Source organism: Nonomuraea sp. NPDC003560, assembly GCF_042878785.1.
Classification (GTDB): domain Bacteria; phylum Actinomycetota; class Actinomycetes; order Streptosporangiales; family Streptosporangiaceae; genus Nonomuraea.
On sequence record NZ_JBIAOF010000011.1, the window covers coordinates 167865 to 224586 of the forward strand.

51 protein-coding genes and 1 pseudogene (1 of these 52 running past the window's edge) are annotated in these 56722 nt (G+C 71.7%); 25 read left to right on the forward strand and 27 right to left on the reverse strand.

The window, feature by feature from the left end; all coding sequences use genetic code 11:
* Window positions 1-1344, forward strand: partial view of a cystathionine beta-synthase gene (locus ACFYUV_RS36340; RefSeq protein WP_352323551.1) — the 3' portion only. 27 nt of this gene lie to the left of the window's left edge; 1344 of the gene's 1371 nt are visible here — the last part of the coding sequence; the start codon falls outside the window, past its left edge; its stop codon occupies window positions 1342-1344.
* Here ACFYUV_RS36340 and ACFYUV_RS36345 read toward each other — a convergent pair whose 3' ends face one another.
* A complete protein-coding gene (locus ACFYUV_RS36345) occupies window positions 1345-2193 on the reverse strand; it encodes an NAD(P)-dependent oxidoreductase (RefSeq protein WP_387677008.1) in 849 nt (282 codons plus the stop codon).
* Between the two features lie 72 nt (window positions 2194-2265).
* On the opposite strand from ACFYUV_RS36345, the gene ACFYUV_RS36350 reads away from it, so the two are divergent.
* Complete coding sequence (locus tag ACFYUV_RS36350) at window positions 2266-5457, forward strand: BTAD domain-containing putative transcriptional regulator (protein ID WP_387677011.1); 3192 nt, start codon at window positions 2266-2268, stop codon at window positions 5455-5457.
* Window positions 5458-5742: 285 nt separating this feature from the next.
* On the opposite strand, the pseudogene ACFYUV_RS36355 reads toward ACFYUV_RS36350, so the two are convergent.
* Window positions 5743-6405, reverse strand: a pseudogene (locus tag ACFYUV_RS36355) (histidine kinase dimerization/phosphoacceptor domain-containing protein); the annotation flags it as partial.
* A gap of 192 nt (window positions 6406-6597) precedes the next feature.
* Here ACFYUV_RS36355 and ACFYUV_RS36360 point away from each other — a divergent pair.
* Both ACFYUV_RS36360 and ACFYUV_RS36365 read left to right on the forward strand, forming a co-directional pair.
* A complete protein-coding gene (locus tag ACFYUV_RS36360) occupies window positions 6598-6798 on the forward strand; it encodes a hypothetical protein (protein WP_387677014.1) in 201 nt (66 codons plus the stop codon).
* 133 nt (window positions 6799-6931) lie between these two features.
* The gene (locus tag ACFYUV_RS36365) at window positions 6932-8071 is read left to right on the forward strand and encodes a cystathionine gamma-synthase (RefSeq protein ID WP_387677017.1); all 1140 of its coding nucleotides are present in this window, start codon (window positions 6932-6934) and stop codon (window positions 8069-8071) included.
* 16 nt (window positions 8072-8087) lie between these two features.
* Here ACFYUV_RS36365 and ACFYUV_RS36370 read toward each other — a convergent pair whose 3' ends face one another.
* Together ACFYUV_RS36370 and ACFYUV_RS36375 are read right to left on the reverse strand one after the other, a co-directional pair.
* A complete protein-coding gene (locus ACFYUV_RS36370; RefSeq protein WP_364392534.1) occupies window positions 8088-8519 on the reverse strand; it encodes a DUF2269 family protein in 432 nt (143 codons plus the stop codon).
* Window positions 8520-8529: 10 nt separating this feature from the next.
* A complete protein-coding gene (locus ACFYUV_RS36375) occupies window positions 8530-8655 on the reverse strand; it encodes a hypothetical protein (protein ID WP_352326121.1) in 126 nt (41 codons plus the stop codon).
* Between the two features lie 139 nt (window positions 8656-8794).
* Here ACFYUV_RS36375 and ACFYUV_RS36380 point away from each other — a divergent pair, with 139 nt between their 5' ends.
* Window positions 8795-9217, forward strand: a complete 423-nt coding sequence (locus ACFYUV_RS36380) for a DUF6292 family protein (RefSeq protein WP_364337729.1) — start codon at window positions 8795-8797, stop codon at window positions 9215-9217.
* 318 nt (window positions 9218-9535) lie between these two features.
* Here ACFYUV_RS36380 and ACFYUV_RS36385 read toward each other — a convergent pair whose 3' ends face one another.
* From ACFYUV_RS36385 to ACFYUV_RS36395, 3 genes are all read right to left on the reverse strand, one after another.
* Window positions 9536-11503, reverse strand: coding sequence for a hypothetical protein (locus ACFYUV_RS36385; RefSeq protein WP_357974915.1), 1968 nt, complete (start codon window positions 11501-11503; stop codon window positions 9536-9538).
* Window positions 11504-11540: 37 nt separating this feature from the next.
* On the reverse strand, window positions 11541-12299 hold the full coding sequence (locus tag ACFYUV_RS36390) for a hypothetical protein (RefSeq protein WP_387677021.1): 759 nt from the start codon (window positions 12297-12299) through the stop codon (window positions 11541-11543).
* Window positions 12300-12361: 62 nt separating this feature from the next.
* Window positions 12362-13753, reverse strand: a complete 1392-nt coding sequence (locus ACFYUV_RS36395) for a sigma 54-interacting transcriptional regulator (protein ID WP_387677024.1) — start codon at window positions 13751-13753, stop codon at window positions 12362-12364.
* A 172-nt stretch (window positions 13754-13925) separates the two neighbouring features.
* Between ACFYUV_RS36395 and ACFYUV_RS36400 the strand changes: the two genes are divergently transcribed.
* Both ACFYUV_RS36400 and ACFYUV_RS36405 read left to right on the forward strand, forming a co-directional pair.
* Window positions 13926-15107, forward strand: coding sequence for an FIST N-terminal domain-containing protein (locus ACFYUV_RS36400; protein WP_352353142.1), 1182 nt, complete (start codon window positions 13926-13928; stop codon window positions 15105-15107).
* On the forward strand, window positions 15104-16081 hold the full coding sequence (locus ACFYUV_RS36405) for an ROK family protein (protein ID WP_387677027.1): 978 nt from the start codon (window positions 15104-15106) through the stop codon (window positions 16079-16081). Before ACFYUV_RS36400 ends, ACFYUV_RS36405 begins: the two co-directional genes overlap by 4 nt.
* Before the next feature lie 98 nt (window positions 16082-16179).
* Here ACFYUV_RS36405 and ACFYUV_RS36410 read toward each other — a convergent pair whose 3' ends face one another.
* From ACFYUV_RS36410 to hppD, 4 genes are all read right to left on the reverse strand, one after another.
* A complete protein-coding gene (locus tag ACFYUV_RS36410; RefSeq protein ID WP_387677030.1) occupies window positions 16180-16827 on the reverse strand; it encodes a hypothetical protein in 648 nt (215 codons plus the stop codon).
* Complete coding sequence (locus ACFYUV_RS36415) at window positions 16824-17369, reverse strand: RNA polymerase sigma factor (RefSeq protein WP_387677033.1); 546 nt, start codon at window positions 17367-17369, stop codon at window positions 16824-16826. Before ACFYUV_RS36415 ends, ACFYUV_RS36410 begins: the two co-directional genes overlap by 4 nt.
* 73 nt (window positions 17370-17442) lie before the next feature.
* Window positions 17443-18849 carry a M1 family metallopeptidase gene (locus tag ACFYUV_RS36420; protein ID WP_387677036.1) on the reverse strand — a complete coding sequence of 469 codons (1407 nt, stop codon included), beginning with the start codon at window positions 18847-18849 and terminating at the stop codon, window positions 17443-17445.
* A 185-nt stretch (window positions 18850-19034) separates the two neighbouring features.
* The gene (gene hppD / locus ACFYUV_RS36425) at window positions 19035-20144 is read right to left on the reverse strand and encodes a 4-hydroxyphenylpyruvate dioxygenase (RefSeq protein WP_387677039.1); all 1110 of its coding nucleotides are present in this window, start codon (window positions 20142-20144) and stop codon (window positions 19035-19037) included.
* A gap of 103 nt (window positions 20145-20247) precedes the next feature.
* Here hppD and ACFYUV_RS36430 point away from each other — a divergent pair, with 103 nt between their 5' ends.
* Both ACFYUV_RS36430 and ACFYUV_RS36435 read left to right on the forward strand, forming a co-directional pair.
* Complete coding sequence (locus ACFYUV_RS36430) at window positions 20248-20727, forward strand: Lrp/AsnC family transcriptional regulator (protein WP_352323250.1); 480 nt, start codon at window positions 20248-20250, stop codon at window positions 20725-20727.
* 217 nt (window positions 20728-20944) lie between these two features.
* Window positions 20945-23011, forward strand: a complete 2067-nt coding sequence (locus ACFYUV_RS36435; protein WP_387677042.1) for a transglycosylase domain-containing protein — start codon at window positions 20945-20947, stop codon at window positions 23009-23011.
* On the opposite strand, the gene ACFYUV_RS36440 is transcribed toward ACFYUV_RS36435, so the two are convergent.
* A complete protein-coding gene (locus tag ACFYUV_RS36440) occupies window positions 22997-24961 on the reverse strand; it encodes a thioredoxin domain-containing protein (protein ID WP_387677045.1) in 1965 nt (654 codons plus the stop codon). The two genes, ACFYUV_RS36435 and ACFYUV_RS36440, sit on opposite strands and share 15 nt — an antisense overlap.
* Before the next feature lie 95 nt (window positions 24962-25056).
* Here ACFYUV_RS36440 and ACFYUV_RS36445 point away from each other — a divergent pair, with 95 nt between their 5' ends.
* A complete protein-coding gene (locus ACFYUV_RS36445) occupies window positions 25057-26208 on the forward strand; it encodes a hypothetical protein (protein WP_387677048.1) in 1152 nt (383 codons plus the stop codon).
* Here the strand turns inward: ACFYUV_RS36445 and ACFYUV_RS36450 are convergent.
* Genes ACFYUV_RS36450 through mca form a run of 3 tightly spaced genes read right to left on the reverse strand, consistent with a single transcriptional unit; the run spans window position 26194 to window position 27568 of the window.
* Complete coding sequence (locus ACFYUV_RS36450; RefSeq protein ID WP_352323254.1) at window positions 26194-26487, reverse strand: GNAT family N-acetyltransferase; 294 nt, start codon at window positions 26485-26487, stop codon at window positions 26194-26196. The two genes, ACFYUV_RS36445 and ACFYUV_RS36450, sit on opposite strands and share 15 nt — an antisense overlap.
* A complete protein-coding gene (locus tag ACFYUV_RS36455; protein WP_352323255.1) occupies window positions 26488-26649 on the reverse strand; it encodes a hypothetical protein in 162 nt (53 codons plus the stop codon).
* Window positions 26650-26683: 34 nt separating this feature from the next.
* Window positions 26684-27568, reverse strand: coding sequence for a mycothiol conjugate amidase Mca (gene mca / locus ACFYUV_RS36460; protein WP_352323256.1), 885 nt, complete (start codon window positions 27566-27568; stop codon window positions 26684-26686).
* 147 nt (window positions 27569-27715) lie between these two features.
* On the opposite strand from mca, the gene ACFYUV_RS36465 reads away from it, so the two are divergent.
* The 13 genes from ACFYUV_RS36465 to ACFYUV_RS36525 all read left to right on the forward strand — a co-directional run bounded on the left by ACFYUV_RS36465 (window position 27716) and on the right by ACFYUV_RS36525 (window position 39593).
* Complete coding sequence (locus ACFYUV_RS36465; RefSeq protein WP_357974645.1) at window positions 27716-28138, forward strand: DUF4307 domain-containing protein; 423 nt, start codon at window positions 27716-27718, stop codon at window positions 28136-28138.
* 108 nt (window positions 28139-28246) lie between these two features.
* Complete coding sequence (gene greA / locus ACFYUV_RS36470) at window positions 28247-28747, forward strand: transcription elongation factor GreA (protein ID WP_352323258.1); 501 nt, start codon at window positions 28247-28249, stop codon at window positions 28745-28747.
* A gap of 140 nt (window positions 28748-28887) precedes the next feature.
* On the forward strand, window positions 28888-29997 hold the full coding sequence (locus ACFYUV_RS36475; protein ID WP_387677474.1) for a C40 family peptidase: 1110 nt from the start codon (window positions 28888-28890) through the stop codon (window positions 29995-29997).
* Between the two features lie 66 nt (window positions 29998-30063).
* The gene (locus tag ACFYUV_RS36480; RefSeq protein WP_352352974.1) at window positions 30064-30585 is read left to right on the forward strand and encodes a hypothetical protein; all 522 of its coding nucleotides are present in this window, start codon (window positions 30064-30066) and stop codon (window positions 30583-30585) included.
* A 249-nt stretch (window positions 30586-30834) separates the two neighbouring features.
* Window positions 30835-32628 (forward strand): phosphoenolpyruvate carboxykinase (GTP), encoded by a 1794-nt coding sequence (locus ACFYUV_RS36485; protein WP_387677052.1) that lies wholly within the window; start codon window positions 30835-30837, stop codon window positions 32626-32628.
* A gap of 130 nt (window positions 32629-32758) precedes the next feature.
* Window positions 32759-33664 (forward strand): TIGR04222 domain-containing membrane protein, encoded by a 906-nt coding sequence (locus ACFYUV_RS36490; RefSeq protein WP_387677055.1) that lies wholly within the window; start codon window positions 32759-32761, stop codon window positions 33662-33664.
* Between the two features lies 1 nt (window position 33665).
* Window positions 33666-34514, forward strand: a complete 849-nt coding sequence (locus ACFYUV_RS36495; protein WP_387677057.1) for a DUF692 family multinuclear iron-containing protein — start codon at window positions 33666-33668, stop codon at window positions 34512-34514.
* Window positions 34515-34533: 19 nt separating this feature from the next.
* Complete coding sequence (locus tag ACFYUV_RS36500; RefSeq protein WP_387677060.1) at window positions 34534-34905, forward strand: hypothetical protein; 372 nt, start codon at window positions 34534-34536, stop codon at window positions 34903-34905.
* 36 nt (window positions 34906-34941) lie between these two features.
* Window positions 34942-35820 carry a hypothetical protein gene (locus ACFYUV_RS36505; RefSeq protein ID WP_387677062.1) on the forward strand — a complete coding sequence of 293 codons (879 nt, stop codon included), beginning with the start codon at window positions 34942-34944 and terminating at the stop codon, window positions 35818-35820.
* A gap of 27 nt (window positions 35821-35847) precedes the next feature.
* Window positions 35848-36675, forward strand: a complete 828-nt coding sequence (locus ACFYUV_RS36510; RefSeq protein ID WP_387677065.1) for an amidohydrolase family protein — start codon at window positions 35848-35850, stop codon at window positions 36673-36675.
* Window positions 36676-36748: 73 nt separating this feature from the next.
* A complete protein-coding gene (locus ACFYUV_RS36515; RefSeq protein ID WP_358294473.1) occupies window positions 36749-37249 on the forward strand; it encodes a hypothetical protein in 501 nt (166 codons plus the stop codon).
* Window positions 37250-37304: 55 nt separating this feature from the next.
* A complete protein-coding gene (locus ACFYUV_RS36520) occupies window positions 37305-38066 on the forward strand; it encodes an isoprenyl transferase (RefSeq protein ID WP_357974621.1) in 762 nt (253 codons plus the stop codon).
* Window positions 38067-38273: 207 nt separating this feature from the next.
* Entirely contained in the window at window positions 38274-39593 is a 1320-nt protein-coding gene (locus ACFYUV_RS36525; protein ID WP_352352966.1) for a PhoH family protein, read from the forward strand.
* Between the two features lie 12 nt (window positions 39594-39605).
* Here the strand turns inward: ACFYUV_RS36525 and ACFYUV_RS36530 are convergent, their stop codons facing one another.
* Genes ACFYUV_RS36530 through ACFYUV_RS36540 form a run of 3 tightly spaced genes read right to left on the reverse strand, consistent with a single transcriptional unit; the run spans window position 39606 to window position 42222 of the window.
* Window positions 39606-40127: a hypothetical protein gene (locus ACFYUV_RS36530; RefSeq protein WP_387677069.1), complete on the reverse strand. Its 522-nt coding sequence runs from the start codon at window positions 40125-40127 to the stop codon at window positions 39606-39608.
* 8 nt (window positions 40128-40135) lie between these two features.
* Window positions 40136-41551: a HAMP domain-containing sensor histidine kinase gene (locus tag ACFYUV_RS36535; protein ID WP_358294469.1), complete on the reverse strand. Its 1416-nt coding sequence runs from the start codon at window positions 41549-41551 to the stop codon at window positions 40136-40138.
* Window positions 41548-42222, reverse strand: coding sequence for a response regulator transcription factor (locus tag ACFYUV_RS36540; protein ID WP_125636689.1), 675 nt, complete (start codon window positions 42220-42222; stop codon window positions 41548-41550). Before ACFYUV_RS36540 ends, ACFYUV_RS36535 begins: the two co-directional genes overlap by 4 nt.
* 378 nt (window positions 42223-42600) lie before the next feature.
* Here ACFYUV_RS36540 and ACFYUV_RS36545 point away from each other — a divergent pair, with 378 nt between their 5' ends.
* Together ACFYUV_RS36545 and ACFYUV_RS36550 are read left to right on the forward strand one after the other, a co-directional pair.
* Complete coding sequence (locus ACFYUV_RS36545) at window positions 42601-43203, forward strand: lytic transglycosylase domain-containing protein (RefSeq protein WP_387677477.1); 603 nt, start codon at window positions 42601-42603, stop codon at window positions 43201-43203.
* A 90-nt stretch (window positions 43204-43293) separates the two neighbouring features.
* Window positions 43294-45276, forward strand: coding sequence for a glycosyltransferase family 2 protein (locus tag ACFYUV_RS36550; protein WP_387677071.1), 1983 nt, complete (start codon window positions 43294-43296; stop codon window positions 45274-45276).
* Here ACFYUV_RS36550 and ACFYUV_RS36555 read toward each other — a convergent pair.
* From ACFYUV_RS36555 to ACFYUV_RS36595, 9 genes are all read right to left on the reverse strand, one after another.
* A complete protein-coding gene (locus ACFYUV_RS36555; RefSeq protein WP_387677072.1) occupies window positions 45266-46417 on the reverse strand; it encodes an alpha/beta hydrolase family protein in 1152 nt (383 codons plus the stop codon). The genes ACFYUV_RS36550 and ACFYUV_RS36555 overlap by 11 nt on opposite strands.
* Complete coding sequence (locus ACFYUV_RS36560) at window positions 46417-47418, reverse strand: alpha/beta fold hydrolase (protein ID WP_387677075.1); 1002 nt, start codon at window positions 47416-47418, stop codon at window positions 46417-46419. The genes ACFYUV_RS36555 and ACFYUV_RS36560 overlap by 1 nt, the downstream gene beginning before the upstream one ends.
* The gene (locus ACFYUV_RS36565; RefSeq protein WP_352352960.1) at window positions 47415-48689 is read right to left on the reverse strand and encodes an MFS transporter; all 1275 of its coding nucleotides are present in this window, start codon (window positions 48687-48689) and stop codon (window positions 47415-47417) included. The genes ACFYUV_RS36560 and ACFYUV_RS36565 overlap by 4 nt, the downstream gene beginning before the upstream one ends.
* A gap of 31 nt (window positions 48690-48720) precedes the next feature.
* Window positions 48721-50679 carry a helix-turn-helix domain-containing protein gene (locus ACFYUV_RS36570; protein ID WP_387677079.1) on the reverse strand — a complete coding sequence of 653 codons (1959 nt, stop codon included), beginning with the start codon at window positions 50677-50679 and terminating at the stop codon, window positions 48721-48723.
* A 109-nt stretch (window positions 50680-50788) separates the two neighbouring features.
* Window positions 50789-51541, reverse strand: a complete 753-nt coding sequence (locus ACFYUV_RS36575; RefSeq protein ID WP_387677082.1) for a 3-hydroxybutyrate dehydrogenase — start codon at window positions 51539-51541, stop codon at window positions 50789-50791.
* A gap of 75 nt (window positions 51542-51616) precedes the next feature.
* Window positions 51617-53014, reverse strand: a complete 1398-nt coding sequence (locus ACFYUV_RS36580) for a class II fumarate hydratase (protein WP_387677085.1) — start codon at window positions 53012-53014, stop codon at window positions 51617-51619.
* 88 nt (window positions 53015-53102) lie between these two features.
* Window positions 53103-54809, reverse strand: coding sequence for a protein kinase (locus ACFYUV_RS36585; protein ID WP_387677088.1), 1707 nt, complete (start codon window positions 54807-54809; stop codon window positions 53103-53105).
* A gap of 35 nt (window positions 54810-54844) precedes the next feature.
* Window positions 54845-55954, reverse strand: a complete 1110-nt coding sequence (locus tag ACFYUV_RS36590; protein ID WP_387677091.1) for a serine/threonine-protein kinase — start codon at window positions 55952-55954, stop codon at window positions 54845-54847.
* 70 nt (window positions 55955-56024) lie between these two features.
* Window positions 56025-56633, reverse strand: a complete 609-nt coding sequence (locus ACFYUV_RS36595) for a superoxide dismutase (RefSeq protein ID WP_352330694.1) — start codon at window positions 56631-56633, stop codon at window positions 56025-56027.
* Window positions 56634-56722: the final 89 nt, after the last annotated feature.

Consider the following 56722-nt stretch of genomic DNA (forward strand, 5'->3'; position numbering starts at 1 on the left):
CTCATGGGGAACACTCCGCTCGTCCGCCTGCACAAGGTCACGGCGGGGATCTCCGCCCAGGTGCTGGCCAAGGTCGAATATTTCAATCCGGGCGGCTCGGTCAAGGACCGCATCGCGCTGCGCATGATCGAGGCCGCCGAGGCCTCCGGCGCGCTGCGGCCGGGCGGCGTCATCGTCGAGCCGACGTCCGGCAACACCGGAGTGGGCCTGGCCATCGTGGCCCAGCAGAAGGGCTACCGGTGCCTGTTCGTGGTGCCCGACAAGGTGGCCCAGGACAAGATCGCGGTGCTGCGCGCGTACGGTGCCGAGGTCGTGGTCTGCCCCACCGCCGTCTCGCCCGACCACCCGGAGTCCTACTACTCGGTCTCCGACCGGCTGGCCCGCGAGATCCCCAACGCCTGGAAGCCCGACCAGTACTCCAACGTCAACAACCCCGACTCCCACTACCACTCGACCGGTCCCGAGCTGTGGGAGCAGACCGACGGCCGCATCACGCACTTCGTGGCGGGCATCGGCACCGGCGGCACGATCAGCGGCACCGGCCGCTACCTCAGGGAGGTCTCCGACGGCCGGGTGAAGATCATCGGAGCCGACCCCGAGGGCTCGGTGTACTCCGGCGGCTCGGGCCGTCCCTACCTGGTGGAGGGCGTGGGCGAGGACATCTGGCCGGCCACGTACGACACCGGGATCTGCGACGAGATCATCGCGGTGTCCGACAAGGACTCCTTCAACATGACCCGCCGCCTGGCCCGCGAGGAGGGGCTGCTGGTCGGCGGCTCGTGCGGCATGGCCGTGGTGGCGGCGCTGCAGGTGGCGGCCAAGGCGGGCCCCGACGACGTGGTGGTCGTGCTGCTGCCCGACGGCGGCCGCGGCTACCTGTCGAAGATCTTCAACGACGACTGGATGGCCGACTACGGCTTCCTGACCACCAGCTCGGACGAGGGCCTGGTCGGCGACGTGCTGGCGCGCAAGGGGCCGGGCCTGCCGGAGTTCGTGCACGCCCACCCGCACGAGTCGGTCGGCACGGCCATCTCGATCATGCGCGAGTACTCGGTGTCCCAGCTTCCGGTCATGAAGGAGGAGCCGCCGGTCATGGCGGCCGAAGTGGTCGGCTCCATCGTCGAGCGCGACCTCCTGGAGGCCCTCTACCACGGCAGGCTCGCCTCCGACGACCCGATCTCCGACCACATGTCGGCGCCGCTACCCACGATCGGCAGCGGTGAACCCGTCGCGCGCGCGGTCGAGGCGCTGGAGAAGGCCGACGCGGCCGTCGTCCTGGAGGACGGCAAGCCCGCCGGGCTGCTCACCCGGCAGGACCTGCTCGCCTTCCTCGCCAACCACTGATCAGGGCTTCCTTATCGATTCGATCACGGTGCCGAGGCCCTCGTGCCCGCGTCCCTCGGCGTCGGCGCGCTCGAACAGCTCCTTCAGCGCGTTCGGCACCGTGGTCTCCACACCGGCCTCGGCCAGCGCGTGCACGACGTGGCCGAGGCCCACGGCCTGCATGTGCAGCGAGTTCAGCTCGCCGGGGTAGGCCCCGGCGGCGAACTCCTCGGCCAGGATCTTCGCGAACCCCATCACGCCGTCGCCGCCGAGCTGGGTGAAGGTCTCCCGCACGTACGGCAGGAACTCCAGCGGGGAGACCCCGGCCGTGCTCAGCATCGCCATGGCGTGCATCTGGCTGGTCAGGCTCGACCAGAAGATCAGCAGCAGCGACTGGTAGTACATCATCGCCAGGCCCTCGTCCGCGCCGACGTGGACGACGTCGCCGAGAGCCCTGAGCGTGGCCGTGTGCCGGTCGAGCACGTCCTTGGGGCCGCTGTAGAAGGAGTACGCCCCCGGCTGACCGATGCCGGGGGGCGGGACCATGATCCCGGCGGTGATGAGCGTGCCGCCGCGTCCGGCCACCCAGCGGGCCGCCGCGCGCAGCTCCTCCGGGGTGCCCGAGCTGAGGTTGACCAGCACCTTCCCGTCGAGCCCGGCCTCGCCGAGGCTGTCGTACATCGCCTGGTAGCCGATCTGGCTGAACACCAGCAGATCGCCGTCCGCGGCCGAGGCCGCGCGCCGGGCTCCCCGGGCGACCAGCGGTTCGGTCTTGCTCGCCGTACGGTTCCACACGGCCACGTCGAAACCCGCGCCGAGGAACGTCTCGGCCATCTTCGACCCCATCGGGCCGAGTCCTGCAACTGTCACCTGAGTCATGACAGGGAGCCTGCGGCACCGCCCTACGGAAATCCTTATGACCGGCTACGGGTTAGTCTCTGCATGGTGCGATTCGGGGTGCTCGGCCCGCTGACCGTCCGGACGGACGGCGGCGAGGAGATCCACGTCGCCGAGCCCAAGGTCCGCGCGCTCCTCGCCGCCCTGCTGGCGGCCGGTGGCGGCCCGGTCTCCGCCGACCGGCTGATCGACGAGCTGTGGGGCGACCGGCCCGGCCGTAACCCGCTCGGCACCCTCCAGGCCCGCGTCTCCCAGCTCCGCCGCGCGCTCGGCGACCCGGCCATGGTCGTCCACGGCCCGGCCGGCTACCGGCTGGCCGCCCACGACTGCGACGCCGTCCGGTTCCGCGCGCTCGTGGGCCGCCGCGGCGCCGCCCCGCGTGAGCGCGCCCGCGAGCTCGACCAGGCGCTCGCCCTGTGGCGGGGCGCGGCCTACGCCGACTTCGCCGACGAGGGGTTCGCCCGTCCCGAGATCACCCTGCTGACCGAGCTGCGCCTGTCGGCCCTGGAGGAGCAGGCCGAGGTGCGCCTCGCGCTCGGCCACGACGTCGACCTCGCCGACCTGGTCGCCCGGCACCCCCTGCGCGAGCGGCTGCGCGCCTCGCACATGAAGGCCCTGTACCGGGGCGGCCGGCAGAGCGAGGCGCTGGCGGTCTACGAGGAGCTGCGCGTCAGGCTGGCCGAGGAGCTGGGGCTCGACCCCTCGCCCGAGCTGGCCGCGCTGCACCGGGCGATCCTGCGCCACGACCCCTCGCTGGCCGCCCCGCCGCCCGCCGCCGACCCCGGGCCGCTCACCAACCTGCCCGCGCCGCTCACCCCGCTGGTCGGCCGGGACGCCGACCTCGCCGAGGTCGCCGCCCTGCTGGCGGACTCGCGGCTGGTGACCCTGACCGGGCCGGGCGGCGTGGGCAAGACCCGTCTCGCCCTCGCCGCCGCCCGCCGCCTGGCCTTCCCCGAGGGGTCCGCCGAGCCGCGGCGGGGCGGGTTCGCCGACGGGGTGTGGCTGGTGGAGCTGGCCGGGGCCGGGGGCGCCGACGTGGCCGAGGCGGTGGCGGCCGTGCTGGGCGTGCGCGACGACGACTCCGTGCCGCTGGCGTCCAGGCTGGCCGGGGTGCTGGCGGGCCGGAGCGCGCTGCTGGTCCTGGACAACTGCGAGCACCTGGTCGAGCAGGTCGCCGGGCTCGTCTCGGCGCTGCTGCGGGCCGCGCCCGGCCTGCGCGTGCTGGCCACCAGCCAGGAGCCTTTGGGCGTGTCCGGCGAACGGGTCCGGGTCGTCCACCCGCTGGCCGAGGCCGACGCCGTGCGGCTCTTCGCGGCCCGCGCGGACGTCGAGCCCGGCCCTGCCGTGGCCGTCATCTGCCGGCGGCTCGACGGCATCCCGCTGGCCCTGGAGCTGGCGGCGACGCGGGTGCGGGCGCTCGGCGTACAGGAGCTGGCCGCCCGCCTGGACGACCGGTTCAGGCTGCTCAGCGCCGGGATGCGGGATGCCCCGGCCCGGCAGCGCACGCTGCGGGCCACCATCGACTGGAGCTGGGAGCTGCTGTCGGACGAGGAACGCGCGGTGCTGCGGCGGCTGGCCGCGCACGCCGACGGCTGCACCCTGGAGGCCGCCGAGGCGGTCTGCGCCGAGCCCGGCGTGGACGTGCTCGACGTGCTGGCCAGGCTCGTGGACCGGTCGCTGGTCGCCGTGGCGCCCGGTCCCCTGGGACCCCGCTACCGGCTGCTGGAGTCGGTGACCGCCTACTGCCTCGAACGGCTGCGCGAGGCCGGTGAGCACGACCTGCTGCGGGAGCGGCACGCCCGCTACTACACCGACCTGGCCGCCCGCGCCGAGCTGCGCGGCCCGCGCCAGCACGAATGGCTGGACCGGCTGGACGCCGAGAGCGCCAACCTGCGGCTGGCCTTGTCGGGGCCGGAGCCCCTGCGCCTGGCCAACGCGCTCGCCTGGTACTGGATCCTGCGCGGCAGGCTGCGCGAGGCCCGCAGGTCGATCGAGGCGGCGCTGGCGGCGGGCGGCGAGGACGGCGCCGCCGCCCTGGCCTCGGTGTGGCTGGCCGGCATCGGGCTGCTGCTCGGCGAGCCCACCCCGCCGGTACGCCGCGCCGCGCTCGACCGTGCGGGCGCCGCGCTGGCCGACTGGTTCCTCAGCTTCGTCCGCTGGGCGTACGGCGACCACGCGGCGCACCGGGACGCGGTGGGACGGGCGCTGGCGGCGTACGAGGAGCTGGGGGACCGGTGGGGGGTGGCGGCGGCGCTGTGCCTGCGGGCCAAGCTCGCGGTGGGCCGCGGCGACCTCGCGGCGATGGAACGCGACGGCGAGCGCGGCCTGGCCCTCTTCCGCGAGCTGGGGGACGAATGGGGGCAGGTCGAGGCCATGGACGTCCTCGACCGGCTGGCCGAGATCCGCGGCGACTACGAGCGGGCGGCCCGGCTGCGGCACGAGGCGCTGCGGCTGGCCGAGGGGCTGGGGTTCGACGTGTCGTTCAAGCTGGCCTCGCTCGGCCGGCTCGCGCTGCTCACGGGCGACTACGAGCGGTCCGATGACTACCACGGGCGGGCCAGGCGGCTGGCGGTGGCGCAGTCGTACCGGTCGGCGGAGGAGAACGCGCTGCTCGGCCTGGCCATGAGCGCCCGCAGGCAGGGGCGGTACGAGGAGGCGGAGTCGTACCTGCTGTCCGCGCTCGACTGGCTGCGGCAGGTGCGGGGGACGCCCGGGACGGCGTTCGTCATGGCCGAGTGGGGGTTCGTGGCCGAGCAGCGCGGCGACGCCGGGACGGCGCTGGCGCGCCAGCGCGAGGGGTACGCGAACGCCCGCGCGACGGGCGACCCGCGGGCCGTGGCACTGGCCCTGGAGGGGCTGGCGGGCGCGTTGTCGATCGCGGGCCGCGAGCACCTGGCGGAGGCGGCGCGGAAGCTGGGACGGGCCGCGGCGCTCCGGCGGGCCGTCGGCGCGCCCCTTCCCGCCGGCGAACGCCATGACGTGGACCGGATCACCGCCCGCCTGCGCGCCGCAATGGGCGAGCCGCAGTTCGCCGCGTCCTTCGCGGCGGGGGAGCGCGATCCCGGCGAGGTCGCGGTCGGACGGTCGGCCGGGTCAGGGGAGCGGGAACTCGGCGATCACTTCCCAGGGGCCCTCGGGGGACGGGCCCGCGTAGAGCCTGCCGCCCAGAGCCTCCACCCGCTCGGCCATGCCGACCAGCCCGAACCCGCCGCCCAGCCGGGACACCCGCGGGTCTGACGCGACCGAGCCGAAGTTCCGCACCCGCAGCACGACCACCCGCTCGTACCGCCGCAGGTCGGCCTCCACCCACGCGGTCCGGGTGGCGTGCTTGCGCACGTTGGTGAGCGACTCCAGCAGGACCCGGTGCAGCGTCGTCATCACCTCGGGCGGCAGCGTCCGGTCGTCGATGCCCGACCCGATCTCGAACGCCACCTTCGGCCCCTCGACCGAGAACCGCTCGGTCAGCAGCCGCAGGTCGGCCAGCGTCGTGCCGGGCCTGCGGTCGGCCTCGTCCTCGGTGCGCAGGACGGTGACCATGCGCCGCATCGAGGTCAGCGCCTCCGAACCGGCCGAGGCGATCGCGTCGAGCGCGGGCAGCACGGCCTCGGGCTTGTGCTCGGCGACCGTACGCGCGGCCTGGGCCTGGACGACGATGCCGGTGATGTGGTGGGCGACCAGGTCGTGCAGCTCCCTGGCCAGTTCGAGACGTTCGGCCCGGCGTACGGAGTGCACCGCCTCGGTCCGGCGCTCCTGCTGGAACCGCAGGTAGCCGCCGATGCCCGCGGCCGTCGACCACCCCGCGAACAGCAGGAACGCGAACGCCAGCCCCGCCGTGGGGTAGTCGCGCCTGGCCGACTCGGCCATCAGCACGCCCAGCCCCACGAGCGACAGCACCGCCGCCCGCCGTACCGGCTCCACGTGCCGCAGCACGCCGATGAGGAGGATCAGCAGCGACCCCGTCTCGGCCATGCCGGGCGCGCCCAGCGCGCCGACCGACCCGATGACCACCGACGCGGCGAAGGACAGCCCCAGCAGCGCGCAGAAGCCCTCAAGCCGGTGGCGGCGGCGCAGGACGACCGCCGCGATCCCGGCCGCGCCGCAGAACGGCACGAACCACTGCAGTCCCCCGGTGCTGACGGCGATGGCCAGGTCGAGCATCAGCATCAGGCCGAGCCAGCCGAGCATCGCGATCTCGCTCAGCCGCCGGACCCAGTACAAGATGCCTTTCGAATCCCCCACGTCACGAGAGTAGGCCGGAAGTCGGACAACTCGTATCAACCGATCGGCCGACCCGGTCGCCGCCGGACCAGCCCTTCAGCGGAGGCGGCGGTGACGGCCCCTCGGCGATGCTGGAACACGTCGGAAGGGGGACAGGACATGGTGGTCATCGGGTTCGTTCTGCTGGGGTTGGGACTGGTCGTCACGGCGCTGCTCGCGCTGGCCGACCCCGTGCTGCTCTCGCGCATCAACGGTGAGGAGGCGGAGGGCGCCAGCGGCCGCCACATCGATGTGGAGGTCGTCCGGCTCAGCGCCCCGGCCGTGCCGGCCGCGACGGCCCGCGAGCCCCGGGCGGCCTGAGCCTTCGAGAACGTGGCCCGCGCGGGCATGGCCGCGCGGGTCCGGGCGGGCGCCGTCGGGGGACGGGCCCCGCCACCGGCCCGCGATCCGCTGGGGAACGGATCGCGGGCCGCTTTCCGTTAACGTGGGGCCTATGACCAACGGTTTTGAGACCCTGGCGATCCACGCAGGTCAGGAGCCCGACCCGCTGACCGGCGCGGTCGTGCCGCCGATCTACGCCACGTCCACCTACAAGCAGGACGGCGTGGGCGGCCTGCGTTCGGGATATGAGTACAGCCGCTCGGCCAACCCCACGCGGACGGCGCTGGAAGAGGCGCTGGCCGCCGTGGAGGGCGGCGCGCGTGGGCTGGCGTTCGCCTCGGGCCTGGCCGCCGAGGACACCCTGCTGCGCACGGTGTGCCGGCCGCAGGATCACGTGATCATCCCCAACGACGCGTACGGGGGCACGTACCGGCTGTTCTCCAAGGTGCACGAGCGCTGGGGCCTGCACTACGACCCCGTCCCGCTGCACGACCTCGACGCGGTGGCGTCGGCCATGACGCAGAAGACGAAGATCGTGTGGGTCGAGACGCCCACCAACCCGCTGCTCGGCATCGCCGACATCGCCGCCCTGGCGCAGCTGGCCCACGAGAACGGCGCGCTGCTGGTCGTGGACAACACCTTCGCCTCGCCGTACCTGCAGCAGCCCCTGGCGCTCGGTGCCGACGTGGTCGTCCACTCCACCACCAAGTACGTCGGCGGCCACTCCGACGTGGTCGGCGGCGCGCTGATCGCGCGGGACAAGGGCCTCGGCGACGAGCTGACCTACCACCAGAACGCGATGGGCGCGGTGGCCGGCCCGTTCGACGCCTGGCTGACGCTGCGCGGGCTCAAGACCCTCGGCGTGCGCATGGACCGCCACTGCGACAACGCCGAGCGCGTCGTCGACCTGCTGCTCGCGCACCCGCGCGTGACCCAGGTGCTCTACCCGGGCCTGGCCGAGCACTCCGGCCACGAGGTCGCCGCCAAGCAGATGCGGCGCTTCGGCGGCATGGTGTCCTTCCGCGTGGCGGGCGGCGAGGCCGAGGCCGTGGAGGTGTGCAACCGGGCCAAGCTGTTCACGCTCGGCGAGTCGCTGGGCGGCGTCGAGTCGCTCATCGAGCACCCGGGCCGCATGACGCACGCCTCCGCGGCGGGCTCGCCCCTGGAGGTGCCGAGCGACCTGGTGCGCCTGTCGGTCGGCATCGAGACGGTCGACGACCTGCTCGCCGACCTCACCCAGGCCCTCGGCTAGAACGCCTGGACCACCATCACGGCGTCGGGACGACCATCAGGAAGAGGATCACCAGCCAGATCACGGCCAGCAGGCCGCTGATCGCGGCGACCCGTCCGGTCTGCACCTTCGCGTCGTCCTCCGCGTTCTCGCTTTCGAGCGCGCGGAGGGCGGTGCGCAGGTCGCGGTCGATGATGACCAGCAACACGATCGCCACGATGAACAGCGTCATCGACGCCGTCATGTACCACAGGCCGAGCACGCCGTTCCCGACGACGACGCCCAGGGCCACGCCGAACACCAGCACACCCAGGCTGGCCAGGCTGTAGATCCTCGTGGTGCGCTGGATGTTCCGCAGGACGGGCACGTTGTTCGTGCGGATGGCCCGCGGAGCCGCCATCGTCGCGGCGGTCAGCGGGCCGATCGTGAAGATGGCGAAGCCGATGTGCAGCCAGAGAAGCAGGGACATGCGCCTGAGACTAGTCCCCGACGATCTCGGTCGGCGGCTCGACACTCTCTTTAACCTGCGAGGAGCAACGCATGATGAGCTCCGTGGCGGCCACCGCTACGGCCATCAGGGTGATCAGCAGGATCGTGGCAATCATGGGCTCTCCTCCTTCCCCGTGTCCGACGTAAATATCGTCCGTAATGACTAGACGGACGTGCAACGGAATAAGTTCGCCACGGGTATGGTTGGTCACCGTCGCTTTTTTCTTACCTTCAGGGCACAAGGGGGTGCCGTCCGTGGCCATCAGGCATGTCGAGCCGTACACCGACGAGTGGCTGCAGCAGCCGGCGGGCTATGTGGAGCGCGTCGTCGACCTGCTCGGAGCCGAGGTGGCCGACTGGTGGGAAGGCCCGTGCGATCCGCGGCACGCAACGGTCAAGCTGACCGACGGCCACGCGCTGGTGTGGGACGAGGAGAGCGGCTGGCGGCTCGGCCGCTTCGTCTCCGGCGGGGCGGGCGCGCACACCGAGCTGACCGGCGTCCGCTACCTGGGCCACGGGCTGCTGCCCCGGCCGGAACGCGTGCCGTCGGCTCTGGTGGACGCGCGGGCCGGCGTGGGGGCCAGCTCGGCCTGGCGGCCCTGTTACCGGTCGCACCGCAACTGCCGCGACGGGTTCGACGTGGCCCTCGACTTCTACGCCCGCCTGATCGAAGCCTGACAAACCCCCCGGACAAGCCCCAAAGCCCCAAAGCCCCAGAGCCCCAAAGGCAAGGGCCTCCGCTCCAGGGGCGCTGCGCGCCGAAGGGCTCCGGGCCCTGCTTCCTCGGGGGAGCCAAGCTCCCCCGAATCCCCTCGCCGGTGGTCTCCCGCCCCCCGCCCCCCGGAGGTCACCTGCCTCCTTCTCGGTCATGCGTCGGAGAAGGTGTTCCTGCCGCGGGGCCGTATTCCGGAGGTGCGTACCGCGAGAACATCTGCGGTCGATGTCGTCGGCCGGAGCCCCTTCTGTTTGACGTTGTTCGGCCGCATCTTGCACGAATCAGCGGGAGCGGCGGAGGCGGAGGAAGTCGCTGACGACGTATTCGCCGAGCCGGTCGGCGCTCGGTGAGAACACCCGGCCGCCGTTCCTGCGGGCCACCTCGTCCACGAACTCCTTCAGCCGGTCGTCGGCCGCCAGCATGAAGACGTTGATCGTCGCCCGCCGTCGCGTCATCTTGTCCACCTCGGCCAGCGTCAGCTCCAGCGTCTCGTGCGACGGCGGCCACTCGAAGGCCGACCTGCCGTTGCGCATGAGGTGGGCGGTCGGCTCGCCGTCGGTGACCACCAGCACCACCGGCTCGAAGTCGGGGTGGCGGTCGAGGTGGCGGCCGGCGATCAGGAGGGCGTGGTGGAGGTTGGTGCCCTGGACCATGTCCCAGTCGAGGCCGGCCAGCTCGTCGGGCTGCAGGACCCTGGCGTAGTTGGAGAAGCCGATGATCTGCACGGCGTCCTGCGGGAACTTGGAGGCCACCAGCGCCTGGAGAGCCAGCGCCGTCTGCTTGGCCGCGGCCCACGTGCCGCGCAGGGCCATCGAGTACGACAGGTCGACCAGCAGGCACACCGCCGCCGCGCTGCGGCGTTCGGTCTCGGAGACCTCGAAGTCGTCGACGGACAGCCGCACCCGGGCCCGCCCGTCCTGCGGGGCGGTCGCCACGCCGCCGCTGCGCACGCCGTTGACCAGCGTACGGACGACGTCGATCGGCTGCTCGTCGCCGAAGCGCCAAGGACGGGTGGAGCCGGTGAGCTCACCGGCCGAGCCCGCGTCATGCTGGTCGTGGTCGCCGCGCCGGCCCGCGTCGAGGGAGGAGAACACGCGCCGCAGCGCGGTCTCGCCGAGCCGCCGGACCGCTTTCGGGGTCAGCTCCAGCTTGCCGCGGCGGCGCAGCAGGTAGCCCTGCTCCTCCAGCTCGCGTTCGATGCGCTTGAGCGCCTCCAGGTCGTCGACCGCCGCCCGGCCCAGCGCGCGGCGTACGGCGGCCTCGTCGATGTCGTCGAGCCGCGCGCCCGGGTAGTCCTGGCGCAGGGCGGTCTCCAGCTGAGTGAGGTCGGCCAGCTCCTCCAGCGCGGTGACGGCGTCGCCCATGGCCAGGGGCTCCTCGCCGGTCAGGCGCTCGGGGGCGTTCCAGGCCAGGTCGGGGCGGCGGGCGTGCAGGGCCTCGCCGAGGCGGCGCATCTGGTCGGACAGGCCGGCCTGGTCGAGGGTCTGATTGATGAGGTTGGACAGCTCCTCGCGCTGGCGGGGGGTCATTGAGGCCAGCATGCGCTGGGTGGCGGCGGCCCGCCGGGCCAGGATGTCGACAAGCTCCTCAAGGTTTCGGGGCGTTTCTGGGAACAAGTCGCCATATTTCGCCATAAAGGCGTCAAAGTCTTCTTGGGTGTGCTCGCCCCGGGTGTCCCTGTCCAGCATGTCGTTCAGATCGGACATCATCTGCCGGACGCGGGCCATGGCCTCGGGGTCGGGGTTGGCCAGGGCGTCGCGGAGCCCTCTGAACTGGCTGTCGAGCACCTCGCGCCGCAGCAGGTCGCGCAGCTCCTCGAACGTCTGGCGGGCCGCCGCCGAACGCCACTCGTACGTGCTCAGCTCCTGGATGGCGCTCGCGGTGTCCTCCGGCAGCCCGTCGAGCCCGGCCTCGCGCAGCCGCGCGTCGTCGGACGGGTCGGGGAACAGCTCGGCCCGCTCCTGCCCGATCGCCTTGTCCAGCAATGCCCGCGCGCGTTCGAGGGTGCCGTCGAGCCGCCCGCGCTCGCGCAGGTCCCTGCGCCGCCTGCGGACCTCCTTGAGCATGTCGTCGAGCCCCCGCCGGTCCTGGCTGCCGGGCAGCCCGCGCTTGAGCAGGTCGCGCAGCGCGTGGACCGGCGTCGAACCGGACAGGATCGCGTCGCCCATCTCGTCGAGGGCCGCGCGTACGTCGTAAGGAGGGGCCAGGGGGTCGGGGCCGTCGTGGTATTCGCCGTAGCGGAAGGCCATCACGCTTCCACGCTAACCCCAACCCGCCCCCGCCCGTCTACGGACGCCTGGCCACTTCCCACACCTCGACCGCGCTGTTCGCGTCGGGCGTATAACTCACCTGCACCTGCACCGCGCGCCCGGCCCCCTTGAGCGCCTTGGTCAGATCGGCCGACTCGCAGGGCAGCGTGCCGAGCCCGCGCTTGTCGACGCCGGCCGGCTTCCCGGACACCCAGCGGTCGCCGCAGCGGGCGGTGGCCCGGTAGAAGGACGTCAGGTACGTGTAGCCCAGCTTGAGCTGCTTGCCGCCGGTGCTGAACAGGACCGTCGCGTCGTCGACGCGCTTGACCGAGCCGCGCGCGGTGACCGGCTCCGGCCAGGCGTTCAGCAGGAACTCCTGGGCCTTCACGGCCTTGCCGCCCTCGTACTCGACCCGCAGCGGGACCGCGCCCTCCCGGAGCCCGACGGTGAGCTGGGCGGGCTTGCACGACGTCCGGCCCAGGCCGTCGCGGTCCAGCGCGACCCGGCCCTCGGTCTCCTTCAGGTCGCAGGCCGTCGTCACCCGGCTGTAGGCGGCGCGGGTGTAGTCGAGCCTGAGCTCTTCGGCCCCCGGGATCGCGGTCAGCTTGTAGAGCACGTTGCCGCCGCGCCGCACCTTGGCGGGCTTCATGGGCACGATCCGCAGGCTGCCCTTGCCGTCGGCCCAGGCGTAGCCGTAGGCGGTCTTGGCGGCTGCCCTGGCGGGGGCCGCCTGCGCGGGAAGCGCGAGGCCGCCCAGGACGAGGCCGACGGCGGTGGCATGGATGAGCAGGCGCATGGGCGGTTCCCCCCGGAGTCGTGATCAACCAAACACTACGACGCGGGAAACCGCCCGATTGTTCACGTCCTGTAGATCGTGACCCCGTCGAGGTCTTCCTTTGACAGCCGCCGCATCAGGTAGAGACCTTCCAGCGCGAACTCCAGGGCCGCCGCGGCGTGCCCGGGGGACTCCTCGCCGGCGCCCATGCCGAGCCTCGACATGATCTTGGCCAGGCCGCTGACCGGACCGATCCGGTGCAGCAGCTCGGCCGCGGCCACCATGTCGCCGGACTCCACCTGGTTGCCCTCGGCGAACTTGTCGGTCACCGGGGCCAGGTCCATGCCGCCCAGCCTGTTCCTGAACGTCTCGGCCGTGGCCCGGCGCAGCAGGTGGGCCAGGATCTCGGTCTCCCTGCCCTCCTCGCTGACCTCGAACTCCACCTTGCCGCGCAGGCTGTGCACGACGCAGGCCAGGTCGCAGACGCGCGTGACGGCCTGGTCCTCGCCCTTGATCGCGGATCTGCGCACGGCGGAGGCCGCGGCGGTCTCGGCGGCGGCGATCGAGAAGCGCGCCGACACGCCGGAACGGGCGTCGACGGCCGTGGACTCGCGGACCAGCCGGGTGAACCTGGCGATCACCTCGATCAGGTGCTCCGGCACGTCGGCCCCGATGTCGGGCACCGACTCCTGGCGGATGAGGGTGATCTCGTCCTCGACCGTGAGCGGGTAGTGGGTGCGGATCTCGGCGCCGAAGCGGTCCTTCAGCGGCGTGATGATGCGGCCCCTGTTGGTGTAGTCCTCGGGGTTGGCGCTGGCGATGAGCAGGATGTCGAGGGGCAGGCGCAGGTTGTAGCCGCGCACCTGGATGTCACGTTCCTCCAGCACGTTGAGCAGCGAGACCTGGATGCGCTCGGCCAGGTCGGGCAGCTCGTTGACGGAGAACACGCCGCGGTTGGTGCGGGGGACCAGGCCGTAGTGGACGGTCTCGGGGTCGCCGAGGGTGCGCCCCTCTGCGATCTTGATGGGGTCGACGTCGCCGATGAGGTCGCCGACGGAGGTGTCGGGAGTGGCGAGCTTCTCGCCGTAACGCTCGTCGCGGTGCTTCCACGCCACCGGCAGCTCGTCGCCCAGCTCGCGCGCCAGGGTCTTGCAGCGCGTGCAGGCGGGTGCGTACGGATGGTCGTTGATCTCGCAGCCCTCGACCACCGGGGTCCACTCGTCGAGCAGGCCGGTGATCGTGCGGATGAGCCGCGTCTTGCCCTGCCCTCGCTCACCGAGCAGGACCAGGTCGTGCCCGGCGAGCAGCGCCCGCTCCAGGTGTGGCAGGACGGAGTCGTCGAAGCCCACTATGCCGGGGAACCGGGGCTCGCCGGCCCGCAGCCTGGCCAGCAGGTTTTCCCGGACCTCGGCCTTGACGCTGCGATGAACGTGGCCGCTCTCCCGCAACTCGCGGAGAATACGTGGCTGATGCACGGGATCGAGACTACGTCCCCCGCGAGAAATGCGGCAGAGAGTTTCGCATCTGGCGGAGATTTCGGATCTTGACCTATTGCGTGACGGTTCGTACGCGTGCTTGTCCCTTTAGTGGGGAGAATCGGCCCTAGGGAACATGCACATGTCGAGGGAGGCGAGACGCGTGGCCTTGATGACAAGCCGCTTCGCCGACGGCCTCGCCGTGGGTTCCGACCTGGTGGAGGCCGCGGAGAGCGCCGTCGGTCAGGCACTGTCGAGGCTCAGCGGCCAAGCCGACCTGGTCTGCTTCTTCATCTGCGGCGAGGACCCCGAGGACGTCGCGAGAGCAGGCCAGGCCGCGATGAAGCTGGCGCCCGAGGCGCACGTGATCGGATGCAGCGCCACCGGGGTGATCGGCGACGGGCAGGGGGTCGAGCTGACGCCCGCGGTGAGCGCGTGGGCGGCCACCCTGGAGGGGGCCAGGCTCACCACGTTCGCCCTGGAGACGCTGGCGGCCGAGGACCGGTTCGTGGTCGTCGGGCTGCCCGAGCGCACCGGCGACGACCACGTGGCGATCCTGCTGGCCGACCCGTACACCTTCCCGACCGACGCGTTCGTGGAGCGTTCGGTCGACGTGCTCGGCGACCTGCCGCTGATCGGCGGCCTGGCCAACGGGCTGCAGGGCAGAGGGTCCGTACGGCTGTTCGCGGACGGCAAGATCTACACCGAGGGCGCGATCGGCGTCCTGCTCAGCGGGCCCATCAAGATCAGTACGGTGGTCAGCCAGGGCTGCCGCCCGATCGGCCCCAGCATGGTGGTCACGGCCTCGGAGGAGAACCTGCTGCTCGAACTGGCCGGTCAGCCCGCGCTGGCCCGGCTGGAGGACATCGTCAGCGAGCTGGACGAGGACGACCGCGAACTGGTCGCCGCCGGCCTGCAGATCGGCGTGGCCATGGACGAGTACGCCGAACGTCACGAACGCGGTGACTTCCTCATCCGGGGGGTCATCGGCATCGACCCCGAACGCGAGGCCGTGGCCATCGGGGACATCGTGGAGATCGGCCGTACCGTGCGCTTCCAGGTCAGGGACGCGGCCACCGCCGACGAGGACCTGTACGACCTGCTCGACGCCCACCGCGAGGAGCTCGGCAAGGTCGACGGCGCGTTGCTGTTCTCGTGCAACGGCCGGGGCTCGGCGATGTTCGGCACCGCAGACCACGACCCGGTCGCCCTGCGCGACACGCTGGGACCGATCGGCGTCGCGGGCTTCTTCGCCGCGGGCGAGGTCGGGCCGGTCGGCGGGCACAACCACGTGCACGGGCTCACGGCGTCCGTGCTGGTCTTCTCCAGCGCCGCGGAGCCGGAGCTGTCGTGATCCTGGCGATCGACGTCGGCGGCACCAAGATGGCCGCCGGGCTGGTGGCCCCCGACGGCGCCGTGATCACGTCCCGGCGCGCCGCCACCCCCCAGAACGCCGACGCCGAGACGCTGTGGCACATCCTCACGACCCTCATCGACCCCCTGTCGGCACGCGCCGAAGGGGTGGGCGTGGGCTGCGGCGGGCCGATGACCTGGCCCGACGGCGAGGTCTCGCCGCTCAACATCCCCGGCTGGCGCGGCTTCCCGCTGCGCGCCCGGCTGGCCGGCCGGTTCCCCGGCTTACCGGTACGCCTGCACAACGACGCCATCTGCCTGGCCGTCGCCGAACACTGGCAGGGCGCCGGCCAGGGCAGCGCCGACATGCTGGGCATGGTGGTCTCCACCGGCGTCGGCGGCGGCCTGATCCTGGGCGGACGCCTGGTCAACGGCGGCACGGGCAACGCCGGCCACATCGGTCACGTCGTGGTCGAACCGGACGGCGGCCCCCGCTGCGGCTGCGGCGGCCACGGCTGCCTGGAAGCGATCGCCCGCGGCCCCGCCCTCACCACCTGGGCCCTCACCCAGGGCTGGACCCCTGCCGCCGTCTCCGAGCCCGTGGAGGCGTCCGAGGGTCCTGAGGCGTACCTGGAGGATCGGGCGGTCACCGGGCGGGCGCTGGCGGCCGACGCGCTCGCCGGCGACCCCATGGCGGTGCTGGCGATGCGGCGGGCCGGACGGGCGCTCGGGATCGCGATCGCCTCCGCCACCCACCTGTGCGACCTGGACCTGGTCACGATCGGCGGCGGGCTGTCGCAGGCCGGCGAACCGCTGTTCGGCCCCCTGGAGGAGGCGCTGCGGGACCACGCCCGCATGGGTTTCGCCCGCCGCCTCAAGGTCGTGCCCGCCGCCCTCGGCCAGGAGGCCGGCCTGGTAGGCGCCGCCGCCCTCCTCCTGGCCGGCGACGCCTACTGGCCCTCCACCCGCGACTGACCCCCGCGACTCGCGGGATGGGCGCCGGGCGGGCGCGAGCCGAGGGTGCGCAGGCCGCGACCCGCCCGGGTTCCTGTCCGGGCCGCCCTCGCCGGAGGTCAGCCCTGCCTGGTGTGCTCGCTGAAGCCCTCGTCGCCGCCCGTGTCCGTACGGGTGCCGGAACGGTCGTCGTTCCGGTCGCCCGGCGGCGGGACGGGCATCGCGACCGGTTCGCACCGGGCCACCGCCCCCTGGACGACCTGCAGCGAGGTGGACACCGGAGGAGCCTCGGGCCCGCTCCTGTCCAGGGTGACCGCCAGCACCAAGGTCCGCCCCGCCGGGACCTGGCCCTTCGCGATCCGGAAAGAGATCCCGTCGCCGCTCCTGCCGATGCTCGCCTCGAAGCGCCCCTGGCCGCCCCCCTGACGCCCCCGCGGCTCCTTGCAGGTCTGGCCGTACGGCAGGTAGTCCACCACCGCCTCGACCCCCGCCGCCGCCAGCTCGGCCGCCAGCCCGCCGGGGTCCCGGAAGGCGTTGATCTCCACCGCGACCCCGCCGTCGGCCGTGCCGGTCACCGCGTACGCGGGCCCCGCGCCGAACAGGCCGGTGGCCGTCACCGCGGCGACCACGGCGACCCCCGCAGCCGCGGCGGCCAGCCCCACGATCCTGCGCCGGGGCCGCCGGACGACCGGAGCCGTGACGGGCCGCGTCCCGGCCGCCATCTCCGCCTTGAGCGCGCCGAGCAACCGCTCCTCGAAAGTGTTCATGCCTGTCCCTCCACGTACACGGCCGACGGCGAAGCGACGTTCTCCAGGGCGCGTCTGGCCCGGTGCAGGCGGACCCGCGCGGTCACCTGCCTGATGCCGAGGGCGGCGGCCGCCTCGGAGACGGTGAGCTGGTCGATCGCCACGAGCTCCAGCACCGCGCGTTCGCCCTCCGGCAGGCCCGCCGTGGCCTCCAGGGCGCCGCGCATCCCGCGCTCGGCGTCGATCCGCTCCTCCATCCGGACGAGGTCGTCGTCGTCCATCAGGCGCCGCCCCGCGATCCGGCCGGCCGCCCGCGCTTCCCTGGCCGACCTGCGGAGCTGGGCCGACACCACGTTGCGGGCCACGCCGTACAACCACGCGGTCTGGCTGCCCCGGCCCGGCACGTAGGTGTGGGCCGAGTCGAGGGCCGCCAGGAAGACGTCGGCCGTCAGGTCGGCGGCCAGGTGGGGATCGCTCACCCGCCGGACCACGAACCTCATGACGACGTCGACATGGCGGCGGTAGAAGGCCTCGAAGGCCGCCGGGTCCTCGTTGAGGCGCACTGGCCTCGCTCCCTTCGTCGTTCGCCCTTACACCTGTACTTGGACCGGGCGAAGGAAAGCGTTTCGGCGCAGGTCAGGCGAGGGTGGGGCGGCGCGGCTGGAAGAGCCAGGCGTCGAAGAGCGGGTCGAGGTCCTTGCCGGACAGCCGCTCGGACAGGTCGACGAACTGCCGCGTGGTGACGTTGCCGTAGCGGTGTTCGGCGGTCCAGGTCTTGAGCAGCTTGAAGAACGTCGGGTCGCCGACCGCTTTGCGCAGGGCGTGCAGCGCCATGCCGCCGCGGGTGTAGACCGACTCGTTGAACAGGTCACCGGGCTTGGCCCGGCCCGGCGGGTAGGACCACATCGGGTCTTTGGCGCCGCGGTTGTAGAAGTCCTTGAAGATGGTGTCGGCGGTCTTCTTGCCCCGGTGCTCCGACCACAGCCACTCGGCGTACGTCGCGAAGCCCTCGTTGAGCCACAGGTCCTTCCACCGCTTGATGGTCAGGCTGTCGCCGAACCACTGGTGGGCCAGCTCGTGGGCGATGATGCCCTCGTCGGGGTCGAAGCCGCCGTAGAGGGGCTTGGTCTGGTTCTCCAGGGCGTAGCCGGCCGAGTAGTCGTCGACGATGGCGCCGGTCGAGGAGAACGGGTAGGCGCCGAAGACCGTGCTCCAGTAGTCGGTGATCTCGCCCGAGACGTTGTAGACGCGGTCGAGGCCGGTCCTGAACTTCGGATCGACGGCCGCGTACGTCGGGATGCCGCCCGGCGAACGGCCCTGACGCACCTCGAACTTGCCGATCGTGGCCGTGGCGAGGTAGGTGGCCATCGGGTGCCGCTCGCTCCACCGGTAGGTGGTGCGGCCGCCCGCGGTGGACGGGGACGCGCTCTGCTCGCCGTTGGCCACGACGGTCAGGCCGGCGGGCACGGTGACCGTGAAGTCGAACGTGGCCTTGTCGGCCGGGTGGTCGTTGCTGGGGAACCAGGTCTTGGAGCCGTTGGGCTCGGAGGCCACGAACGCGCCGTCGGCGGTGGGGATGAACCCGTACGTGCCCAGGTTGGCGGTGTCCTTGGCGGGCGTGGGGCTGCCGGAGTAGGAGATCTCGGCGGTGAACGGCGAGCCGGCGTCGAGCCGCGCGGCCGGGGTCACGGTCAGCTCGCCGTCCTTGCGGGAGAAACGCGCGGGCGAGCCGTCGACGCTGACCTTGGCGACGTCGAGGCCGGTGAGGTCGAGGTTGAAGCTCGACAGGTCCTGGGTGGCCTTGGCGCGGATCTTCGTCAGGCCGGTGAGCCGCTTGGTCGCCGGGGTGTAGTCGACGGTCAGCGAGTAGTGGGCGACGTCGTAGCCGCCGTTGCCGTCCTGCGGGAAGTCGGGGTCGCCGATGCCCGGGGCGCCCGTGTGGCGGCCGGCTGCCGAGCGGGGCGGCGGCTCGTCGGTGGGCGCGCACGCGAGCACGCTGATCAGCGCCACCAGCACGGCCGCGCCGCGTCTCCTGATCCGCAAGGTGAACCAGCCCCCTTCAGCCCGTGACCGGAATCTTACGCTGGGTCACGCGGTCCCGACGACTCGTCACCGTGGAGGGGGAAGAGCCGGAGGCGCCGGCGGCTCCCCGCCGCCGGCGCCTCATCAGCCCAGAATGTGGTGGTGGTCCCATAAAATCCAGATCACCCCCACTAAGTCGGGACAAACTAAAGGTTGCCCCTGCGTTCCTGCTCGCGCTCGATCGCCTCGAACAGGGCCTTGAAGTTGCCCTTGCCGAAGCCGAGCGACCCGTGCCGCTCGATCAGCTCGAAGAAGACCGTGGGACGGTCCTGGACCGGCTGCGTGAAGATCTGCAGCAGGTAGCCGTCCTCGTCGCGGTCGACCAGGATCTTGCGCTTCTTCAGCTCCTCGATCGGCGCCCTGACCTGCCCGATGCGCTCGCGCAGCTCGGGGTCGTCGTAGTAGGAGTCCGGCGTGTCGAGGAACTGCACGCCCGCCGCGCGCATGTGGTCGACGGTGGTGAGGATGTCGTTGGTGGCCAGGGCGATGTGCTGCACGCCCGGCCCGCCGTAGAACTCCAGGTACTCGTCGATCTGCGACTTCTTGCGGCTGATCGCCGGCTCGTTCAGCGGGAACTTGACCTTCCGGGTGCCGTCGGCCACGACCTTGGACATCAGCGCCGAGTACTCGGTCGCGATGTCGTCGCCGACGAACTCGGCCATGTTCGTGAAGCCCATCACCTTGCGGTAGAACTCCACCCACTCGTCCATCTTGCCGAGCTCGACGTTGCCGACGCAGTGGTCGACCGCCTGGAACAGGCGTCCGGTCTTCGTCGCGGGCGGCGCGACGAGCGGCTCGGCCGGCACGTAACCGGGCAGGTACGCGCCGCCGTAGTTGGACCTGTCCACGAGCGTGTGCCGGGTCTCGCCGTAGGTGGCGATGGCCGCGAGCACCACCTTGCCGTGCTCGTCCTCCAGCGTGTACGGCTCCACCAGGCCGGTGGCCCCGTGGGCGACCGCGTAGGCGTACCCGGCCTCCACGTCGGGCACCTGGATGGCCAGGTCGACCACGCCGTCACCGTGCTCGGCGACGTGCCTGGCCATGTCCGTGCCGGGCCGGATCGAGGCCCTGAACTCGAAGGTGGCGCTGCCCGAGGTCAGGACGTAGGCGACTTCGTCGCGGCTGCCGTTCTCCGGCCCGCGGTAGGCCACCAGTCGCATGCCGAAAGCGGTCGAGTAGTAGTGGGCGGCCTGCCGGGCGTTGCCCACGGCGAACACCACGGCGTCCATGCCGTTAACCGGAAAGACATCAGTCATACCCCTAACTCTCGATTTAGCTGGACGAGTTGTGCAACAGTTACTTGAACGAGTGCACAATCTGTCCACCCATCTCGGGTCAGAGTCGGAGAACTTGTACAGCATGACGATCGACGAACTGGACGCCCGGCTGATCTCGCTGCTGACCGCCGAGCCCCGGCTGGGCGTGCTGGAGTGCTCACGCCGCCTCGGCGTCGCCCGCGGGACCGTCCAGGCCAGGCTCGACCGGCTGGTGGCCAGGGGCGTGATCACCGGGTTCGGGCCCGACGTGTCGCCCGTGGCGCTCGGCTACGACGTGACGGCGTTCGTCACCATGGAGATCAGGCAGGTCTCCGGGCACGACCCGGTCGCCCACCGGCTGGCCCACATCCCCGAGGTGCTGGAGGTGCACACCATCACCGGCGGCGCGGACCTGCTGTGCCGGGTGGTCGCGCGGACGAATGCCGACCTGCAAAGGGTCATCGACCAAATCGTGGATGTTCAGGGGGTGCTCAGGACTTCTTCGATCATCGCACTCGACACCCCGGTTCCTTACCGAGTGCTGCCTTTGGTCGCCGATGTTCCGCGCCGCGGCGGGCGCTAGACGTACCATCGCTTAGGGACGAGGCACCGTTATCGATCGTTTACCCTTGACATTCGCCCAGCTTGCGGGGGTTGGGCGAGGGTGTCTCAGAGGGGGGTCTCGGATGCGGGGCGGTGGTGGAAAAGGCATGCGGAAACGGCGCGTACTCCGAATAGTGTTGATCTCTTTCGGCGCCGGAATCGCCGTGCTTGCCGGTCTTTTCGCCATTGCGTGGGCGATGACTCCCATTCCCGACAGCACGCAGAAATCGGCCACCGCCGAAGGCTCGGTGATCTATTACCGCGACGGCAAGACGGTGCTCGCCCGGCAGGGCGTCGACCGCCGGAACGTCGAGCTGGCCAAGGTGCCCAAGCACGTGCGCGACGCGGTCATCGCCGCCGAGAACCGCTCGTTCTACAACGACGGCGGCGTCTCGCTCAAGGGCACCGCGCGGGCCGTCTGGTCCACCGTCACCGGGCAACAGCTCCAGGGCGGCTCCACGATCACCCAGCAGCTCGTGCGCAACTACTACAGCGGCCTCAGCCAGGAGCGCTCGGTCACCCGCAAGTTCAAAGAGATCCTCATCGCGATGAAGGTCGACCAGTCCAAGTCGAAGGACTGGGTCCTGGAGCAGTACCTCAACACGATCTACTTCGGCCGCGGCGCCAACGGCGTCCAGTCGGCCGCGCGCGCCTACTTCGGCAAGGACGTCGACAAGCTCACCGTCGCCGAGGGCGCGTACCTGGCGGCGGTCATCCAGCAGCCCAGCCGGTTCGCCGACCCCGAGGGCGCCGACCTCGACGCGGCCCGCTCCCGCTGGCAGGCCGTGATCAACGCCATGGGCCAGACGGGCGCGCTGTCGCGCCAGCAGGCCGCCGCCGAGCGTTTCCCGGTGCTCAAGGCGCCCAAGAAGCCGTTCGAGCTCAAGGGCCAGGGCCAGTACATGCTCGACCAGGTCACCGCCGAGCTCAACCGGCGCGGCTACTCCGACGAGACCATCAACAGCGGCGGCCTGAAGATCGTCACGACGTTCGACAAGAAGCTCATGACGGCGGCCGAGCAGGCGGTCAAGGACGTGCTCCCGGCCTCGACGCCGAAGAAGGTGCGCACCGGGCTGGCCGCCGTCGATCCGGCCACCGGCGAGGTCGTCGCCTTCTACGGCGGCCGCCACGACCAGGTCGGCGACTACGACAACGCGTTCTCGGCCAAGCGGATGGCGGGGTCGACGTTCAAGCCGTACACGCTGGCCGCCGCGCTCGACAACGGCTTCGACCTGTCCACCAGGGTCAACGGCAACTCGCCGCTGCGCGTGGCCTCGGCCGACAAGCCCATCCCCAACGACAGCGGCCGCTCCTACGGCCAGATCAACCTGGTCAGCGCCACCCAGAACTCCGTCAACACGGCCTTCGTCGACCTCGGCCAGAAGGTCGGCCTGAACAAGGTCGCGGAGGTCGCCGAGGCCGCGGGCATCCCCAAGGAGCAGTTGCAGGGGCAGCAGGCGTACGCGACCTTCCCGCTCGGCGTGTCCTCGGTCAGCGCCGTCCAGAACGCCTCGGGCTTCTCCACCTTCGCCAACAAGGGCGTGCACATGGAGGCCCACGTGGTGAAGTCGGTCACCGACGGCAAGGGCGAGAAGAAGACGGTCAAGCCCGTCGCCACGAAGGTGGTGGGGGAGCAGGCCGCCGCCGACACCGTCTACGCGATGCAGCAGGTCGTCAAGTACGGCACCGGCACCGCCGCGCGCCTCTACGACCGTCCGGTGGCCGGCAAGACCGGCACCACCGACGACTCCAAGAACGTCTGGTTCAACGGGTTCGTCCCGCAGCTCGCCGTCGCCGTGAACATGTTCCGCAGCGACGACGAGACCGTCACCATCCCCGGCTACGGCACGCAGTTCGGCGGCCAGCTCCCGGCGCAGATCTGGCGGGCGTTCATGACCGAGGCCATGGCCGGCGAGCCCGTCGAGGAGTTCCCCGAGCCCTCCCAGTACGGCTACGAGTCCTCCTACTCGCCGCCCGACCGCGGCCGCGACGTCCGCGACCAGCAGTCGACGCCGCCCGCCGACCAGAACGAGTGGGGCAACCCCGACTCCGGCCCCACCGATCAGCAGCCGTTCGGCGACCCGACGGTCACCGAGGCGCCCACCGACGACGGCTCCGGCGACAACGGCAGGACCGGCCGCGACCGGCAGGACGAACGCCCCCAGGACGCGCCCACGGCGCCCTCCGACCAGCCTCTGGGGCCCCCGGACGAGAGCCGCGACACCCAGCGCGACAACCTCGGCCGGCCGTCAGGCACCGGCTAGCTCGGCCCGCAGCTCCTCCACCGTGGTGACCGGCAGCCGGCAGGCGAACCCCCTGCACACGTAGGCGGCCGGCGCGCCGTCGACGGGCCCGCGCCCCTCCAGCAGCGCGGGGAACGGCTCGCCGCCGGCCTCGCCGTCGCCGGGCGCGACCACCAGGCCCGGCACGTCGGCCAGCAGCGCCTCCCGGTGCAGGGCGGCCGTACGCGGGTCGGCGGGGCTGCCGACGACCGCCACCTCCACGGGCCCGTCGAGCGCCGCGCGGGCCACGGCCAGCCCCCAGCCGGCGAACCTGGCGTGCCGGTCGGCCAGCACCGACACCGTGGCGAGCGCGGCCGCGGCGGCCTCCCGGTGCCGGGCCGAGCCGGTCAGCGCGCCGTAGGACAGCAGGGCCCCCGCGGCCGCGTACTGGCCGGAGGGCGTGGCGTTGTCGGTGGGGTCCTGTGGACGCTGGAACAGCCGTTCGGCGTCGTCAGCGGTGTCGTAGAAGCCGCCGGAGCCGTCGGAGAAGCGGTCGAGGACCGTGTCGAGCAGCGTCCCGGCCAGCCGGAGCCATCTCGTCGCGCCGGTCACGCCGTAGAGCGAGATCAGACCCTCGGCCACGTTCGCGTAGTCCTCCAGCACGCCCGCGTTGGCGCCCGCGCGCCCGTCGCGGGAGGTGCGCAGCAGCCGCCCGCCGCTCGTGTGCACGTCCGCGAGCAGCTCGGCCGCCGCCGTGGCGGCCTCGACCAGGTCGGGACGCTCGAACACCACGCCGGCCTCCGCGAGCGCCGCGACGGCCAGGCCGTTCCAGGAGGCCACGACCTTGTCGTCGCGGCCCGGCCGCACCCGCAGCTCCCTGGCCGCCAGCAGCCTGCCGCGCACGCCGGCGTACCGCACCGGGTCCTCGGGGTCGCGCGGGAGCTGGAGCACCGACGTGCCGTGCTCGAACGTGCCGGTGACGTCGAACAGGCCGGTGGCCCAGCGGCCGTCGTCGTCCCCCAGGACCTCGCGCAGCTCCTCGGGCGTCCAGACGTAGAACTTGCCCTCCACGCCCTCGCTGTCGGCGTCGAGGGCCGAGGCGAGGCCGCCCTCGGGCGTGCGCAGCTCGCGCAGCATCCAGCCGGCCGTCTCCAGCGCCACCCGGCGGGCCAGGTCGCCGCCGCCCGCCTTCCACCAGTGGGTGTACACCCGCAGCAGCAGGGCGTTGTCGTAGAGCATCTTCTCGAAGTGCGGGACCACCCACCCGGCGTCGACGCTGTACCGCGCGAAACCGCCGCCGAGCTGGTCGTAGATGCCGCCGCGGGCCATGGCTTCGAGCGTCCGGCCGCTCATCTCGCGCTCGCCGGAGCGCAGCAGGAACTCCAGGACCATCGACGGCGGGAACTTCGGCGCGCCGCCGAAGCCGCCGTCGACCGGGTCGAACGACTCGCGCAGGTTGGCGACGGCCCGCTCCAGCGTCTCCGCCTCCGGAGTGGCGCCACGCGGGAACGCGGTGTTCTGGTTGAGCGCCTCGACCACCTTGGCGCCCTGCGCCAGCACCGACTCCCGGTCGCCGGTCCACACCCGGTGGATCTCGGCCAGCAGCCGCCGGAAGTGGGGACGCGGGAAGTACGTGCCGCAGTAGAACGGGTGGCCGTCGGGCGTGGCGAACACCGTCATCGGCCAGCCGCCCTGCTGGGTCATGGCCTGGGTGGCGGTCATGTAGACGGCGTCGACGTCGGGCCGCTCCTCGCGGTCGACCTTGACGTTGACGAAGTGCTCGTTCATGAGGGCGGCCGTGTCGGCGTCCTCGAAGCTCTCGTGGGCCATCACGTGGCACCAGTGGCACGCCGAGTAGCCCACGCTGATCAGCAGCGGCACGTCCCGGCGCCGGGCCTCGGCGAACGCCTCGTCGCCCCACGGGTGCCAGTCGACGGGATTGCCCGCGTGCTGCAGCAGGTAGGGGCTCGTGGCGTCGTTCAACCGGTTCATCAGGACCTCCCTCGCTCACCCTAAACCGCGCCCCCGGGGCAGGCCCGCCACCCCCGCGGCTGACTCGGGCGGGGCGGACGGCGTAGGTTACGGGCGTGGACATCGACTACGTCTGCGCCCACGCCGGCCGCCCGCCGGCCGCCGTCACGCGCAGGGACGTCGCCCGCGCGCTGCTGGCCGTGCCCTCGGGCGTGGCGCTGGTGGCGCTGCCCGATCTGCGGCGGGCCATGGTGTCGGCGGGCAACCCGCTCTCGCAGCCGTTCTGGGACTCCGCCAAGGCCACGCTCAGCTCGATCGAGGCGGGCGTGGCCACCGTCGGCGACGTGCAGCGCTGGGTCGAGTCCACCGGCACCGAGCCGATCCTCATGACGCCCAGCTACTTCGTCTGGCCCGAGGAGGACGAGCGCGGCCCGGTCGCGGCCGAGATGTTCGGGCGCATGGTCTCCTTCCTGGAGGAGCGCGTCGCCGCCGGGGAGATCGACCCGGACGCGCTGGCCCAGGGCGACCACGCCGCCCGCCGGGCGTACGAGGAGCTCCAGGAGCACTGGCTGGCCACGCCGCTGCCCGACGGCCGGGTGCCCGGCTTCGCGGTCAGCGACGAGCAGGACGAGGAGCTGTTCGCCGCCCTCGACGAGGAGGAGGCGTTCGCGCTGTCGGAGCTGCGCCGCATCGTCGGCGAGCTGCCCAAGGCGCCCGAGCTGCCGCTGGTCGAGCTGGAGCTGGCCGCCGCGCGCCTGCGCGTGCTGCTGGACCTGCCCGGCTACCCCGCGAACGTGCTGCGCGCCTGCGCCGGGTTCGACGACCGGCCGATGCCGGACGACGACCGGGAGTTGTGGCTGGCGGTGGCGGCGGGCGTGGCCGGGCCGATCTCCGACCTGTCCGAGGCCGACGACGTGCCGGAGGAGTTCGCCGACCTGGAGGGGGAGCTCGGCCACGAGGACACCGCCCTGGCCAACCTGTGCGCGATCCAGCACGCCGACTGGCTGGCCGCGGTGGCGGCGCTGGCCCGCATGGGGCCCGGGGTGCTGGCCTCGCCGGAACGCCTGGCCAGGCTCATCGCCGAGTCCGACGACATCGAGTCGGGGGAGCAGGACGACGACGACCTCGACGCCACCGAGGGCCTGTTCGCCTCGGTGGTCAGCCTGTGGACCTACCTGGGCATCGTGGACGCCGACGAGGTGCTGACCCCGCTCGGCTGGTGGGGCCTGCCCAAGGCCCTGGAACGCGCCTGGTCACCCCGCGACTGACGGGTCGCTGTACTCCTTGAACTCGGGGTGACGCTCGATGTAGCGGGCCACGTACGGGCACAGCGGCACGATGCGCAGCCCGGTGTCGACGCTCGTGCGCAGCGCGTACTCCACGAGCCTGCTCGCCAGGCCCTGGCCCTCGTAGGCGGGCAGCACCTCGGTGTGCGTGAAGACGACTTTCGTGGGCAGCAGTCGATAGTCGGCGAACCCGGCGACCTTGCCGTCGACGAGGACCTCGAAGCGGCACTCCGTCGAGTTGTCGACTACTTCGATCGGCATCTATTCGGCTTTCTTGTCCGTGTCGCCCTCGTGCGGAACCTGGATCTTCGACATCTGCTTGTTCATCGACTTGATGAGGATGTAGAGGGCCAGCCCGATGAGGGCGACGACGGTGAAGCCGAGCAGACCCGGACTGACATCACCAGCTGCGAGAACTGTCACACCTTCAGTCTGCCACCCGTATGCCGTGGTCCGGTCAGTGGCAGGCGGGTGAGACGTCCTCGGCGTGGATGCCGGCGAACAGGTCGTCCTCGGGCAGCTCGGTGTCGACGAGCGAGCGCGCCAGGTGGTAGTCCTCGGTCGGCCAGATCTCCTGCTGCAGCTCGCGCGGGCAGACGAACCAGAAGCCGTCGGGGTCGACCTGGGTGGCGTGCGCGAGCAGCGCCTCGTCGCGGATCTGGAAGTACTCGCCGCACGGCACCCGCGTCGTCACGGGCCACTTGGCCGGCCGGTCCTCCCAGCGGGAGATCCAGTCGGAGTACGGGGAGCCGAGCCCGCGCTCGGTCATGGCCTCGTGCAGCGCCTCGAAGCGCTCCTTGGTGAAGCCCATCTGGTAGTAGAGCTTCATCGGCTGCCACGGGTCGCCGGTGCCGGGGTAGCGGTCGGGGTCGCCGGCCGCCTCGAACGCCTCGACGGAGACCTTGTTGGTCATGATGTGGTCGGGGTGCGGGTAGCCGCCGTCGTCGTCGTAGGTGATGATCACGTGCGGGCGGAACTCGCGCACGGCGGCCACCAGCGGGGCCGAGGCGTCCTCAAGCTTCTGCAGCGCGAAGCAGCCCTCGGGCAGCTCCTCCTCCTCGCTCTCCGGCAGGCCGGAGTCGACAAAGCCCATGAAACGCTGCTGGACCCCGAGGATCTCGCGGGCCCGCTCCATCTCCGCCCGGCGCACCTCGCCGATGTTGGCCACGATCTCGGGCCGGTCCATCTTCGGGTTGAGCACGGAACCCCGCTCACCGCCCGTGAGGGTACAGACCAGCACTTCCACGCCTTCGCGCACGTAACGCGCCATCGTGGCGGCGCCCTTGCTCGACTCGTCGTCGGGGTGGGCGTGGACTGCCATCAACCTCAGGGGTGCACTCACGGGCGCGTTCTCCTCACAGGGTCTCCTCGGTGGAGGACCGGTCACTCGTCCAGAGAGGTTAGTTTCTGCTGGGCGGTCGCGAGGGCACGCCCCCCGCGGGCGACAATTGTCTCGGATAACGCTCAGGGAGTGCAGGGAGATTCCGCCATGGTCACCGAAGATGTCGGGAACGGACCCGTTCTCGGCACACCCGACGACTTCCCCGACCGTCCGAAGAGAGGCGGCCGGCTGGTCGTGCATGTCGTGATCGGCGTGCTGGTGGCCATCGTCGCGGGCGGCTGGGGATGGGTGATGTGGTCGATGACGGCCGGCGGCGGCTCGGAGGCCCCGGCGCAGGTCGTCTCGTTCAGCATCGACGCGCCCGGGCGCGCGGAGATCACCTTCGAGGTGTACAAGCCCGACGATAGAGTGGCCGTCTGCCGGATCAGGGCACTGGACGTCTACCACGCGGAAGTCGGTAGCAAGGAAGTAAGAATCCCGGCTGGTGAGGGTAGTAAGCAGCTCAAGGAGAGCCTCGACACCAGTGGTCAGGCCACTTCCGTCCACATCCAGTACTGCAATCTCGTATAGTGAGACATTTGGGGAAGCGTCCGGGCGGTTGAGTTGTTAGCCTTTCGCAATTCGACCGTCCACATCCTCAAGTGATCTCAGGGCCCCCTAGGCAAGCAAGGAGAACCCGTGGCCGACTCTCGCGATGAGAACGTCACATGGCTGACGCAGGAGGCGTACGACCGCCTGAAGGCGGAGTACGAATATCTCTCTGGCCCCGGGCGCGTCGACATCGCCAAGAAGATCGAGGCCGCCCGTGAGGAGGGCGACCTGAAGGAGAACGGCGGCTACCACGCCGCCAAGGACGAGCAGGGCAAGATGGAGGCCCGGATCTTCCACCTCCGCCAGATCCTCGACAACGCCAAGGTGGGAGAGGCCCCCAAGACCGAGGGCGTGGTCGGCCCCGGCATGACCGTGACGATCCGGTTCGTCGGCGACGACGACGAGGTCACCTTCCTGCTCGCCTCCCGCGAGGAGAGCGGAGCGCCGATCGACGTCTACTCGCCCAAGTCGCCGCTCGGTTCGGCGATCAACGGCAAGAAGATCGGTGAGAAGGCGACGTACTCGATGCCCAACGGCCGCCAGAACACCGTCGAGATCCTCGAGGCTGTGCCGTACATCGGCAACTGACCCCCGCAGATCCTGACCGCCGGGCCCACGTCGGCCCGGCGGCGTTTTCGCGTTCGCCGGGAATCGCGCAGGACCTCAGCTTCCTGGTGAAGACGCGGAAACGGCGAGACTTATCCAGGCTCATCCCCTTCATCGTGGTGATGCTGGTGGCCGTGCTCACCACCGACGTGCTGGTGCTGGTCCAGACGGGGGAGGAGCAGGCGCCGGTCGAGGTGGTGCGGGCGCGGCCGGTGCCGAAGCAGACGCTCATGGCCCAGTCCCGGGCCGACCAGCCCGTGGCGCCGCTGGGCAAGCTGCGCAAGCCCAACCTCTTCGTGCTCACCCGCAAGCCGTTCACCGACGAGCTGCTGCGCAAGGTGGCCAGGCTGCGCGGCGTACGGGCCCTTGAGCTGGCCGACGCGGCCTCCATCTCGCTCGACGGCAAGCGGGTGCAGACGCTCGCGGTGAACCCGTCCACGTTCCGGGCCTACACCCCCAAGGTGACGGCGTCGTCGGACGCCCTGTGGCAGAACGTGGCCTCCGGCGACGTGGCGGTCTCGTTCGTGCTGGGCAACGACGGCGGCCTGGCGCTGCACAGCCGCGTGAGCGGGCCGGCCGGGCCGCTGCGCATCGGCGCGTACGCCACCACCGGGTTCGGCGCGGTCGACGCGGTCGTGTCCAAGGAGACCGGGCGCAGGCTGCGCCTCCCGCGCGACAACGCGCTCATCGTCAGCGCCCCGGGCGCGAACTCCGACGCGCTGCGCCGGGCCATCCTGGCCGCGATGCCCAAGGGCACGCAGGTGGCCACCGTCAACCCTGTCCAGCCGCGGCCCAGGGCCGACACCCCGAAGAACTGGCCGTCCGGGTCGTTCATGACCGTGGAACAGCTCACGGCGGCGCTGAAGGCCGCGGTGTCCAAGCTGGGCCGGCCGTACGTGTGGGGGGCAGAGGGGCCCGACACGTTCGACTGCTCGGGGCTGGTGCAGTGGGCGTACGGGCAGGCGGGCGTGCGGATGCCGCGGGTGACCCACCAGCAGTGGGTGGCCGGGCCGCAGGTGCCGCTGGCGCAGGCGCAACCGGGCGATCTGATCTTCTGGCGCAACGACCCGACGAATCCGGGTTACATCTCGCACGTGGCGATCTACTGGGGCAACGGGAAGGTGCTGCAGGCGCCGCGCACCGGTGACGTCGTCAAGATCTCCCCGTTGAGCACGCGGAACCTGGCCGGCGTCGTCCGGGTCAGCCCCGTCGCGGCCGCCCGCGTCCGCTGAACGAACCTTCGCACGATCCGCGGTTCGCCTCGTGCATTTCGCGCGCAACTGTGTAATCGTGATTACATGTCAACAGATGATATGAGCGCGCAGGTCCGCGGCTGGTTCACCGGCCGGCTCCCCGAGGGCTGGTTCACCGGGGCCCCCGAGATCGTCCGTGACCGCGAGGAGATCGCGGTGCTCGGCACGCTGCCCGACCCGCCCGCCGACACGCCCGAGGCCGAGCGGCTCGCCCTCATCGAGGGGCTGGCCCGCCGGTTCCGTGAGGAGACCCGCGAGCGGCGGATCGAGATCGCCCGCGAGGCGGAGCGCCGGTTCCGCCAGAAGGTCTCGTGGGGCGTGCGGTGCGGGGGCGAGACTGTGATGTTCACCACACTCTCCGTGCCCGTGATGACGCGTCTGCGTCAGTCGGAGCGTCAGGTGCTCGACACGCTGGTCGCCGCCGGGGTGGCCAGGAGCCGCAGCGACGCGCTCGCCTGGTGCGTGCGCCTGGTCGGCAAGAACACCGACACCTGGCTGGCCGAGCTGCGCGACGCGCTCCAGCACGTCGACAGAGTGCGCAACGCGGGCCCCGACGTCAATTCCTGAGAACACCGGCGGAAACGGCTCGGGAAATTGGACTAAACCACTGCGGTAATTGGTTTAGACCACGCGAATTCGCCTGGACCGGCCCCGCGAAATTCCTCTTTTAAAACTCGGAGACCTGGGTAGGCTCCCCGGATCGTCAGGGCCGCTGCCTGCGGCGACGGTCGCGCCAACAGGTCTATGCCAATTGGCTTTCATGCGCCTTCGTCGTTAATGATGACTGGGCCCTGAGAGAGTGGAGGAGTCGCAGTCGTGTCCGTTTCCGTGGAAGTGCCCGCGCCGACGAGCAATCGCGAATTGGTCGCGTGGGTGAACGAGATCGCAGCCCTGACCCAGCCCGACCGGATCGAGTGGTGCGACGGCTCGGAGGAGGAGTGGACGCGCCTGACCAACCTCCTCGTCGAGCAGGGCACGCTCACCCGGCTCGCCGCGCGCCCGAACAGCTTCTACGCCAAGTCCGATCCCAGCGACGTCGCGCGGGTGGAGGACCGTACCTACATCTGCTCGGAGCGCGAGGAGGACGCGGGCCCGACCAACAACTGGATCGCTCCAGCGCAGATGCGCCAGACCTTCTCCGAGCTCTTCGCGGGCTGCATGCGCGGCCGCACGATGTACGTCGTCCCGTTCTGCATGGGCCCGCTCGGCGGCGAGATCTCGCAGCTCGGCGTCGAGATCACCGACTCCGCGTACGTGGCCGTGTCGATGCGGATCATGACGCGCATGGGCGACCGGGCGCTGCGCCTGATCGAGCAGCGCGGCGGCTTCGTCAAGGCCGTCCACTCCGTCGGCGCCCCGCTGCGGCCGGGCCAGTCCGACGTGGCCTGGCCGTGCAGCTCCACCAAGTACATCAGCCACTTCCCCGAGACCCGCGAGATCTGGTCCTACGGCTCGGGCTACGGCGGCAACGCGCTGCTCGGGAAGAAGTGCTACGCGCTGCGCATCGCCAGCGTCATGGCCCGCGACGAGGGCTGGCTGGCCGAGCACATGCTCATCCTCAAGCTCACGCCGCCCGACGGCGAGACCCGTTACGTCGCCGCCGCCTTCCCGAGCGCGTGCGGCAAGACGAACCTGGCCATGCTCCAGCCCACGATCCCGGGCTGGAAGGTCGAGACGATCGGCGACGACATCGCCTGGATGCGCTTCGGCGACGACGGCCGCCTGTACGCCATCAACCCGGAGGCCGGCTTCTTCGGCGTCGCGCCCGGCACCGGCCAGGTGACCAACGCCAACGCCATCAAGACCCTCTGGGGCAACAGCATCTTCACCAACGTCGCCCTGACCGACGACGGGGACGTGTGGTGGGAGGGGCTCACCGAGGAGCCCCCGGCGCACCTGACCGACTGGAAGGGCCGCTCCTGGACGCCCGACAGCGACGAGCCCGCCGCCCACCCGAACGCCCGCTTCACCACACCCGCCTCCCAGTGCCCGACCATCGCACCGGAGTGGCAGGACCCCAAGGGCGTGCCCATCTCGGCGATTCTCTTCGGCGGCCGCCGCGCCACCGCCGTGCCTCTGGTCACGGAGTCGCTGAGCTGGGAGCACGGCGTCTTTCTCGGAGCCAACGTCGCCTCCGAGAAGACCGCCGCGGCCGAGGGCAAGGTGGGCGAGCTGCGCTACGACCCGTTCGCCATGCTGCCGTTCTGCGGCTACAACATGGGCGACTACTTCGGCCACTGGCTCGACATCGGCCGGGTCGAGGGCGCGAAGCTGCCGCGCATCTACTACGTCAACTGGTTCAGGAAGAACGACGAGGGCAAGTTCATCTGGCCCGGCTTCGGCGAGAACAGCCGCGTGCTCAAGTGGATCGTCGACCGCCTCAACGGCGAGGCCAAGGCGAACCCCACGGCGATCGGCCTGCTGCCCGCCGAGCTGGACACCGACGGCCTCGACCTGTCCGAGGAGGACCTGCGCACGCTGCTGTCGGTCGACCGCGACGTGTGGCGCGAGGAGGCGGCCCTGATCCCGGCCCACTTCGAGAAGTTCGGCGACCACCTGCCGAAGGAGCTGTGGGACGAGTACGACGCCCTGCTCGACCGGCTCGGCTGAGCGGGCGCGCGCGGTGCGGCGGTGCTGGCCGCCGCACCGCGCGGGGGCGATCTGATCGCCCGGAACCTTTATGCCTTGCTTATACGTCTTCTCGGTACGCGGCCCGACGGGCCGCACGAGGGGAGGGCGTATGGATCTGTTCCTTCTCATCCTCGCGGTGGCGCTGGCCGTGGCGGCCGGGGTCACCGTTCTGGCGGTCCGGCGCGAGCACGCCGCCATCCGGGGGGCCGCCGTCGAGCCCCGGCCGCATGATCTCGGCCCCTACGAGCTGGCCTTCCTGGCGGGCGGATCCAGGCGCGTGGCCGACACCGCCGTCGGGCTGCTGGCGGCGTCAGGGGCCGTACGCGTGTCCCGCGACGGACGGGTGCACCGGGTGGCCGGCGCCCGGAGCACCGGCGAGCCGGTCGAGGACGCCGTCCTGGACGAGGTCGAGCGCAACCCCGGCGCGTGGGCGAGCACGATCAGGGAGCGCGTGAGCCAGGGCGAGACCCTGGACGCCCTCAGGTACCGGCTGGGCAGGATCGGCGCGGTTCACCCCACCGGCTCCTTCACCCAGGTGGACCGGCTGATCGTCCGGTTACGGGTGCTGGCGGTGCTGGCGATCGCCGGGGCGGCCGTGGAGGCGCTGTCGGTGGCCGTCGAGGGCACGTCGCCGCTTCCCCTGGCCGCGCTCGGCGTCCTGGCCGGGACGGTCGTGGGCGCGCCGAGCGCCATCGCCGGACACCGGCGCACGTTCCCCACCGATCTCACCGCTTCCGGGCAGGCCGCGCTCGACCGGGCCAAGCTGGACCACCCGCCGGGCACCTCCAGCGGCCCGGTGGCCGTCGCGCTGTACGGCCTCGGCGAGCTGAACGACGCCAACCTCGTCCTCGCGCTCGACGGCTCCCCGGCCCGTACGGTCGCCACCAGGCGGCGGCGCGGCGGCGACCAGTCGCACAGCGCCGGCGCGGGCGGTTGCGGCACGGCGGGGTGCGGCGGCGGGAGCGGCTGCGGAGGCGGCGGCTGCGGGGGCGGCTGCGGCGGCGGGGGGAGCTGACATGCCGGACCTGCCGGACCTGTCGGACCTCGGGGTGGGCATCGGGTGGCGGCCGGAGCTCGACCTGACGATCGAGCGGATGGCGGGCGTCGGGTTCGTCGAGGTGGTGGCCGAGAACATCGACCCCGGCGACCTGCCCGAGTCGCTGCGCGTGCTGCGGGTCAGGGGCGTGCCGGTGATCCCGCACGGCGTCTCGCTGGGCGTGGGCGGCGCCGAGCCGCCGGACCCGGCCCGGCTCGCCCATCTCGCGGCCTGCGCGCGGGCCCTGGACTCGCCGCTGGTCAGCGAGCACCTGGCGTTCGTCCGCGGGGGCGGCGTGGAGGCGGGGCACCTGCTTCCGGTGCCGCGGACGCGGGAGTCGCTGGAGATCGTCGTGGAGAACGTGCGGCTGGCCCAGGAGGCGCTGCCCGTGCCGCTGGCCCTGGAGAACGTGGCGGCGATCTTCGGCTGGCCGGACGACGAGCTGACCGAGGCCCGCTTCCTGGCCGAGGTCGTGGAGCGTACCGGGGTGGGGCTGCTGGTGGACGTCGCCAACCTGTACGCCGCCCAGGTCAACCTGGGGCTGTCGGCCGTGGCCGCGCTGGACGCGCTGCCGCTGGAGCACCTGGCGTACGTGCACGTGGCCGGCGGGCACGAGCACCACGGGATCTGGCACGACACGCACACCGCCGCCGTGCCGCCGGCGGTCCTCGGCCTGCTGACCGAGCTGTGCGCCCGGACCAGGCCGCCCGGGGTGCTGCTGGAGTGGGACGACGACTACCCGGGCGACGCCGCGCTCGCCGGCGAGCTGACCCGCATCCGAGCCGCCATGTCCTCGGTGGAGCAGACCGTGGGCGGACGCGGTGAGTGAGGAGGCGCGGGCTCGGCGTGTGGACGCGGTGAGTGACGGGGCGCGGGCGCGGCTGGCGGAGGCGCAGGGGCGGGTCGTCGCGTGCCTGGTTGCCGGGGCGGATCCGCCGGTCGGCTTCGACGCCGGACGGCTGCGCGTGCAGGCGTCCGCGCTGCTCGCCAAGCGGCGCAGTGTGGTGGCCAGGCTCCGCCCGGACGCCGCCCGTGCCGCCGGGCCCGCCCTGGCGACGGAGTTCGCCGCCTACGCGGCGGCCCGTGCCGTCCCGCCGCCCGGTTACCGTGCCGACGCCGACGACTTCGCCGCCTGGCTGCGCGCCCGCGGCCTCATGCCGGCCGCGAGGCCGCGCGGGTGGGCCCGCCTGTCCTTCGTGTTCCGCCGTGATCGCCGCTAGGCTTGCTCGTAGCAAGCGCTTGGGAGGCAGTACGGCATGCGCATCGTCAACATGGGCGACTGGCCCCTCGGCGAGCAGGACGAGCAACTCCACCAGCCGGGCGACGACCCGCTGTGGAACGAGTCCTACTACCTCGACTTCGTCGCCGACGACGGCGAGCTGGGCGGATACGTCCGCATCGGGCTCTACCCCAACTGGAGGCGCACCTGGTTCTGGGCCCGGCTCGTCCGGCGCGGCGGGAGCCTGGTGGAGATCACCGACCACGAGGCCCCGCCGACCGGCCTGACGATCTCCGCCGACGCCTACGAGGCCGACCTGGCCGCGACCGAGCCCCTGCGCACCGCGCGGCTGCGCCTGGCCGCCCCCGGCCTGTCGCTCGACCTCGAATGGCACACCCGCGGCGGCGTGTACGGCTACCAGCTCACCCCCCGCTACGAGGTCCCCTGCGAGGTGACCGGGACGGTCGACGGCCGCCCCTTCCACGGCCACGGCGAGCGCGACCACAGCTGGGGCGTCAGGGACTGGTGGTCGCTGTCCTGGACGTGGAGCAGCGGCCGCCTCTCCGACGGCACCCACCTGCACGGCACGCAGGTCAACCTGGGTATGCCGCTGCCGTGGCCGGCGTTCACGGTGCCGCCCGGCGGCGGGATCGAGCACGCGGACGGCTTCGCGGCCGGCACCCGGTTCGACGGCGACCGCCCGGCGCGGACGCGGCTGAGCTTCCCGGGCCGCGCGGTGACCGTGCGGCCGGTCGCGTTCGCCCCCGTGAGGCTGGTCTCGCCCGACGGGGCGGTGGCCGAGTTCCCGAGGGCGCTGTGCGAGCTGGAGTCCGACGACGGCGACACCGGCTTCGGCTGGACCGAGTGGCACCAGCCGCCGGGCTGGCGCCTGCACGGCTGGCACCCCTTGCTCTGAAATATCGAGACATCCTAGGTTTGGTGGGTGATTGTCGATGCGCACCAGCATTTCTGGGACCTCGAAACCGGCGACTACCCCTGGCTCACCCCCGAGGCAGGCGTGCTCTATCGGACGTACGCGCCGCACGACCTGGCCCCTGAGCTGGCGCGGGCCGGTGTGGACCGGACGGTGCTGGTCCAGGCCGCCGACTCCTACGCCGAGACCGACGCCCTGCTGGCCCTGGCCGACGCCCACGACTTCGTCGGCGCGGTGGTCGGATGGATCCCGCTGCTGCGCCCGGACGAGGCCGCCGAGGCGATCGCCCGGTACGCCGCCCGTCCGAAGTTCCGCGGCGTCCGGCACCTGATCCACGACGAGCCCGACCCCGACTGGCTGGTCCGCGACGAGGTGCTGGAGTCGCTGGGCCTGCTCGCGGCGGCCGGGCTGACGTTCGACGTGGTCTCGCTGCTGCCCAGGCACCTCGACCACGTGGTCACGCTGGCCGGGCGGCACCCGTCCCTGAAGATCGTCATCGACCATCTGTCCAAGCCGCGCATCAGGGACCACGAGTGGGAGCCGTGGGCCGGCGGCCTGGCCCGCGCCTCGCGCTTCCCCAACGTGTACGCCAAGGTCTCCGGCCTGGTCACCGAGGCCGACCACCGGAACTGGACGGTGGAGGACCTGCGGCCGTACGTGGAGCACGCCGTCGAGCTGTTCGGCCCGGACCGGCTGATGGCCGGCAGCGACTGGCCGGTGGCCCTGCAGGCGGCCGACTACCGGACGGTCTGGGAGGTCACCGGCGCGCTGCTCGGCGGAACCGACCGGGACCTGGTGCTCGGGGAGACAGCCAGGGGTTTCTACGGGTTTAGCTGACTTGGGGCCGGAAACGGGGAAGGACGTGGGGGGACTACGCTGTGTCGATGGATCGTACCTGACCGTCACGCCGGTGGCGTGCACGGACACCGTCGGCACGCCGTACGAGATCACCCTTGAGCTCCATCGCGACGGCACGCCGTACGGCAGCGTGGGGGAGCGGTGCGGCTGGCTGCTCGCGCGCCTGGCGCGCGGGGTCGACGAGGCGCGGCAGGGAAGGGGGGCGGCCCGGCGGTGGAACGACCCCGACGACCGCTTCCCCGACGAGGAGCCGGAGAGCGAGCTGTTCTCCTTCCGCTACCGCACCCGCTCGGGGCTGGTGGGCGGCGGCGAGTTGCGCTGCCAGCTGCGCACCATCCCCATCTGGCAGCCCGCGCCGGGTCAGTGGCGGCTGACCCGCAGGGCCTACGTCGAGGCGTGGGGGGCCTCCGGCGTGGGCATGAGGGCCGTCCTGACGTCGGCGGAGTTGTCCGAGTTCGTCCGCGAACTGGTCCATGAAGCCGAGGGGTGTCTCGGTGGAAGAGATCTCGCCAGGAATCCCATTGGGGGAGCAGGCACGGGCGAAACGCGGTGATAATTGCCTGTTGGGTCATTCGACCAAAGGCACAGCACCGCTGGGGAGGCACTCCGTGGGCCTGCGCGACCTGGTCTACCGGCTGTACGAACACAGGCTGGAGACCAAGCTGTCCAAGGACAGCGTTCCCCGGCATGTCGGGGTCATCATCGACGGCAACCGCCGCTGGGCGCGCGCCATGGGCATGCGCGACGTGGCCACCGGCCACCGCAAGGGCGCGGACAAGATCTCGGAGCTGCTCGGCTGGTGCCGGGAGACGGGCGTCGAGGTCGTCACCGTCTGGATGTTGTCCAACGACAACCTCAACCGGCCGCGCGAGGAGCTGGAGCCGCTGCTGCGCATCATCGAGGACGTGGTCCAGGAGCTCGTGGACGAGGGGTGGCGGATCAGCCCGGTGGGCGCGCTCGACCTCCTCCCCGACCGCACGGCCAATGTCCTGAAAAATGCAAAAGAAGCGTCATCACACCGTCCGGGCCTGATTGTGAACGTTGCAGTTGGGTATGGAGGAAGACGTGAGATTGCCGATGCGGTGCGCTCACTCCTCCAGGAGCATGCGAGTAAGGGCGCCAGCATCGAGGACCTCGTGGAGGTCCTCGATGTCGAACACATCGCGGAGCATCTCTACACTCGCGGCCAACCCGACCCGGACCTCCTCATCCGTACGTCGGGCGAGCAGCGTCTGTCCGGATTCATGTTGTGGCAGAGCGCTCACTCCGAGTTCTACTTCCACGAGGCTTACTGGCCGGACTTCCGCAGGGTCGATTTCCTGCGGGCGCTGCGCGATTACGCTGCGAGACACCGGCGTTACGGTTCTTGATGCGACATTCGGGTATCCAGGACGTAACGTTGAAAGTGTCCGGCCACAGGCCGGGCATCCCGGAGAGGGCCCGCCTTTGCACCGACATCTGCTGAGGGGGGCCGGAGTCCGGCTCCGCCGGCAGGTTGCGGTCGGGGACGCGGGTCCGGTCCGGTTCCCACCTCGTCTGCAGGGTGCCCGCACCTATGGGCGCCCGGGGGAGAACGTGTGGCAGTGTCCTCGAGCAACCCTACTCACCAGCCGGCCAAGCGCACGTACGTGCTCGACACCTCGGTCCTGCTGGCCGACCCGGCGGCATTGACGCGCTTCGCCGAGCACGACGTCGTCCTTCCCATCGTGGTCATCACGGAGCTGGAAGGTAAGCGGCACCATCCCGAGCTCGGCTACTTCGCGAGGAAGGCCCTGCGCTACCTCGACGACCTGCGGGTTCAGCACGGCAGGCTCGACGAGCCGATGCCGACAGGGGATGGAACGATCAGGGTTGAGCTCAACCACAGCGATCCGTCCATCCTGCCCGTCGGGTTCCGCCTGGGCGACAACGACACGCGCATCCTGACCGTCGCGCGCTCGCTCGCGGCCGAGGGCTGCGACGTCGTGCTGGTCTCCAAAGACCTGCCCATGCGGGTCAAGGCGGCCTCGATCGGCCTGGCGGCCGAGGAGTACCGCGCCGAGCTGGTGGTCGAGTCCGGCTGGACCGGGATGGCCGAGCTGCAGGTGACGGCCGAGGACGTCGAGACCCTCTTCGACAAGGGCGTGGCCGACCTGGAGGAGGGCAGGCAACTGCCCGCGCACACCGGCCTGCGGCTGCTGTCGGCCAAGGGATCGGCGCTCGGCAGGGTGGCGCCGGACAAGTCCGTCCGCCTGGTCCGCGGCGACCGCGAGGTCTTCGGCCTGCACGGCCGCTCGGCCGAGCAGCGCATCGCGCTGGACCTGCTGATGGATCCGGAGATCGGCATCGTCTCGCTGGGCGGCCGGGCCGGCACCGGCAAGTCGGCGCTGGCGCTCTGCGCGGGCCTGGAGGCGGTCCTGGAGCGCCGCCAGCACCGCAAGGTGGTCGTCTTCCGCCCCCTGTACGCCGTCGGCGGCCAGGAGCTCGGCTACCTGCCGGGCACCGAGGGCGAGAAGATGGGCCCGTGGGCGCAGGCGGTCTACGACACGCTCGGCGCGATCACCTCGCCCGAGGTGATCGAGGAGGTGCTCGACCGGGGCATGCTGGAGGTGCTCCCGCTGACGCACATCCGCGGCCGGTCGCTGCACGACGCGTTCGTGATCGTGGACGAGGCCCAGTCGCTGGAGCGCGGGGTGCTGCTCACGGTGCTGAGCCGGATCGGCGCCAACTCCCGGGTGGTGCTCACGCACGACGTCGCCCAGCGCGACAACCTGCGGGTCGGCCGGCACGACGGCGTGGTGGCGGTGGTGGAGAAGCTGAAGGGCCACCCGCTCTTCGCGCACGTCACGCTCACCAGGTCCGAGCGTTCGCCGATCGCCGCCCTGGTGACGGAGATGCTGGAGGACATCACGATGTGAGCCGCGGCGGGCTCACCTGAGCTCGCGGCAGGTGTACGGCCGCCCCTCCGCCTTGGCGGGGCGGCCGTCGTTCTCCCGGACGATCTTCACCTGCTCGAACGCGAAGTCCTGCTGCGCGGTGCAGACGATCTGGGCCTTGCCGAGCCTGCTCAGCGGCCGGTCGCCCTTGAAGTACACGGTCAGCGTGGAGGTGCGCGGGAGCTGCATCTCGTCGCGCTGCACGGGGTCGAGCGAGTCCTTCATGCCGACGTACTCCAGGCCGTGCAGCTCGGTGGTGCGGTCGCCGAGCGGCTGGTCGGAGGCGGCGAAGAGGGCGCCGAGCAGGCTGCCCACGGTGCCGCTCTCGACGTCGGCGGGTTCGAGCGTGAGCTGCTTGTTCTTGATCAGGTAGATGGTCTTCGAGGGCGGCGGGAGCTTGATGGTGGGCGCGGCGCCCTTGGTCTGGACGTCGGTCGGCGAGATGCCGCAGGCCGCCACGGCCAGCAGGGCCGCGGCGGCGACGAGGACCCGGCGCCCGATCATCGGTGCCTTCATCGGTGCCTTCATCGGTGCGGCAGCCAGACCGTGAACAGGGTGCCCGGCTGCTGGGCGCGTACGGAGATCGTGCCGCCGTGCAGGTGCACGTTGGCGCGGGCGATGGCCAGGCCGAGGCCGCTGCCCTGGCTGCGGGCCCGGCCCGCGCCCGCCTTGAAGAACCGGTCGAAGACGTGCGGCAGCGCCTCGGCGGGGATGCCCTTGCCGTGGTCGCGCACCTTCACCTCCAGGCCGTTCTCGGTGCCGCGCGCGGTGACCTCCACCGGGGGCAGGCCGTGCTTGAGCGCGTTGCCGACCAGGTTGGCCACGATGACGTCGAACCTCCTCGGGTCGAGATTGACGGTCAGGCCCTGGGAGGCGGTCACGTCCACCTCGTCGCTCCAGCCGCGCACCTCCAGGCAGTCCAGGATGGCGTCGGCGACGTTCACGGGCTCGACGTTGAGCGTCGCGGTGCCGGCGTCGAACCTGCTGACCTCGATCAGGTGCTCGACCAGCTCGCGCAGGCGCCCGATCTCGCGCAGCACCAGCCGTACGGCCTCCGCGGGCGCGTCGGGCAGCCGGCCGGCCTCCTCCGAGAGCATGTCGGCCACGGCCGTCATGGCGGTGAGCGGCGTGCGCAGCTCGTGCGAGACGTCGGCCACGAACCTGCGGGACATGGCCTCCAGCGAGCGCAGCTCCGACACGCTCAGCTCCAGCGCCGCCGCCGCGTCGTTGAACCTGGCGGTCAGCTCGGCCAGCTCGTCCTGGCCGTGCACCGGCAGGCGGGTGTCCAGCCGGCCCTGGCCGAGCGCCTGCGCCGCCGCGCTGAGCCGCCGTACGGGCAGCAGCACCTGCCGGGCCGACAGCAGCGCCACCACCAGCGCGATCAGCACGATCACCGCGCCGCCCTGGGTGAGCGTGTTGCGGAGCGTCGTGAGCTGGCTCTCCTCGTCGTGCAGCGGGAAGAACACGAACGCCCGCAGCCCGGTGGCCTCGGGGGCGACGCCGGGCTCGAACCGGTGGACCTCGGCGCCGACGATGAGCCACAGCTCGTTGCCGATCACCTTGCGCTGGGTGACGACGTTCTGCTTGGCCCGGCCGTACAGCTCGTTGGGGACGTCCTTCATGGTCATCGGGCCGTCGGCGGACAGCAGGTTGCCGTACTCGACCAGGACGCTGCGGCCGGGGCTGGACAGCGTCCGGACGACCTGGTCGAGCTCCTTCATGGACGGCGCCGCCTCGCCCGGCCTGAGCTTGCCCACGGGGAAGGTGATCCGGCCGAGCTCGCGGGTCACCAGGTCGAGGGAGGTGGTCTCGGCCCTGGTCACGAGCGCGGTCTTGGCCAGCTCGAAGCCGATGGTGGCGACCAGCGTCGACGCGGTGACCGCGACGAGGGTGAAGGTGATGACCAGGCGCGCCCGCAGCCCGGTGGGCAGCGGGATCACGGAGGGCTGAACCGGTAGCCGAACCCGCGCACGGTGTGGATGAAGACGGGCTCGGCCGGCCTCGGCTCGATCTTGGCGCGGACGCGCTGGACGCAGGCGTCCACCAGCCGCGAGTCGGCGACGTGCGTGTGGTCCCAGACGACCCGCAGCAGGTAACGGCGGTTGAGCACCTGGCCGGGATGCCGGACCAGCTCCAGCAGCAGCCGCAGCTCGGTCGGCGTCAGGTGGATCTCCTTGCTGGCCAGCGTCACCTTGAGCGCCCCCCGGTCGATCACGAGGTCGCCGAAGGTGATGCGGTCGGAGGTCGCGGACTCGGCCCTGCGCAGGATGGCCCGGATGCGGGCGTCGAGCACCCGCGGCTCGACCGGCTTGACCACGTAGTCGTCGGCGCCCGCCTCCAGGCCGACCACCACGTCCAGGTCGTCGCCGCGGGCGGTGAGCAGGATGACGGGGAGCTGGTCGAGCTTGCGGATGCGGCGGCAGACCTCGACGCCGTCGATGCCGGGCAGCATGACGTCGAGGATCGCGATCTCGGGGCGGCGGGCGCGGATGTGGTCCAGAGCCTCCTCGCCCGTCGCATAGGACGTGACGGAATGTCCCTGTCGCGTCAACGCCAGCTCCAGGGCTGTGCGGACGGAGGGATCGTCTTCTACAAGGAGGATGCCGGCCACGCGCACATTATTATTCCATGTCCCCTATACCCGGGTTGTGTCATCAAACTGTGACCGGGTGCGGATCAGATCCTGAAGATGGGGCGGAACCCTGAAAGCGGCCTCCCTTCGGTGCGGGCGCTCGAAGGGAGGCGCTAAACCCCCTGTGACGAAATTCACAATTTTTCGTGAAAAAGGTTGTTACCTGCTGGTTGGCCAAGAGAACGTCAACCGAATCCCGCGTTCCGGTTGCGGACCACCCCCCATGACAGGGCAAGCTCATGGATCGTGAGCCCCGGTCCGCAGTTGAGTGAGCGCCCCCCGAAGGATGACCTTCGCTCGGCGCGCCGCCGGCCTTCGCGTTTCACCCCCAAGCGCATCGCCGTCGCCGTCGTGTCCTTGGTGGTGGTCGTGGGCGGTGGCGGTTACGTCGCTTACCGCGCCGTCGACAACGCCAGCAAGCCGCCGGTCGACCCGTTCACGGCCGAGCAGCTCGGCGCGCTCGCCGGAGGCAACCTGTTCGCCCCCGACCCCGAGACCGACGCGCTGAAGAACGCCGCCGAGCAGGCGTACCGGGCCGACCAGCTCAAGAAGGGTCGCGGCGGCACCGCCAAGAAGCTCGACTGGGTCGTGCCGAAGAAGGCGCCGGGCGGCAGCGGCTTCCCGCCGGCCAACTTCCCGCCGGGCAGCAACCCCTCGCCGGGCAGCAACAAGGCCGTCGCCAGGTCGATGCTCGCCGCCAAGGGCTGGGGCGCCGACCAGTGGGGCTGCCTGGAGCTGCTCTGGCAGAAGGAGAGCGGCTGGAACGAGCGGGCGATGAACCGCTACTCCGGCGCGTACGGCATCCCGCAGGCACTGCCCGGCAGCAAGATGGCCAGCGCGGGCGGCGACTGGCAGACCAATGCGGCCACCCAGATCGCGTGGGGCCTCGGCTACATCAAGGGCCGTTACGGCACGCCTTGTGGCGCGTGGGGGCACTCGCAGTCCACAGGATGGTACTAACAGGTCAAACTCTTCTTCTGTAATCGGCAAGCCGTCTCACCCGATCGTGTATGAGCGGCGCACGCTGGCCGCATGGGTGTGAAGGTCAGTGTGATCGTCAATGTCCACAACCCGGGTGACACCGCGGACGCGTGCATCCGCTCCGCGCTGGAGCAGACGTTGCCCGCCGCCGACTACGAAGTGATCTTCGTGGACGACGGGTCCACGGACGGCATCGGGGAACGACTGGACACCATCGCCGGTCTCCGCGAGAACGTCCGCGTGCTGCACCTGCCGCACACCGGATCGCCCTCTCGCGGCCGCAACATGGGCGTGGCCGCGGCGGAGGGCGATTACGTCTACTTCCTCGACCAGACCGACCGGCTGGCCCGCGACGCGCTGGCCCGCATGCACGAGCGCGCGGTCGAGACCGACGCCGACGTGCTGATCGGGCGGCTGGCCCGCGACTACGGGCCGCCGATGGTGGCGTTCGAGCGCAGCAGCGCCCGCGCCGACATCCTGCGCGAGCGGCTGATGACGCTGCTCGTCCCGCAGCAGCTCTACCGCCGGGCCTTCCTGGAGGAGCACGAGCTGGGCTTCGGGATGCCCGGCGGCCGGCTGGCCGAGCAGGCGTTCGTGATGCGGGCCTACCTCGCGGCCAAGGTGATCGCCGTCCTGGCCGAGGAGGTCTGCTGCCAGCTCGGGCCGCGGCCCGAGGCGCCCGAGGAGGACCCCCGGGTGATCGTGGCCGGGCTGAGCACGCTGCTCACCGACATCGACACCTACGTCGGCGCCGGCCGCCAGCGCGACCGCATGTACGCCTACTGGTTCCGCTCGGCCGTGCTCAGGCCGCTGCTGACCGCCAGGTTCGCCGACTCCTCCGTGGACCGGGGCATGCACTTCCGGGTCGTCCAGGAGCTCGTCGGCGAGCGTTTCCCCGAGCGGATCGACCGCTACCTGCCCGTCCAGCTACGGGCGGTGGCCGCGTTCGTCCGGCGCGGACGCCTGGACCAGATCGTCATGTTCGCCAACTCCACCCGGCGCGCGGGCCTGCGCGCCGAGCTCACCGAGATGCGCTGGGACGCCCACATCCTGGTGCTCGGCCTGACCGTGGAGGTCATGTCCGGCGACGGCCTGCCCGACCGCTACCGCGTGGACGGCGAGCGCCTGCACTGGATCCCGCCGCGCTCGGCCGACACCAAGCTGCTGTCCGACGACGTCACCGACATCACGGCCGACGTCGAGCGGGCCCGCATCGACGTCTACGTCCGGCACAGCACGACCGGCGTGGTGCACTTCCTGCCGGTCACCCAGCACGTCGAACGTCTCCCCGACGGCCGCCGCCGGGTCCGCGTGCAGATCAGGGGCGAGGCCCGCCTGGACGTGACCAGCGCCGCGATGGGCCAGCCGCTCAGCCCCGGGCAGTGGGAGGTGCACGTCCGCATGTTCAGCGGCGCCAACCAGGCCAGGAGCCGGGTCGGCCGGGCCGAGGGGCCGCTCAACTGCCTGGGCGTGCTGGCCCAGCGGCCCAGGATGCGGCTGGTGGTGCCGTGCTGGTCGGACAAGGGGGAGCTGGGCCTGGCGGTCGAGCCGCGCTCGTTCTCGGAGTCGATCGCGCTGGTGTCGCCGGGGGTGACCGTCCGCCAGCTCGACGGCCACGTGTACGTCGTGCTGCCGGTCCCGTACGTGCCGCCGAGCGGCGGGCCGCCCCTGGAGCTGGTGCTGCGCAGCACCGGCCGCCGGGAACGCGAGGTGTGCGCGCCCGCGCTGGTCGAGGCCGGGGTGCCGGGCAAGCTCGCCGGCCAGCTCGTCGCCAAGATCCCGGTCAGGCGGCACATGCCGAGCGAGGAGCAGCTCGGGCCGGGCGCCTGGCTGTCGTCGTTGCGCTCGTCCGACGAGGAGATCGGGCTGCGGTTCGGCCTCCAGGTGCGCCGCGGCCGGGTCGAGACGCGCCCGGCCGTCGCGGTGGACCCCCAGCGGCGCTCGCCCATGGGCCGGGACACCGCGCTCCACCGCCTCGGCAGGCGCCTGCCCGGGGCGCGGCACATCGTGCGCTGGGCGCGCGCGGGCAGGCATCGCTACCTCAAGGAGTGACCCACCCCTCCAGCTCCTGGAAGGCGTCCCTGAAGGCCGGGAGCATGGGCCTGAGCCGGTCGGGATAGACGTCGACGAGGCTGTCGAGGTGGTTGCCGCCCTCGATCCGGTGGTAGCGGAACGGGCGGTGCGGGCCGACCATCCTGGCGTAGACGTCGGAGTCGCGGGAGATCGGCAGCAGCGAGTCGAGCGTCCCGTGGATCGTGATCAGCGGCTTGGTGATCCTGCCGGTCAGCCCGATCCTGGCCATCGCGGCGTACGGCCGGCGCGCGTCGTAGTCGTAGTCGGCCGCCGCGCCCGCGTAGGACGGGTCCAGCTCCTTCTGGTAGAGCTGCTGGGTGAGCTCCCAGTAGTACTGCCGGTGGAAGGGCCACAGGAACTCAGAGCCCGGCGCGAAGCCGGCCGCCCGCACGCCCGCCTCGTCCGGGTACGCCTTCAGCGCGGGCGGCAGGAAGTTCAGCAGATTGTCGCCCTTGACCCGGAAGAGCGTGCCCTCCCAGTCCACGCCGCCGTCGTAGAGCCAGCCGCGGTTCTCCAGCTGCCACCTGACCAGGTAGCCGCCGTTGGACAGGCCGGCCATGAACGTACGGGCCGGCGGGCGGCCGTACCGCTGCCTGACCACGGACCTGGCGGCCACGGCGAGCTGGGTGACGCGGTCGTTCCACTCGGCGATGGCGTCGCCGGGGCGGCGGCCGTCCTCGTGGAAGGTGACGCCCACGTTGCCCTTGTCGGTGGCGGCGAACGCGTAGCCCTTGGACAGCACCCAGTCGGAGATCGTGTAGTCGTTGGCGTACTGCTCCCGGTTGCCCGGGGTGCCGCTGACGACCAGGCCGCCGTTCCACCGGTCGGGCAGCCTGATCACGAACTGGGAGTCGTGGTTCCAGCCGTGCGTGGCGTTGCCGGTGGAGGTGTCGGGGAAGTAGCCGTCGAGCTGGATGCCGGGCACGCCGGTCGGGTTGACGGTGGCCTTGGAGTGCAGGCCGGCCCAGTCGGCCGGGTCGGTGTGGCCGGTGAGCGTGGTGCCGGCCGTGGTCAGGTCGTCGAGGGTGGCGCTGATCAGCTTCTCCGCGCCGGGCACGGTCAGCTCGCCCGCGGCGGGGGCGGTGAGCAGGCTCGCGACCAGGGTGAGGGCGACGAGCATCAGACCTCCTCCAGGTGCTCGGCCAGCAGGCGGCCGAACTCGGCGGGCCGCTCCAGATGGGGGCTGTGGCCGCAGTCGTCCAGCACGACCTCGCGGTAGCGGCCGTAGCGGTCGAGCACCGCCCTGGTCTGGGTCACCATCGGCTGGGCCGGGGTGCCGGGGGAGCCGGGCACGACGCCGATCGCGCCCAGGTGGGCCAGGTCGAACAGCGAGGTGTCGGAGACGATCACGTCGTCGGCGCCCCTGATCCACAGGACGGGCGGCCTCGGGCCGATCTCGTGCAGATCGTCCAGGCGGAAGTGGGTGGGGGCGCACGCGTTGAGCACGCCGTGCTTGCCGGGGGCCACGCCGGGCCAGGCCGGGGAGCCGACGACGTCGCCCGGGTAGTTGGCCTCGCCCACGCGGGTGGTGAGCATGGACCGCAGGTAGAAGTCCTCGTCGGGGATCCGCGGGTGCTTGACGTAGCCGGTGCGGAGCACGTTGCGGGGGGACGTGGGAGATTCATCCGACATGTCGCCCGCCTTGAGCCGGGCCACGAAGTCCGGGTTCGCCGCTCCGGCGCCCGATCCCGCGCCGTCGGGGTGGGTGAGCGTGCCGTCCGGGCCTTCGGTGCCGCCGAAGCCGTACGGGGAGATCGGGTTGACCAGCGTGACGCTCCTGACCAGCTCCGGACGGTCGCGCAGGAGCTGCAGGACGACGCCGCCGCCGAGGCTCCAGCCGACCAAATGCACGCCGTCGAGCCCGAGGGCCTCGACCAGCTCGGCCAGGTCGTCGGACCAGTCGCGCAGGCCCCTGGTGGCGTCGACCGGCTCGGGGTCGGTGTCGCCGAAGCCGCGCAGGTCGGGGGCGAGCGGGCGGTAGCGGGCGGGCAGCGCGGCCATGCTGTCGCGCCAGAAGGCGCCGGAGGAGACGTTGCCGTGCACGAACAGCACGGGCTCGCCGGACGTCCGGCCCTCGACGGTCAGGACGTGCTGCGTGAGGCGGGGGGTGGTGACCTTCATCGCGCGTGGATCCTCTCGGCCAGGTCGCGTCCCTGGGTCTCGCGGGCGGTGTAGACGGCGACCAGCGTGAGCACCGCCGCCAGGCCAAGGTAGACCGAGATGGGCACGCTGCTGGAGTAGCTCTTGAGCAGCGCCACCGCGATCAGCGGGGCCAGCGCGCCGGCCACGATCGCCGAGAGCTGGGCGCCGATCGACACGCCGGTGTAGCGCGTCCTGGTGCCGAACAGCTCGGAGAAGAAGGCCGCCTGCGGGCCGTACATCATGCCGTGGAAGAGCAGGCCGACGGTGACCGCGAGGGTGATCGCCAGGAAGTTGCCGGTGTCCACCAGCGGGAAGAAGGCGAAGATCCACACGCCGATCCCGGCGGCTCCGGCCAGGTAGATCGGACGGCGGCCCACCCGGTCCGACAGCGCGCCCCACATCGGGATCGTGACGAAGTGGATCGCCGAGGCGACCAGCACCGCGGTCAGCACCGTCGAGTTGTCGATCTTGGCGTTCTTCGCGTACGTGATGACGAACACCGTCAGCAGGTAGAACGAGATGTTCTCGGCCAGCCGGGCGCCGATGGCGGTGAGCACGTCCTTCCAGTGGTGCCGCAGCACGCCCACGATCGGCGCGGTCGGCTCCGGCTCGGCCTGCTGGAACACCGGCGACTCGCTGATCGTCAGCCGGATCCACAGCCCGACCATCACCAGCACCCCCGACAGCAGGAACGGGATCCGCCAGCCCCACGACAGGAACGCCTCGTCGGACTGCCAGGCGGCCAGCACCGCCAGCACGCCCGTGGCCAGCAGGTTCCCGCCGGGCGCGCCCGCCTGCGGCCAGGAGGCCCAGAACCCGCGGCGCTTCGTGTCGCCGTGCTCGGACACGATCAGCACCGCGCCGCCCCACTCGCCGCCGAGCGCGAAGCCCTGCACGAGCCGCAGCGCGGTCAGCAGCAGCGCCGCCGACGAGCCGAGCGTGGCGTACGTCGGCAGGCAGCCGATCAGGAACGTGGCGGCGCCCATCATCAGCAGGCTGACCACCAGCAGGGTCTTGCGGCCCACCCGGTCGCCGAAGTGGCCGAAGACCAGGCCGCCGAGCGGGCGGGCGACGAATCCGACGGCGTAGGTGAGGAACGACAGCAGCGTGCCGGTCAGCGGATCGGACTCGGGGAAGAAGAGTTTGTTGAACACGAGAGCGGCTGCCGAGCCGTACAGGAAGAAGTCGTACCACTCGATGGTGGTGCCGATCAGGCTCGCGGCGACGATCCTCTTGATGGAAGTGGCCATGCCGGTCACGGTAAAGAGTGACCGGCGTCACTTATATGGGGCCGGGACCCACAGTCTGCTGGGAGGATGTGTGGCCGAGCCGGTGCAGGCGGAGGGCGAGCTGGATCTCCAGCGCGCGCTCGGGCTCCAGCCAGCCGTCGCCCAGCAGCTTGCCGATCCGGTCGAGGCGCTGGGTGACGGTGTTGACGTGGATGTGCATGGCCTCGGCCGTACGGGAGGGTGAGCCGCCCGTGCCGAAGTAGGCCGACAGGGTGTCGGTGAGCGCGGTGCCGCGGCGGGCGTCGTAGTCGATCACCGCGCCGACCACGCGGCCGACGAAGCCGCGCACGTCGCGGCCGTCGCCCACGAGCAGCCCGACGAAGCCCAGCTCGGCGGGGCTCGCGCCGTCGCCGGCCCGGCCGAGCGCGAGCAGCGCCTCGGCGCACCGCCGCGCCTCCTGGTACGCCTCCGCGACGTCCCGCGCGCCCGCCGATCCGCTCGCCGATCCGCTGGTCGCGCCGCCTCCTGAGCCCCCCGCCGAGCCGCCCGGCGGGCCGCCGGGTGAGGCTTCGGGGAGGCGGGCGGGGGAGGCGCCCGCCGTCGCCGGGCTGTGCAGGGACGCGCTCAGCTCGGCCGCCACCCGCTGGGCCAGACCGCCCGCGTCCACCCCCGGCAGCAGCAGCACCACCTCGTCGCCGCGCCCCGCCGCCAGCCCGTGCCGGACCGTGGCGTGCGAGGAGGCCCAGAACGCCGCCCGCTCCCGCTGGCCGCCGTGCCTGGCCACCACCACGACGTGCGGCGCGCGCAGGTCCACGCCGAGCCGCCGGGCCCGGTCGGCCAGGCCCGGCGAGTCCGGCCGCGAGATCAGGTCCTCCAGCAGCTCGCCCCTGACCCGGCCCTCGGCCTCGGCCACGCTCCGCCTGAACAGCAGCAGCAGCGCGCACACCAGCGCCGCCCGCTCCAGGATGCGCTCGTCGGCGTCGTCGCTGCGCAGGACGAGCGTGCACAACGGCTCGCCGCCGACGTCCACCGACGCGATCAGCTGGTCGCCCCTGCGCACGGTACGTCCCAGCGCCCTGGACGCCTGCGCCGCCTCGAACACCCCGGCGTCCAGCTCGCCCACGTCGCCGGTGATCGGCCGGCCCAGGTCGTCGAGCACGGCCAGCGACCCGCCGAGCACCTCGGTCACCACGGCGGCGACGTCCTCGATGCCGCCGCCGCGCAGCACCAGCGAGGTCATCCGGTCGTGGGCCAGCGCGGCCCGCTCGACGGCCTCGCCGTGCGCCCTGGCGGTGCGGTGGGCCTGGGAGAGCTCCTCCAGGGCGTTCCTGGTCTCCTGGAGCAGCCGGGCGTTGTCGATGGCGACGGCGGCGTGCGCGGCCAGGCTCGCCAGCAGCGAGACCTCCTCCTGGTGGAAGGGCCTGGCGCTGCGGTTGGCCGCCATCAGCACGCCGATCACCCGCTGGCCCAGCCGCAGCGGCACCCCCAGGATCGCGACCAGGCCCTCCTCCTTGACGGCCTCGTCGATGTGACCCTTGTGCCGGAACCTGGCGTCGGCGAAGTAGTCGGCGGTCGCGTACGGGGTGGCCGTCTGCGCGACCAGCCCGCCCAGCCCGGCGCCCATGGCCAGCCTGAGCGCCCGGAACTTGGCCGAGATCGACCCGTCGGTGACCCGCATGTACGTGTCGCCCTGCTCGGGGTCGTGCAACGTCATGTACGCGATGTCGGTCGCGAGCAACTGCCTGGCCCGGTGGACGATGGCTTCGAGCACGGCGTCGAGGTCGCGCAGCGCGGCCAGGTCGCCGGCGGTGTCGTAGAGCGCCGACAGCTCGGCCTCGCGCCTGGCCCGCCGCCTGAGCAGCGCCCTGACCTTCAGCGCCTCGACCTTGGCCTGCTCCAGCTCCTCGATCGTGGCCGGATCGGCGCCCTGCGCCCTGGCCTCCACGATCGGCCCCTCGAACTCGACCGCCGACGCCTCCCGCGCCAACAACTCAAGGAAACGCGTGCTCATGGCCTCACTCCGTGAGGCGGGCTCGGTCGCCAGATGCCGGTGGCTTCCCCCGCTCTGGTCGCTTCGCTCCCGCCGCTCCTCCAGCCACCGGCACTCCCTCGCGTGCTCACTAATGGGCCGTCCAGCCGCCGTCTACGGGGAGGGAGGTGCCGGTGATGAAGGAGCCGTGCGGGCCGCAGAGGTAGGCGACCAGTTCGGCGACCTCCTCGGGCTCGATCAGCCGCTTGATCGCGGCCGGCTGGAGCATGATGTTCCCGACGACCTCGTCGCTGCCGATGCCGTGCACCCGGGCCTGGTCGTCGATCTGCGCCTCGACCAGCGCCGTGCGCACGTACGCCGGGCACACGCAGTTGGACGTCACCCCGTGGGCCGCCCCCTCCAGTGCGACGACCTTGGAGAACCCCTCCAGCGCGTGCTTGGCCGTCGTGTACGCCGACTTGTACGGCGAGGCCCGCAACCCGTGCACCGACGACATGTTCACGAACCGTCCCCACCCCCGGGCGTACATGCCGGGCAGCACCCGCCGCGCGATCAGGAACGGCGCCTCCACCATCACCCGCATCATGGTCGAGAACACCTCCGGTGGGAAGTCCTCGACCGGCGCCACGTGCTGGAACCCGGCGTTGTTCACCACGATGTCCACCGGCTCGTCGGGCAGCGACGCCGCGAAGGCCGGATCGCTCAGATCGGCCACCACCGCGACCCCGCCGACCTCCGCGGCCACCTTCCCGGCCGCCTCGCCCTGCCTGTCGACCACCAGAACCTTGGCCCCCGCGGCGGCCAGTCGCCGGGCGCATGCGGCGCCGATGCCGCCCCCAGCCCCCGTCACCAGCGCGGTCCGCCCAGTCAGCTCCTTCGCCATACTCCGAACCCTAGGCGCTCGCCGCGCCGGGACGCATGGGTGCGGCCGACATAGATCCGAACCGACCTATGTGGATCACCCCTCCGTCGGCGGCCGGGTCATGGACAGCACGTCGAGGGCGGCGTCGAGCTGCTCCTCGGTCAGCGTGCCGTCGGCGACGTGGCCGCGCTCGACGACGACCTCCCTGATGGTCCTGCGCTCGGCCAGCGCCTGCTTGGCTATCTTGGCCGCCTCCTCGTAGCCGACGTGCCTGTTGAGCGGGGTGACGATCGAGGGGGAGGACTCGGCGTACTCGCGCAGGCGCTCGACGTTGGCCGTGATGCCGGCCACGCAGCGGTCGGCCAGCAGCCTGGACACGTTCGCCAGCAGCCTGATCGACTCCAGGATGTTGCGGGCGATGACCGGGAGCTGCACGTTCAGCTCGAAGCTGCCCGAGGCCCCGGCGAAGGTGATCGCCGCGTCGTTGCCGATGACCTGCGCCGCGACCATGGCCGTGGCCTCGGGAATCACCGGGTTGACCTTGCCCGGCATGATGGACGAGCCCGGCTGGAGGTCCGGCAGGTTGATCTCGCCGAGCCCGGCGCGCGGGCCCGAGCCCATCCAGCGCAGGTCGTTCGCGATCTTGTTGAGTGACACGGCCACCACCTTGAGCTGCCCGGACAGTTCCACGATGGAGTCCTGGGCGCTCTGGGCCTCGAAATGGTCGGCGGCCTCGCGGAAGGGGATGCCGGTCGCCTCGGCCAGCTTCGCGATCGCCCGCCGCGCGAAGCCGGGCGGCGTGTTGATGCCCGTGCCGACCGCCGTCCCGCCCAGGGGCAGCTCCAGTACGTGGTTCAGCGCCGTGCGCACGCGGGTGCCGCCGTGGTCGATCTGGGCGGCGTACCCGCCGAACTCCTGCCCGAGGGTCACCGGCGTGGCGTCCATCAGGTGGGTCCGGCCCGACTTGACCACCTGCGCGAACTCGGCCTCCTTGGCGTGCAGCGTCTCGGCCAGGTGGGCGAGCGAGGGCAGCAGGTGGAAGGTCACCTCGATGGCGGCCGCCACGTGGATCGAGGTCGGGAAGACGTCGTTGGACGACTGCGAGGCGTTCACGTGGTCGTTGGGGTGCACCGGCCGTCCCAGCCGCTCCTCGGCCAGCGTCGCGATCACCTCGTTGGCGTTCATGTTGGACGAGGTGCCCGAGCCGGTCTGGAAGACGTCGATGGGGAAATGGGCGTCGTGCTCGTTGTCGGCGACGTCCGCGGCGGCCTGCGCGACGGCCTCGGCCAGATCTTTGTCGATCACGCCCAGCTCGCCGTTGACCTCGGCGGCGACCGCCTTGATCAGGCCGAGCGCGGCGATGTGGGACGGTTCGAGCGGCCGTCCCGAGACCGGGAAGTTCTCCACCGCCCGCTGGGTCTGGGCCCGCCACCGCGCTCCCGCCGGCACCCGGACCTCGCCCATCGAGTCATGTTCGATTCTGAACTCGCTCATGACTCCAGTCTGTCCCACGGCCGGGCGATCAGTCCGGGGCCGGCCCGCCCCGGGCGGGGACGGGCCGTCGTACCGAAGACGGGCTCGCTCAGCTGGAGATGAGCGCCACGATGAGGACGGCGATCACGACCGCGGCGGCCGCCGCCACGGCCATCAGCACGAGCATGCCGTTGCGGTTGCCCGCCTGCGGCTTCTCGGGCGGCCCGGCGATGGCGAACAGGTCGGTCCCGAGGCCCTGGCCCTGGTGCGGGCCGGCGGCGGGCGGCACCGGCTGCCCGGGCCGGCCCGGCACCGGGCCCCCCTGCTGCGGGCCCCCCGGACCCTGCTGTCCAGGACCCTGCTGTGCTGGAGCCTGCTGTCCCGGGCCCTGCTGCCGCGCGGCGTGCGGCGGTTGCTGCGCCGGGGGGTAGACCTGCTGGCCGGGGGAGCCGCTCCGCGGCGTGGCGATGTGCCTGGTCGTGACGGTCCCCTCGTCGTCGGGGCGCTGCGGCGGACGGTCGCCGCCCTGCTCGGGCCCCGGCGGGAACGGCCCCTTGGGACGCATGACGCTGACGGTCCGGTCGGGGTCGAAGCCCCCCTCGTCGCCGGCGTCACCCGTCTGCGGCGGCTGCGCCGGGCGCGCGGCCTGCGGCGGCCGGCCGGGTGCGGTGCTCTGGGGCATCGTCGGCGCGCCCAGCGGGCTCCGGGCGGGCTCCTGCGGCCCTGAAGGGCCCTGCGGCGCCGCCGCACGCCCTCCGGCCGCGCCGGACGGCACAGGTCCCGCCCCCTGAGCCCCTGAAGGCCGCCCCCCGGCGGGACGCGTCGGCTGCGGGCCCGAGACGGGCGGCGCGCCCGCCCCGTACGCCTCCTGAGCCCCTGAAGGGCGCCCCTGAGGGCCGGCGGGACGCCGTGGGCCGGAGTCGGTGAAGGGGTCGGGCAACGCGGCCTCCTGGGCCATCAGGGTTTCCGCCGTGAGCGCCGGCATCTCGCTCGTGGGCGTGTCGGCGACCATCCGCATGAGGGTCTCCGCCTTGGCGGCGCTGAGCCGCTGCCGGTAGTCCTTGTTGAGCAGCCCGTTCAGCACCGGCCGCAGCCGACCGGCCTGCGTGGGCGGGTCGGCGCTCTCGCTGAGCAGCGCCGCCAGCGTCTCGGCGATCGTGGCCCGCTCGTACGCCGGCCGCCCCTCGACCGCGAAGTACAGCGTCGCCCCCAGCGACCAGATGTCGGACTCGGGCCCGGTGTACTCGCCCCTGGCGCGTTCCGGGGCCGTGTAACCGGGCGAGCCGATCACCATGCCCGTCTTGGTGAGCCGCGAGTCGCCCTCGGCCTTGGCGATGCCGAAGTCCGTCAGGACCACCCGGCCGCTCTCGGTGATGAGCACGTTGCCCGGCTTGACGTCGCGGTGCGTGATGCCCTGGGAGTGCGCGGCGCGCAGCGCGCCGAGCAGGTCGACGCCGATCTCGGCCACGAGCCGCGGCGGCAGCGGGCCCTCCTCCTCGATCACCTGCTCCAGGGAGCGCGCCTCGATGAGCTCCATGATGATCCAGGGGCTGTCGTCCTGGATGAGCACGTCGTGGATGGCGGCGACGGACGGGTGGTTGATCCGCGAGGCGATGCGGCCCTCGCGGACCATGCGCTCGCGTAGCTCGGCCCGCTGGTCCTCGGTGAGCCCCTGGTCCTGGCGGATCTCTTTGACCGCCACCTCGCGCCCGAGCGCGCGGTCGCGGGCGCGCCACACGGTCCCCATCGTGCCCCGGCCGAGCGGGGCGATGAGCTCGTAGCGCTCCGCGAGCAGGCGTGTCTGCTGTTCCGGCATGAGAAGAAGATATCGATTCTCGCTTGGGAAGTGCTTTACCCTCGCTTGCGAAGTTCTCTTGGCCAGAACCGCCGAGGAAGGAACAACTTTATCACCGCAGCCTTGAAACGGACATAAGTGGACGGACTTGGACGTGGTTCGACCCGCTTGCGGTGGACGCCCTCACCCGGCCTGCGCTCCTGGCGCGGCGGCGGGACCGACAGCGCGGCGGCGGTGGCCTCCGCCCTGTGCAGCCCGCGGTGCGCGGGCCTGCGCGCGAAAGGGGGTGAGGTGACCACGGGAACCGGGCGTACGGGCCGGCGCGGGGCCAGCGGCTCCTCCGCCGAGCCGCCCGCGGCCACCCGGGCCAGCATGAGCGAGGCCCGCACGGAGTCGAGCCGGGTCTGTGGATCGATCCTGAGCAGCGCGTCGAGCACGGGCGCCAGCGGGCCCGCCTTGCTCATGGGGATCGGCTCGCCGCTGGTCAGCGCGGCCAGCGCGGCGGCGGCCGTACGGCGGCCGTGCAGCCCCCGGCCCTCGACGGCGGTGTAGAGGGTCGCGCCGAGCGACCACAGGTCGCCCGCGGGGCTGGCCTTGGAGCCGAGAACCCGTTCGGGGGCGATGTAACCCGCCGAGCCGAGCACGATGCCGGCCTGGGTGATGGAGACGTCGCCTTCGAGCGCGGCCAGCCCGAAGTCGGTGAGCACGGCGCGGTCCTCGGTCACCAGGACGTTGCTGGGCTTCACGTCGCGGTGGAGGATGCCCTTGGCGTGGACGGCCCGCAGCGCGCCGAGGATCTGCCGGCCGATCTCGGCGGCCCGGCGCGGATGGAGCGGTCCGTGCTCCTGGATGAGCTGCTCCAGGGACTTGGCCCGGAGCAGCTCCATCACGATCCAGGGACGGTCGTCCTCGGTCACGACGTCGAAGACGGTGATGACCGACGGATGGGCCACCATCGCGGTCGCCCTGCCCTCGCGCTCGGTGCGGGCGCACAACTCCGCGCGCAGCTCCTCGTCGAGGACGGTGGGCAGCCGTACTTCCTTCACCGCCACGTCGCGGTCGAGCAACTCGTCATGCGCCCGCCAAACGGTGCCCATGCCGCCGCGACCAACCGGCTCCACAAGCCGATAGCGCGCGGCGAGAAGGTAACCGGAGGGCGCACGCATGCCAGGCAGCTTACCTATTTGCGTAAACCGACCAGTAGAGGCGGGGCCGATAAATTGTTGCGAACTTAAGTCAACCCGCCTGACTCGTTACGTCAGCGAACCTCCGGGCCACATCTGCCCAGTTGACGAGGCCCCACAGTTTCTCGACGTAGTCCGGACGCACGTTGCGGTACTGCAGATAGTAAGCGTGCTCCCACGCGTCGAACACGAGAAGCGGCGTGGTGTTCATTCCGACGTTGCCGTGGTGGTCGTAGATCTGCTCGACCACCAGCCGGCGGCTCAGCGGCTCCCAGGCCAGCACGCCCCAGCCGGAGCCCTGGACCGACGCCGTGGCCGTGGTGAGCTGCTTCTGGAACGCCTCGAACGTGCCGAAATGCTCGTCGATGGCGGCCCTGAGCGCGCCGTCGGGACGGTCGCCGCCGTCGGGGGAGAGGTTCTCCCAGAAGATCGAGTGCAGGACGTGGCCGGACAGGTTGAAGGCGAAGGTCTTCTCCAGGCCCACCAGGCCGGCGAAGTCGCCGCCGTCGCGGGCCTCGGCCAGGCGGTCGAGCGTGTCGTTGGCGCCCTTGACGTAGGCCGCGTGGTGCTTGGCGTGGTGCAGCTCCAGGATCTCGCCGGTGATGGCGGGCTCCAGCGCGCCGTAGTCGTACGGCATGTCGGGAAGGGTGTAGTCCCCCATGGGTCCGTCCTCTCGAAGTAGATCTCTGGAGGACACTATTGCAAGTTGTTCGCAAGTGCATCAGACTTGCGACCTAGGTCTCGCCTTGG

Excerpts from the sequence above, each read along its gene's own strand:
- ACFYUV_RS36555 (WP_387677072.1), bottom strand. The coding sequence starts at position 46,417 with ATGCTCGTCGCCCTCACCCTGGTCGCGAGCCTGCTCACCGCCCCCGCC.
- ACFYUV_RS36430 (WP_352323250.1), top strand. The coding sequence starts at position 20,248 with ATGACGATCGACGAACTGGACGCCCGGCTGATCTCGCTGCTGACCGCC.
- ACFYUV_RS36465 (WP_357974645.1), top strand. The coding sequence starts at position 27,716 with ATGGTCACCGAAGATGTCGGGAACGGACCCGTTCTCGGCACACCCGAC.
- ACFYUV_RS36440 (WP_387677045.1), bottom strand. The coding sequence starts at position 24,961 with ATGAACCGGTTGAACGACGCCACGAGCCCCTACCTGCTGCAGCACGCG.
- ACFYUV_RS36560 (WP_387677075.1), bottom strand. The coding sequence starts at position 47,418 with ATGAAGGTCACCACCCCCCGCCTCACGCAGCACGTCCTGACCGTCGAG.
- ACFYUV_RS36570 (WP_387677079.1), bottom strand. The coding sequence starts at position 50,679 with ATGAGCACGCGTTTCCTTGAGTTGTTGGCGCGGGAGGCGTCGGCGGTC.
- ACFYUV_RS36590 (WP_387677091.1), bottom strand. The coding sequence starts at position 55,954 with ATGCGTGCGCCCTCCGGTTACCTTCTCGCCGCGCGCTATCGGCTTGTG.
- ACFYUV_RS36530 (WP_387677069.1), bottom strand. The coding sequence starts at position 40,127 with ATGAAGGCACCGATGATCGGGCGCCGGGTCCTCGTCGCCGCCGCGGCC.
- ACFYUV_RS36390 (WP_387677021.1), bottom strand. The coding sequence starts at position 12,299 with ATGCGCCTGCTCATCCATGCCACCGCCGTCGGCCTCGTCCTGGGCGGC.
- ACFYUV_RS36495 (WP_387677057.1), top strand. The coding sequence starts at position 33,666 with ATGCCGGACCTGCCGGACCTGTCGGACCTCGGGGTGGGCATCGGGTGG.
- hppD (WP_387677039.1), bottom strand. The coding sequence starts at position 20,144 with ATGACTGATGTCTTTCCGGTTAACGGCATGGACGCCGTGGTGTTCGCC.
- ACFYUV_RS36450 (WP_352323254.1), bottom strand. The coding sequence starts at position 26,487 with ATGCCGATCGAAGTAGTCGACAACTCGACGGAGTGCCGCTTCGAGGTC.
- ACFYUV_RS36480 (WP_352352974.1), top strand. The coding sequence starts at position 30,064 with ATGTCAACAGATGATATGAGCGCGCAGGTCCGCGGCTGGTTCACCGGC.
- ACFYUV_RS36580 (WP_387677085.1), bottom strand. The coding sequence starts at position 53,014 with ATGAGCGAGTTCAGAATCGAACATGACTCGATGGGCGAGGTCCGGGTG.
- ACFYUV_RS36435 (WP_387677042.1), top strand. The coding sequence starts at position 20,945 with ATGACTCCCATTCCCGACAGCACGCAGAAATCGGCCACCGCCGAAGGC.
- ACFYUV_RS36475 (WP_387677474.1), top strand. The coding sequence starts at position 28,888 with ATGCTGGTGGCCGTGCTCACCACCGACGTGCTGGTGCTGGTCCAGACG.
- ACFYUV_RS36410 (WP_387677030.1), bottom strand. The coding sequence starts at position 16,827 with ATGAACACTTTCGAGGAGCGGTTGCTCGGCGCGCTCAAGGCGGAGATG.
- ACFYUV_RS36350 (WP_387677011.1), top strand. The coding sequence starts at position 2,266 with ATGGTGCGATTCGGGGTGCTCGGCCCGCTGACCGTCCGGACGGACGGC.
- ACFYUV_RS36505 (WP_387677062.1), top strand. The coding sequence starts at position 34,942 with ATGCGCATCGTCAACATGGGCGACTGGCCCCTCGGCGAGCAGGACGAG.
- ACFYUV_RS36370 (WP_364392534.1), bottom strand. The coding sequence starts at position 8,519 with ATGTCCCTGCTTCTCTGGCTGCACATCGGCTTCGCCATCTTCACGATC.
- ACFYUV_RS36595 (WP_352330694.1), bottom strand. The coding sequence starts at position 56,633 with ATGGGGGACTACACCCTTCCCGACATGCCGTACGACTACGGCGCGCTG.
- ACFYUV_RS36575 (WP_387677082.1), bottom strand. The coding sequence starts at position 51,541 with ATGGCGAAGGAGCTGACTGGGCGGACCGCGCTGGTGACGGGGGCTGGG.
- ACFYUV_RS36565 (WP_352352960.1), bottom strand. The coding sequence starts at position 48,689 with ATGGCCACTTCCATCAAGAGGATCGTCGCCGCGAGCCTGATCGGCACC.
- ACFYUV_RS36400 (WP_352353142.1), top strand. The coding sequence starts at position 13,926 with ATGACAAGCCGCTTCGCCGACGGCCTCGCCGTGGGTTCCGACCTGGTG.
- ACFYUV_RS36585 (WP_387677088.1), bottom strand. The coding sequence starts at position 54,809 with ATGCCGGAACAGCAGACACGCCTGCTCGCGGAGCGCTACGAGCTCATC.
- ACFYUV_RS36490 (WP_387677055.1), top strand. The coding sequence starts at position 32,759 with ATGGATCTGTTCCTTCTCATCCTCGCGGTGGCGCTGGCCGTGGCGGCC.
- ACFYUV_RS36360 (WP_387677014.1), top strand. The coding sequence starts at position 6,598 with ATGGTGGTCATCGGGTTCGTTCTGCTGGGGTTGGGACTGGTCGTCACG.
- ACFYUV_RS36385 (WP_357974915.1), bottom strand. The coding sequence starts at position 11,503 with ATGGCCTTCCGCTACGGCGAATACCACGACGGCCCCGACCCCCTGGCC.
- ACFYUV_RS36375 (WP_352326121.1), bottom strand. The coding sequence starts at position 8,655 with ATGATTGCCACGATCCTGCTGATCACCCTGATGGCCGTAGCGGTGGCC.
- ACFYUV_RS36365 (WP_387677017.1), top strand. The coding sequence starts at position 6,932 with ATGACCAACGGTTTTGAGACCCTGGCGATCCACGCAGGTCAGGAGCCC.